Source organism: Streptomyces sp. NBC_00210 (genome assembly GCF_045160975.1).
Lineage (GTDB): Bacteria > Actinomycetota > Actinomycetes > Streptomycetales > Streptomycetaceae > Streptomyces.
Genome location: NZ_CP108120.1, coordinates 3,342,469 through 3,399,263, shown reverse-complemented (window position 1 = coordinate 3,399,263; position 56,795 = coordinate 3,342,469). Strand labels below are relative to the sequence as shown.

The window sequence follows — 56,795 nt, the reverse complement described above, 5'->3', positions numbered from 1 at the left end:
CCGCGAGCCGCCGGTGGTACATCCCCGCCCAGGCCATCGGGTAGTCGACGCTCGTCGAGCGGTCGGCGGGCAGGATCGCGTCGCGCGGCCGCAGCACCTCGCCGCGCCGGCCGACCGGGACGCGGTGGACCGTACGGGCCCTGGCCGTGCACTGCACATGGTCGGTACGGACGAAGTCGCAGCCCAGGTCCTCGATGGCGGCGAGCAGCCGTTCGTAGTGGCCGGCCGCCAGCCAGTCGTCGCCGTCCAGGAAGGTGAGGTACTCCCCGCTCGCGGCGTCCAGACCGGTGTTCCGCGCGGTGGCGAGCCCGCCGTTCCGTTCATGTCTGATCAGCCGAGCTCCCGGAACCTCACGCTCCGCGCGCTCCAGGATCTCCGGTGTCCCGTCCGTCGAGCAGTCGTCGACGAGCAGGAATTCGAAGTCCTCGCGGGCGTTCGCCTGGAGACTTCTGAGGGTGTCGGGGGCGTATGTCTGCACGTTGTAGAACGGCACGATGACGGAGAGCTTAACCACCCGCGTGAGGTTAGGGCGGCGCCCGGCATTCGTCTTGACCCTGGGAGAGATGGCGGGTGAACAGAAAGCGACGGACTTGTTAATCGGCTTGATTCGTGTCCCTTTTCGCCAATCGTAGACACGCTGTTAACCAGCTGTTGTGGTCGAGTTGGGCCGTCAAACCACATGCCTTTCTAACGTCCTCGGCGTGCCATCAAGTACCCGTCAGGCCGTACGGATCGCCGTACTCGCCGACTCCGACACCCGGTGGAAATGGGGCGCGCTCACCGCGCGTCGTATCGCCCCGGGCGACGCCCCGGATTCCATCGAGCTGAGCGGCTTTCTGCTGCGCGGCCGGGCCACTCCCACGGCCCGCCAGCTCGCCGAGGTGGGCGTGCGCGCCGACGAGCTGCGCGAGGTGACCGGGAACGAGTTCCTGGGGGCGATACGGGACGCGGACGAGCCGTACGACGTGATCGTGCTCGCGCTCGTCGGCGGCGCCGTCCAGGCCATGCTGCACGGACTCGCCGCCCTGCCACTGCCGCGGCGGCCCGTCGTCGTCACCGGCTATGTCGGCGTCGTCTACGAGAAGCTCGCCGACGGACTGCTGCTGCGGCACGGTGCGGACGTCGTACTCGCCAACTCCCGCCACGACGCCGACCGCTTCCGTGCGGTGTACGAAGGCGTGGGCGCCGACGCCTCGTGCGTCACCGAGGCCGCGCTGCCCTTTCTCGGCGGCGCGCCCTACCGGGCCGAGGAGGACCGCGACACCGTCGTCTTCGCCGCCCAGCCCTCCGTGCCCGAGTCCCGCGCCGACCGCACCTATCTGCTGCGGCGACTGGTCGAGCACGCAAGGCTCCACCCGCACCGCGAGGTGCTGCTGAAGCTGCGCTCCAAGCCCGGCGAGCACACCACGCACCTCGAAGAGCTGCCGTACCAGAAGCTCGCCGACCGGCTGCCCGGCGGACTGCCGCCCAACTTCCGCCTGGTGTACGGGCACATGGGCGAGGTTCTCGACCGCACCGACCTGCTGGTGACCCTCTCCTCGACGGCCGCGCTGGAGTCCCTGCACCGCGGCATCCCCACCGCGGTCCTCTCCGACCTGGGCGTGCGCGAGGCGCTGGGCAACCATCATTTCCTCGGCTCCGGGCTGCTGACCTCCTTCGACCGGCTCGACGGCGGCCACCGCCCGGCTCCCGACCCGGACTGGCTGGCCAGGCAGGGCGTCGCCGCCGACGGTGCGTACGACACGGCCTTCGACGCGGCCCGCAAGCGCGTCGCCGAGCTGCTCGAGCGTCCCGGACTCGCGCCGCTCGCTCCGTACTACACGCCCGCGACAGCGCCCGGCTATCTGCCCGGCATCCTCGCCCGCCACCACCTGGCCCCCGACGGCACTCCGCTGCCGGGCGCGGCTGCCAAGGCCGAGATCAGCGGCGTACGGCGGGTGGTGCGCGACGCCGTACGGAACGCGGCGCGCGGCGCGTACCGCCACGGCGTGCAGCGCGTCGCACCCGTCATCCGCCGGATGGGCGAGCTGTGAGCCCGAACCGCCCGCCCGTCTTCAACTCCCGTACTCAGGAGCCCCGATGACCGTTCTCGCCGTGATCCCCGCCCGTGGCGGCTCCAAGGGCGTACCGGCCAAGAACCTGGCCCCCGTGGGCGGCATGCCGCTCGTGGCGCGCGCCGTGCGCGAGAGCCTCGCCGCCCGCCTGGTCACGAGCGTCGTGGTCTCCACGGACGACCCGGACATCGCGACCGCCGCGCGCGGCGCCGGTGCCGAAGTGGTGCTGCGCCCGGCGGCGATCGCGGGGGACACCGCCACCAGCGAGGCCGCGGTGCTGCACGCGATGGACGCGCACGAGGCGATGCACGGCAGGCCCGTGGACGTGGTCCTGCTCGTCCAGTGCACCAGCCCGTTCCTGACCCGCGAGGACGTCGAGGGCGTCGCGTCCGCGGTCGTCGAGGGCGGCGCGGACAGCGCGGTGACCGTCGCGCCCTTCCACGGCTTCGTCTGGCGCGAGGAGGACGGCGACGTCGGCTCCGCGACGAACAACGGCGCCCAGCGCATCGCAGGCTCCACGGCGCTGCTCGTCGACACCGCCGAGGCCTCGGGGTACGGCGTCAACCACGACGCGTCCTTCCGGCCGCGCCGCCAGGACAGGCCGCAGGACTTCCTGGAGACCGGGGCCGCGTACGCGATGTCCGCCACCGGCTTCCGGGAGGCCGGGCACCGTTTCTTCGGCCGCACCGCACTCGTACCCACCGACCCGGCGCGCGTCCTGGAGGTCGACGATCCGCACGACCTCGACCGGGCCCGTGCGCTCGCACCGCTGCTCGACACCCCCGCGCTGCCCACGCGCGAGGACGTCGACGCCGTCGTTCTGGACTTCGACGGCACGCAGACCGACGACCGCGTCTACATCGACGCGGACGGCCGGGAAACAGTCGCCGTGCACCGCGGCGACGGCCTCGGCATCGCGCATCTGCGCAAGGCCGGCCTCGAGCTGCTCATCCTGTCCACCGAGCAGAACCCGGTCGTCGCCGCCCGCGCCCGCAAACTCCGGATCCCCGTCCTGCACGGCATCGACCGCAAGGACCTCGCACTGAAGCAGTGGTGCGAGGAGCACGGGATCGCACCGGAGCGGGTGCTCTACGTCGGCAACGACGTCAACGACCTTCCGTGCTTCCACCTCGCCGGCTGGCCCGTGGCCGTGGCGAGTGCGCACGGCTCCGTGCGCGACGCCGCGCGTGCCGTCACCACAGCGCGCGGCGGCGAGGGGGCGATCCGCGAGATCGCCGCCTGGCTCCTCGGCCCGACGCTCCACACCCCTGCCAACACCGCTCCTGCAAACAGCCACGACACCCCTGCCTCGTCCCACAAGTCCCCTGAGAAGTAAGGAACCGCCCCCCATGAGCACGTCCCGTCTGCGCACCCTGGGCACCAAGACCGCTGGCCCCGGCCACTCCGTCTACGTCACCGGCGAGATCGGCATCAACCACAACGGCGACCTGCACAACGCCTTTGCGCTCATCGACGCCGCCGCCGACGCGGGCTGCGACGCGGTCAAGTTCCAAAAGCGCACCCCCGAGATCTGCACCCCGCGCGACCAGTGGGACATCGAGCGCGACACCCCCTGGGGCCGGATGACGTACATCGACTACCGCCACCGGGTGGAGTTCGGCGAGGACGAGTACCGCCAGATCGACGCGCACTGCAAGAAGCGCGGCATCGACTGGTTCGCGTCCCCGTGGGACACCGAGGCCGTCGCCTTCCTGGAGAAGTTCGACGTGCCGGCCCACAAGGTCGCCTCCGCCTCGCTCACCGACGACGAGCTGCTGCGCGCCCTGCGCGCCACCGGCAAGACCGTCATCCTCTCCACCGGCATGTCCACGCCGCGCCAGATCCGGCACGCGGTGGAGGTGCTCGGCAGCGACAACATCCTGCTCTGCCACGCCACGTCGACGTACCCGGCGAAGGCCGAAGAGCTCAACCTCCGCGTGATCAACACCCTCCAGGCCGAGTACCCGAACGTCCCGATCGGCTACAGCGGCCACGAGACGGGCCTGCAGACCACGCTCGCCGCGGTCGCGCTCGGCGCGGCGTTCGTCGAGCGCCACATCACGCTCGACCGCGCGATGTGGGGCTCCGACCAGGCCGCCTCGGTCGAGCCGGGTGGCCTGCAGCGCCTGGTCCGCGACATCCGGACCATCGAGACCGCGCTGGGTGACGGCGTCAAGAAGGTCTACGAGTCCGAGCTCGCGCCGATGAAGAAGCTGCGCCGGGTCGCGGGCGTCGTCGCCGAGGCGGGCGACCGTGAGCCGGCCGCGGTCTGACGTGTCCGCCGCCGCGCCGAGTCGTCGCGCAGCCCAGCTGCGTCGTCCCGCCGCCCGACTGTGTCGTCCCGCCGACTGGGAATCACGAGGTGAACGACGGTGAATCTCGCCTTCGTCGAGAGTCCGGTCCAGCTTCTGAACGTCCTGGAATGGGCGCACGCCCGGCCGGGCGCGCCGCTGGCCGGTGTCCCCGGGCAGCCGACGGGCCCGGCCGCCAGGACGCGGCTTCCGGTCGCCGATCTCACCGTGGTCGTCCTGTCGCCCACCGACCCGATGTCGCGTGGCCAGCTGCGCCGGATGGCGGAGCTGGCCCGCGACGAGGGGTTCACGGTGCGCTGGCAGGAGGCGCGCGGCGGCGCGGGCGCGCCGCTGAAGACGGTGCGTGAGCTGGCGCCGATGCTGCACCGTGCCGAGCGCATCGTGATCGGGGACCCGTTCTCGCGCTATGTACAGCTGCTGCTGACGCTCTTCGGCGGCAAGGATCTGACCGTGGTCGACGACGGCACCGCCACGATGGAGTTCGTGGCGCAGCTGGCGCGCGGCGAGAAGCTGGTGCGCTGGCACCGGCGCGGCAGGCGCGGCCCGCGCGAGCTGGTCCTCGCACCGGTCACCTTTCTGGCCCGCCGCAGGCTCACCCCGTCCCGCAGCCGTGACGTCGAGGTCTTCACCTCGATGCCGGTCGAGCCGCCGCCGGGGGTCACGCTCACACCGAACCGGTTCGCCTGGACACGCTCCCGCTTCGGACCACCCAAGATCACCCGGGGTGCCGACCTGGTCGGCACGTCCCTCGTGGAGACGGGGGTCGTCGACCCGGACCAGTATGTGGAGGCGGTCGCCGCGCTGGCCCGTACGCACGGTGCGACGCGCTACTTCGCGCACCGTCGCGAGAGCTCCGACAAGCTGCACCGGCTCGCCGTCGAGACCGGACTGGAGATCGTCCGCCCGGATCTGCCGCTGGAGCTGATCGCCCGCCGTGGCCCGATCGGGCGTACGGTCCTCAGTTTCCCCTCCACCGTGGTGCACACCCTGCCGCTCGCCCTGGTGGGCACGGGCATCAGGGTCGCGGTCTGCGACATCGCACCGGAGTGGCTCAGGGACACTGCGTCACCGCGGGCTCAGGGGTTCCTGGCGGGGGTGACGGGGACGGCCCGGGATGTGCAGCGGCTGCCCGCACCGGCCTGAAACCGTGATCGTTCGGCCGTCAGCGGGTTGAGGTACGGTCGAGAAGAGGAGTGAGCTTACCCACAGGCGTGGGCAATCATGCACCTCGGGGCCACCTTTCCTTACCCTAACGGGCTGAACTTTTGTTGATCAGTGGTCAGTTGGCCGGTCTCTGGGCCTACTCTTCAACAGGTGAACCAACTGATGTCCCGCGAGTCCGAAGCAGACCTGCCCGGTGAAGCGCCCGGGGAAGGGGAAGCAGTACTGCCCGGCACGCTGTCCGAATCGCTGCGCGCCGAACTGATCACCTTCCGCCGCGACTTGCACATGCACCCCGAGCTCGGCAACCAGGAGTTCCGTACCACCGCCGCACTCAAGGCGCGACTGGAGCAGGCAGGGCTCAGGCCGCGCGTACTCTCCACCGGCACCGGGCTCGTGTGTGACATCGGCAGCCGGGACCGCAAGCGTCCCCTCTTCGCGCTCCGCGCCGACATCGACGCGCTCCCCATCCCCGACACCAAGACCGGGGTGCCCTACCGCTCCACCGTCCCCGACCGGGCCCACGCCTGCGGGCACGACGTGCACACCACCGCGGTCCTCGGCGCCGGGCTCGTGCTCGCGGACCTCGACCGGCAGGGGCTGCTGCCGCAGCCGGTCCGGCTGATCTTCCAGCCCGCCGAGGAGGTGCTGCCCGGCGGAGCGGCCGACGCCATAGAGTCGGGCGTCCTCGAAGGCGTGAGCAAGATCATCGCGGTGCACTGCGACCCCAAGGTCGACGCGGGTGTCATCGGGCTGCGTCCCGGGCCCATCACCTCCGCCTGCGACCGGCTCGAGGTCACGCTCGACGGCCCCGGCGGGCACACCGCCCGCCCGCATCTGACCACCGACCTGGTCAACGCAGCCGCGAAGGTCGTCACCGAGGTCCCTGCCCTGCTCGCCCGCCGCGTCGACGCACGCTCCGGGCTCGCGGTGACCTGGGGCCGTATCGAGGCGGGCCACGCCTGCAACGTCATCCCGCAGCACGCGGAGCTGTCCGGAACCGTCCGCTGCCTGGATCTGGCGGGCTGGCGCGCGGCTCCCGACATGGTGCACGCCGCCATCGACGAGATCGCCACCCTGCACCGAGCCAAGTCGCAGATCAACTACATCCGCGGGGTCCCGCCGGTGGTCAACGACCCGGTCGTCACCGAGCTGCTGCATGACGCGCAGACCGCGCGCCGGGGATCGTACGCAATCGAGGACACCGAACAGAGTCTGGGCGGCGAGGACTTCTCCTGGTACCTGGAGCATGTCCCGGGCGCGATGGCGCGACTGGGCGTGCGCACGCCCGGCGACACCACCCGGCGCGATCTGCACCGGGGCGACTTCGACGCGGACGAGCACGCGATCACGGTCGGCGTGGAGCTCTTCACGGCTGCCGCGCTGCTCGACGGACGCGCCTGAGCCGCGACGGCGTTCATGAGTGAGTCGGCCCGCCGGTGTTCTCGGCGGGCCGACTCACGTTGATCGTCTCTGCTGAGCCCCGCAGAGGCCGGGCGGCTCGTCCGGCTGGCAATGCTCATGACGATCGCAGCGAACGCGGTCTTTCGGGTGTTCAATGGGTTCCGCTCCCCTTATAACGTCCGAGTGACCGAATGGCTTGATCGTGTCGCTGCGTGTAGCTGTCGAGGTTGGGAGTGACATGCTGCTTGAGTCGTCAGCCGGGAGTTGGCGGGTTCGCTGTTCGCGACGATCCGATAACGACTCATGAACAGGTCTTTAACTGACATCTACGCGCGTTACGATCGCGGCAAAACCAGCGCCGGAAGAGGCGCTTTCGGTCAGTCTTGAAGGGACCCCTCCTCTTGCGCCGGGTATCCAAGATCACTGCCGCGTGTATCGCCACTGCGGCCCTCGCTTTCACCGCCACCGCGTGTGGCGAGTCGTCCACCGAGTCCTCGGGCTCGACCAAGGGCACCCTCAAGATCGGCATGGCCTACGACGTCGGCGGCCGTGGCGACAACTCCTTCAACGACTCCGCGGCCCGCGGTCTGGACAAGGCCAAGGCCGAGTTCAAGGCCGAGGCCAAGGAGCTCACCGCCAAGAACGGTGAGACCCCGGCCGACCGTGAGGCGCGTCTGGCCTCCCTCGCCGAGGGCGGCTACGACCCCGTCATCGCCGTGGGCTTCGCCTACAAGGACGCGCTCGACAAGGTCGCGGCCAAGTACCCGAAGGTCAACTTCGGTCTTGTCGACTCCGTCGCCGAGGCGAAGAACGTCGACAACATCGTCTTCACCGAGGAGCAGGGCTCGTACCTCGCCGGTGTCGCGGCGGCGCTCAAGTCCAAGGACGGTCAGATCGGCTTCATCGGCGGTGTGGACCTTCCGCTGATCAAGAAGTTCGCGGCCGGCTTCCAGCAGGGCGTCCTGGAGACCAACCCCAAGGCCAAGGTGCAGATCCAGTACCTGACCACGGGCTCGGACCTCTCCGGCTTCGGCAGCCCGGACAAGGGCAAGGCTGCGGCCAAGGGCATGCTCGACAAGGGCATCGACGTCATCTACGCGGCGGCGGGCGGCTCCGGCGCCGGTTCGATCGAGGCCGTGGCCGCCCAGAAGGGCGCCTGGGCCATCGGTGTCGACTCGGACCAGGCCAAGGACCCGGCCCTGTCCAAGTACGCCGCCTCGATCCTCACCTCGGTCGTCAAGAACGTGGACACTGGTGTCTACGACCTCGCCAAGTCCGTCAAGGACGGCAAGCCGCTCGTCGGAACGCACGTGTACTCGCTCGCGGAGAACGGCGTCAGCCTGACCACCACGGGTGACCACCTCAAGGACATCCAGGCCAAGCTCGACGAGGCGAAGAAGAAGATCGTCGACGGCACCATCAAGGTCAAGACCACGACCTGACCGGCCCGTGACGGGGCCCGGAGGAGCTGCTTCGGCCGCTTGTCCGGGCCCCGACTCACGTAGCGGGTTCGGCACCTCAACAATTTGGCGGCGCTACGCGCGTAGCACTCCCCCTACGCGGTATTTTTCGCCACCACCGCCTCTGCTCCTCCCACTCCCTGCCTAGGAGAGTGCGCCATCAAAGCGTCCAGCACTTCCCATGCCGTAGAGCTCCGCGGCATCACCAAGCGATTCCCCGGGGTCGTGGCCAACCACGACATCGACATCACCGTGCGCCGCGGCACCGTGCACGCCCTCGTCGGCGAGAACGGTGCGGGCAAGTCCACTCTGATGAAGATCCTTTACGGCATGCAGAAGCCGGACGAGGGCACCATCGCGGTGGACGGCGAGCAGGTCTCGTTCCACGATCCCGGCGACGCCATCGACCGCGGCATCGGCATGGTCCACCAGCACTTCATGCTCGCCGACTACCTCACCGTCCTCGAGAACGTCGTTCTCGGCTCAGAGAAGCTGTACGGCATCGGCGACAAGGCCCGCGCCAAGATCAAGGAGATCTCGGACGCGTACGGCCTCAACATCCGTCCGGACGCCTATGTCGAGGACCTCGGTGTCGCCGACCGCCAGCGCGTGGAGATCCTCAAGGTCCTCTACCGCGGCGCCCGCATCCTCATCCTCGACGAGCCGACCGCCGTGCTCGTCCCGCAGGAGGTCGACGCGCTCTTCGAGAACCTGCGCGGACTCAAGGCCGAGGGCCTGACGGTCATCTTCATCTCGCACAAGCTGGGTGAGGTGCTGTCGGTCGCCGACACGATCACGGTCATCCGCCGCGGCACCACGGTCGGCGACGCCGACCCGAAGTCGGTCACCACCAAGCAGCTCGCCGAGCTGATGGTCGGCAGCCAGCTGCCCTCGCCGGAGACCCGTGAGTCGACCGTCACCGACACGCCGATGCTCACCGTCCAGGACCTGCGGCTGACCGCCACCGACCCCGACGGTGTCGTACGCGCGGTGCTCGACGGCATCAACTTCACCATCCACAAGGGTGAGGTGCTCGGCATCGCCGGCGTCGAGGGCAACGGTCAGTCCGAACTGGTCGAGGCCATCATGGGCATGAGAACCCCGGACACCGGCGTCCTCACCCTGAACACCGACGACATCTCGCACGCGCCGACGCGCAAGCGCCGCGAGCACGGTGTCGCCGTCATCCCCGAGGACCGGCACCGGCACGGACTGCTGCTGGAAGCCCCGCTCTGGGAGAACCGCATCCTCGGCCATGTCACCGAGGAGCCCAACAGCAAGGGCGCGTTCCTCGACCTCAAGGCCGCTCGCGCGGACACCGCGCGGATCGTGCGCGAGTACGACGTACGCACCCCCGGTATCGAAGTCACCGCGGCCTCCCTCTCCGGCGGCAACCAGCAGAAGCTGATCGTCGGCCGCGAGATGAGCCACAGCCCGAAGCTGCTGATCGCCGCCCACCCCACCCGCGGTGTGGACGTCGGCGCGCAGGCGCAGATCTGGGACCAGATCCGCGCGGCACGCCGCGAGGGCCTGGCCGTACTGCTCATCTCCGCGGACCTGGACGAGCTGATCGGACTCTCCGACACGCTGCGTGTCATGTACCGCGGCCGGCTGGTCGCCGACGCCGACCCTGCCACCATCACTCCCGAGGAGCTGGGCTCGGCCATGACGGGTGCCGCCACCGGGCACCTCGAGGCGCCGGGCAACAACGCCGACGGCCACCCCGTCAACGACCCCGACGGGGGAGAGGACCGATGAAGAAGATCGACAAGGAGCGAGTGCTCCTGGGGATTGCCGCGCCCCTGCTCGCGATCGTGGTCGCCTTCCTGGTGACGGCCCTGGTGCTGGCCGCCACCGGCAAGGAGCCGTTCAACGCCTTCGGCATCATGTTCGACTACGGCACGAAGTCGGACAGCCAGGTCTACATCCTGAACAAGGGCACCACGTACTACCTGGCGGGTCTCGCGGTCGCCCTCGGCTTCCGGATGAACCTGTTCAACATCGGTGTCGACGGCCAGTACCGGCTCGCGGCCTTCTTCGCCGCCGCGCTCGGCGGCGCGCTGACCCTCCCGGGCGTTGTGCAGATCCCGCTGATCATCCTCACCGCGATGATCGTCGGCGCGATGTGGGCCGGTATCGCCGGTGTTCTCAAGGTCACCCGCGGCGTCAGCGAGGTCGTCTCGACGATCATGCTGAACGCCATCGCCACGGCGATCATCGGCTACCTCCTCCAGGTCGGCCGGCTCGGCCACCTCGACAAGGCCGGCACGAAGATCTCCACCACCCCGATCCCCGAGTCCTCCCACTTCTTCGAGTTCCCGACCACGCCGACCCCCATCTGGGGCTTCATCGTGATCGCGATCGTCGCGGGCATCGGGTTCTGGTTCGCGCTTTCGCGCACCCGATTCGGCTTCGACCTGCGTACGGTCGGCCAGTCCGGCTCCGCGGCCGAGGCCAGCGGCGTCGATGTGAAGAGGATGGTCGTCACCTCGATGCTGATCTCCGGCGCCATGGCCGGCCTGATCGGTATGCCGACCCTGCTCAACGACTCCTTCGAGTACAGCGGTGACTTCCCGGTCGGTGTCGGCTTCACCGGCATCGCCATCGCCCTCCTCGGCCGCAACAACCCCGTCGGCATCGCGCTCGGCGCGCTGCTGTGGGCCTTCCTGGAGCGCGGTTCCGGAAAGCTCGAGTTCGAGGGCTACGACAAGGAGATCGTCGGCGTCATCCAGGGCGTCATCGTCCTGTGTGTCGTCATCGCCTACGAAGTCGTGCGCCGCTACGGCATCAAGCGCCAGCAGCGGCAGGTCGGCGAGAAGCTCGCCGCCCAGGCCAGTAACTCCGACCAGCAGGAGGTGTCGGCGTGAGCGCCACGGCGACTTCCACCCCGCCGCCCGCGGCCCCCAAGGTGGCCGGCGGCAAGGGCGGCCGCACCCGCCTCTCCCTCCCCGTCATTCTGCTGATCATCGCGGGTGCCCTGCTCGCGCTGTCGGCGGTGCGCGCCATCACCGGCGCCCAGGACATCACGTCGGCGGGTCAGATCAGCGCTGCCCTCGCCATGGCGGTGCCGATCGGCCTCGCCGGTCTCGGCGGTCTGTGGGCCGAGCGCGCGGGCGTGGTCAACATCGGCCTCGAAGGCATGATGATCCTCGGCACCTTCTTCGGTGCCTGGGCCGGCTGGCAGACCAGTCCCTGGCTCGGCGTACTCGCCGGTGTGCTCGGCGGCATGTTCGGCGGTCTGCTGCACGCGGTCGCCACCGTCACCTTCGGCGTCGACCACATCATCTCCGGTATCGCGATCAACATCCTGGCGGTCGGTGTCACCACCTACTTCGCCAAGCTGTGGTTCAACTCCGGTGAGGCGGCGTCCAAGGGCGGCAGCCCCAAGCAGTCCCCGCCGGTCGACGAGATCACCTCGGTCACGATTCCAGGGATCTCCGACTGGCTGCATTCGATCGAGGCGCACCACTGGTTCTTCATCTCGGACCTGGCCGGTGTGCTGGGCGGCGTGGTCACCAACCTGTCGCTGCTGACCATCCTGGCGGCGGTGCTGTTCGTGCTGACCTTCTTCGTACTGTGGAAGACCGCGTTCGGTCTGCGGCTGCGCTCCTGCGGCGAGAACCCGATCGCGGCGGAGTCGCTCGGCGTCAACGTCTACACGTACAAGTACATCGCGGTGATCGTCTCCGGCGGTCTGGCGGGTCTCGGCGGCGCGTTCCTCTCGCTGGTCACCTCGCACATCTACAACGAGGGCCAGACGGGCGGCCGCGGATACATCGGCCTCGCGGCGATGATCTTCGGTAACTGGCGTCCCGGCGGACTCGCCATGGGTGCGGGCCTGTTCGGCTTCTCCGACGCTCTCCAGCTGCGCAACGGCGGCGAGTCCGTCCACGCGCTCCTGCTGCTGCTCGTGGTCGTCCTCGCGGGCCTCGCGGCCTGGAAGCTCTACCGCAAGAGCTTCGTCCCCTCCGTGATCAGCGCGGTCATCGCCGTCAGCGTCCTGCTCTGGTACATCAGCACGGAGACGGTCCCGAACGAGTTCGTGACGGCCACTCCGTATGTCGTGACGCTGCTGGTCCTGTCGCTCTCCGCGCAGCGCCTGCGGATGCCGAAGGCCGACGGAATGCGCTACCGCAAGGGTCAGGGCAAGTGACGACGTCAGTGACCTTCGACTGGGACGCTCTGCGGGAGCAGGCGCGCGAGGCGATGTCGCGTGCGTACGCCCCCTACTCGGGCTACCCGGTCGGAGTCGCGGCGGTCGTCGACGACGGCCGCACGGTGACCGGCTGCAACGTCGAGAACGCGTCGTACGGGCTGAGCCTGTGCGCGGAGTGCGGTCTCGTCTCGCAGCTCCAGGCCACCGGCGGCGGCCGGCTGACCCACTTCACCTGCGTGGACGGCCGGGGCGAGATCCTGGTCCCGTGCGGCCGGTGCCGTCAGCTGCTGTACGAGTTCGGCGGGCCCGAACTGCTGCTGGAGACCCCGCAAGGGGTGCTCCCGCTCTCCGAGATGCTGCCGCAGTCCTTCGGGCCCGGGCATCTGGTGGGCTAGGGCCTGTCTTTCGGATCTTGCCGGGCTCGCGTGCCCTGGCATCTGGGCTGGGGCACACCCTGGCATCGCGGCCCTCCCGTTCGCGGGAGGGCCGCGACCCCTCATACCTCTATGCGCGTAGAGTCGCGCGTACGCAAACACAGCACTTGCCGGAAGGAATCCCATGGACGCCATCTCCGTCATCCGCACCAAGCGGGACCGGGGCGAGCTGAGCCCCGAGCAGATCGACTGGGTCATCGACGCCTACACGCGCGGTGAGGTCGCCGACGAGCAGATGTCGGCGCTGGCGATGGCGATACTGCTGAACGGCATGAACCGTGCGGAGATCGCCCGCTGGACCGCCGCGATGATCGCGAGCGGCGAGCGCATGAACTTCGACGCGCTCTCCCGCCCGACCGCCGACAAGCACTCCACGGGCGGCGTCGGCGACAAGATCACGCTGCCGCTCGCGCCCCTGGTGGCGGCGTGCGGCGCGGCCGTGCCGCAGCTGAGCGGCCGCGGCCTCGGCCACACCGGCGGCACCCTGGACAAGCTGGAGTCCATCCCCGGCTGGCGCGCGCTGCTCTCCAACGAGGAGATGCTGCACGTCCTGGACACCACCGGCGCGGTGATCTGCGCGGCAGGCGACGGACTGGCCCCGGCGGACAAGAAGCTGTACGCCCTGCGGGATGTCACAGGCACCGTCGAGGCGATTCCGCTCATCGCCTCCTCGATCATGTCCAAGAAGATCGCCGAGGGCACCGGCTCGCTGGTCCTTGACGTCAAGGTGGGCACCGGCGCCTTTATGAAGACCATCGAGGACGCCCGCGAACTGGCCTCCACCATGGTCGCGCTGGGCACCGACAGCGGCGTGAAGACCGTCGCGCTCCTCACCGACATGTCGACCCCGCTCGGCCTCACCGCGGGCAACGCCCTCGAGGTCCGCGAGTCCGTCGAGGTCCTCGCGGGCGGCGGCCCCGCCGATGTCGTCGAGCTGACCCTGGCGCTCGCCCGCGAGATGCTCGACGCGGCCGGCATCAAGGACGCGGACCCGGCGAAGGCGCTGGCCGACGGCTCGGCGATGGACGTCTGGCGACGCATGATCGCGGCCCAGGGCGGTGACCCGGACGCCACGCTCCCGGTCGCCCGCGAGCAGCACGTGGTGACGGCTCCGTCCTCCGGCGTACTGACCCGTCTCGATGCCTACGACGTCGGCCTCGCCGCCTGGCGCCTGGGCGCCGGCCGCGCCCGCAAGGAGGCCCCGGTGCAGGAGGGCGCGGGTGTCGAGCTGCACGCCAAGCCCGGTGAGCAGGTCACCGCGGGCCAGCCGCTGCTGACCCTGCACACGGACACCCCGCAGAAGTTCGACTACGCGCTGGACTCGCTGAAGGCGGCGTACGACATCGCCCCCGCGGGCACGGAGTTCACCGCCGACCCGATCGTGCTGGACCGCATCGCCTGACCCGCGTCGCTCGGCGGACCGATGAGAATCGGCCCGCCGGGCGGTCCACAGAGCAGGGCATATCCGCCACTGCGACGGGACGGGGACATGGGGCCATGGGCCGACGACCGGGTACCTCGATGAGTTCTGGACGCTGGGGCGGTCTCCTCCGTGTGGACGCTACACAGCCGATCATCGTGCGCATCGCAGGGAGAGTGTCCCCGGCCGATGTGCCGCGCCTGTGCGAGGAGTTGAGCGCGCGGCTCACGGGTGCCGATGCCACCGAGGCGATCTGTGACGTCGGCGGGCTCACCGATGCGAACCTCGCCGCCGTCAACGCCGTCGCCTGCCTCCAGCTCACCGCACGGCGGCTGGGCAGCCGGATCCGGCTGCGCAATGCCGGGCCGGAGCTGCGGGCCCTGCTGGACCTGGTCGGTCTCGGCGAGGTCGCTTAGGTCCTGTCCGGCCGATCTTGCCGGGCTCGCGTGCCCTGGCACGCGAGCTAACCCGCGGGCGCGCCCGCCCCGTCCAGCCGGTCCGGCAGTTCGAACAGCGGGAACCAGCGCTTGGTGTCCAGGAAGAAGTCCATCCCGCCGACCATGCCGTCCCTGACCTCCAGGACGATCAGCGCCCACGGCTCGTACCCGTCGCCCGTCTGGCTGGGGTGGTAGTGCGCGAACGCCGGCGATCCGTTTGCCACGGTCGGGACCAGCTTCGAACCCCGGCAGACCTCGCCGACGCCCAGCATCCAGCCCACGATGTCGTCGTGGCCGCGCAGCCACAGGTCGTAGGGCGGCATGGACATGGTCGCGTCCTCATGGAGCAGCGCCGTCAGCGCCTTCATGTCGTACCCCTCGAAGGCCGCGACATAGCGGTCGAGGAGCTTCTTCTGCTCGTCGTCGAGGGGGTCTGCCGCGTCCGCCGCAGCCGGTTCCGATTCGGCGAGCGTCGCCCGCGCCCGCTGCAGCGCGCTGTTCACCGAGGCGACCGAGGTGGCAAGCAGCTCGGCCACCTCGCTCGCCTTCCAGGCCAGCACCTCGCGCAGGATCAGCACCGCCCGCTGCTTGGGCGGCAGATGCTGGAGCGCGGCGACGAAGGCCAGCCGGATGGTCTCCCGCTCCACCGCCGTCTCCGCCGGGTCGGCGACCGAGGGCAGCACCCGCCCGTCGGGCACCGGCTCCAGCCAGGTGATCTCCGGGCGGGCGTTGAGCTGTGCCTGGGCGACGGGGGTGGGGGAGGTGAGGTCCATCGGACGGGCCCGGCGGTTTCCGGCGTTCAGCATGTCCAGACAGACGTTCGTCGCGATGCGGTAGAGCCAGGAGCGCAGCGACGAGCGCCCTTCGAACTTGTCGAAGCTCCGCCAGGCCCGGACCATCGTGTCCTGGACGGCGTCCTCCGCCTCGAAGGTCGAGCCCAGCATGCGGTAGCAGTAGCCGGTCAGCTCCCGTCGGTACTGCTCCAGCCTGGAGTCCAGGTCCTTCGTAGTTGACGTATCACTCATCGGGTCCACCCCTGTAGCCCCTTGGCACCAGTCCTCCGGAAGCTACAGGAGCGGACTGACAATGGGGGTCAGGTTCCGGGCTTGCGCCCGTAGACGTACACGTCGTCGCCGTTCTTCAGCAGATTCCAGTATGCCTTCGCGTCCGCGGGGCGCATGTTCACACAACCGCCGGAGCCGGGCGGGTTGTACATCGACTTCGTGGTGGAGTGGAAGGCCTGCCCGCGGTCGAAGAACTGCGCGTACGGCATCCGCACGTTGTAGAGCGTCGACCAGTGGTTGATGCTCCGCCAGTAGATCTTCTTCGCGCCGGTACGGGTCTCGGTGCCGTTCTTGCCCGTACGCACCGGCACCGGGCCGTACTTGAGCTTCCTGCCGTCCTGGATCCAGGTCAGCTGGCGCGTCAGGTCGACGCACGCGATACGGCCCTTGTTGGTCGGGCACCTGCCCGCCTGGTTCGGGTTCTTGCCGGCCGCCCGCTGCGCGAGCATCGTGCTCATGGTGCGCCAGGTGATCGGCCCCGCGTACCCGATGGTGGGCGTGATCCCGTGCTTGGCCTGGAAGGCACGGATCGCGTTGCAGTCGGCCGCCGACTGCTTGCCGTCCACCGGCCGGCCCAGGAACTTCTCCACCTGCTTCTGGTACGGCCCCGTCGATGTCGTGCACGACGCCGCCTGCGCGGGCGCGCTGCCGAGCGCCACGGTCAGCGGGACCACCAGTCCGGTCAGTCCGAGCACGACCCCTGCTCGCCTGCGGTTCGTGCTCTTCGGTATACGCCTCACAGCCACCAACTCCCCTCCGTGCACCGTGCAATTGCGGTGTGCCTGCCGGTTGGACGCACGTCGGGGAGTTGGAGTTGTGCGGATTTCGGTGTTTATTTCAGCGCTGGGCCGCCGCGAGCACCAGCCGGTGTTCGGCCCTGGCGACCCGCGTCCCGTACAGCGTGATCGATACGACGCCGAGGACGGCGAGCAGACCCAGCAGGACCGTGCCCGGCCAGCCGCCGGAGTGGAAGGCGACCGCGCCGAGCGTGCCGCCCGCGCTGCTGCCCAGGTAGTACGCCGACTGGTAGAGCGCCGACGCCTGGGCGCGGCCCGTCTTCGCCGTACGGCTCACCGAGGACGAGGCGACCGCGTGGCCCGCGAAGAAGCCCGCGGTGATCAGGACCAGGCCGACCAGCACGGCGGGCAGCGAGTCCGCCAGCGACAGCAGCAGGCCTGCGGCGGTGGTGGTGACCGCGAGGTAGAGCGCACCACGGCGGCCGAGGCGGGCGACCAGCGTGCCGGCGGCGGCGGACGAGACCGTGCCGACCAGATAGACCAGGAAGATCGAGCCGATGATGCCCTGGGGGAGGTTGAAGGGCGCCTCCACCAGTCGGTAGCCGATCACCGTGTAGACCGCGCCGAAGACGGTCATGAACAGCGCGCCGATCGCGTACAGCCGCCGCAGCAGCGGGTCGGCGAGGTGGCCGCGTACGGTTTCGGCCAGGGCCTTCGGGTTGAGCGAACCGGGCGTGAACTGACGGGCCCTGGGGAGCATCGCCCGGAAGACCAGCGCGCACGCCAGCGCCATCAGGCCGACCGCGGCGAGCCCCGCGCGCCAGCCCCACAGCTGGGCCACCCAGCCGGTGACGATCCGGCCGCTCATGCCGCCGATGCTGTTGCCCGCCACGAACAGACCGATCGCCGCGACCAGTGCCTTGGGCCGTACCTCCTCGGCGAGAAACGCCATCGCAGAGGCGGGCAGACCGGCAAGCGCCGCGCCCTGCACGGCGCGCAGCGCCACCAGCCACTCAAGGCTCGGCGCGAACGGCACCAGCAGCCCGACGACGACGGCGACCGCGAGCGAGGCGGTCATCACGGTGCGCCGCCCGTAGCGCTCGGAGAGGGCGCTCATCGGCAGGACGCACAGGGCCAGCGCGCCGGTCGCGGCGGAGACCGTCCAGCTGGCGGCGCTCGCGCTCACGCCGAAGCCGGCGGAGACGGCGGGCAGCAGCGCCTGCGTGGAGTAGAGGAGGGCGAAGGTCGCAACGCCCGCGGCGAAGAGCGCGAAGCTCATGCGGCGGTAGCCGGGGCGGCCGGGGGCGAGGAGCTCGGCGGAGTGCGAAGGGGACGGTGCGAGGGACGGCGAGGTGAGGGCACCCACGGTGGTGGGCGCCCCGGTACTGGCGGAAGGCATGCATCGAAAGTAGGCCGCCGTTTTTCATGCGTCCAATGCATGGAATGGCAATAATCGTTCCCATGGTGCATCAACACAGCTCACAGCCGCGGCTGTCACCAGGCAGTTACGAAGAATATGCGGAAGACACGGCGCTGCTGCTCGCTCCGCGCCTCGCCTACTTCGCCGGGGTCGCCCGGCAGGAGCACGTGACGCGCGCCGCGCAGGAGATGGGCGTGCCCCAGTCCACGCTGTCACGGGCGATCGTCCGCCTCGAAGAGGACCTCGGCGTGACGCTCTTCGCCCGCAAGGGCCGCACGGTCTCGCTGACCCCGGCGGGCCGGACGTTCCTCACCTCGGTGGAGCGGGCGCTGGCCGAGGTGGAGCGGGCGGCGGACTCGGTGCGTGCGGACGCGGACCCGGCGTCCGGAAAGGTCGCCTTCGGCTTCCTGCACACGATGGGCTCGGAGACCGTGCCGGGCCTGATCCGTGCCTTCCGGGCCGACCACCCCCGTATCCGCTTCACCCTCGTCCAGAACTACGGCGAGGCAATGATCGAGCGCCTGCGCGCGGGCGACCTCGACCTCTGCCTGACCTCGCCGGTCCCGGACGCGCCGGACCTGGTGGCCCGGCGCCTGGACGAACAGCGGCTGCGGCTCGTGGTCCCGGACGATCACCGCCTCGCGTCCCGCAAGCGGATCCGCCTGGCCGAAGCGGCGGACGAAACCTTCGTGACCCTCGAACCCGGCTACGGGCTGCGCCGCATCACCGACGACCTGTGCGCGGAGGCGGGCTTCACGCCGCGCGTGGCCTTCGAGGGCGAGGAGGCGGAAACCCTGCGCGGCCTGGTCGCGGCGGGCCTGGGCGTGGCCCTGCTCCCGCCACCGGCGGTGGCCCGCCCGGGCGTGGTCGAACTGACGGTGACGGCGCCGCGGGCGGTACGGGAGATCGGGGTGGCATGGCTGGACGGCCACCCGGACACGGCCCCGGTGGCGGCGTTCAAACGGTTCCTGTTGTCCAGGCGGGGTCACTTGCTGCCGGACTGAGGCGCGGTGGTCCGCCGGGAGGGTCCGGGGCGCAGCCCCGGCCTCGGGCTCACGATCGCAGTGCGCGGCCGAAGCCCGCCGCCAGTGGCATGCGCAGGCCCAGTGGCGGCGGGGCGGCCAGGGCGTCCGCGACGGGGCGGGCGTAGGTGCGGGTGAACAGTGCGCCCAGCACGAAGTCTGCTGCCAGCGCCTGGACTTCCTCCTGGTACTGGCGCAGCGCATGGCCGTCCGAGTGGACCTCGAAGCGGCATGTGTCGCGGTTGGCCTTCTTCGCGCGCTCCGCGAGGCGGTAGGAGAGCTCCGGATCCGTACGCGCGTCATTCGTGCCGTGCACTATCAGCACATGGCGGCCGGCCAGTTGTTTCACCGGTTCCGGTGTCGCCGCCACATCGTCCTCCGGCAGCCAAGGGGCCATCGCCAGCACGGAGTTGACCGCCGGGTGGCCCGCCGCGTGGAGGGCCGCGCGGCCGCCCATGCCGTGGCCGGCCAGGCAGACGGGGACGTCGCCGTAGCGCCGTACGACCTCGTCCACCGCCCAGCTCGCGTCCGCCGCCAGATGCGCGTCCGTGCCGTTCCAGCCGCGGCAACGGTAGTGGACCGCGTGCGCGACCAGGCCGTCCCCGCGCCCGGCCCGCGCCAGCGTGCGGCCGAGCGGCAGAGCCGCGGCGTACGACAGCGTCGAGGGTCGGCGTACCGACTGCGGCTCCCCGTCCGGCAGGAGCAGCACCACCCCGCCCACCGCGGAGTCGACCCCGAGGCCGCGTCCTTTGGTGGCCCTGCCCAGGCGCGCGCAGGGCGTTTCCCGGCTCCCTCGTGCGCCCCTTGCCACTGTCGCTGCCGCCGCGCCTTCCGGACGCCCCCACCACAGGGGCTGTGCGTGGTGTGCCATGGCAGAACAGTCTCAGAAGGACAGGTGTACTCCACCCGTACGCACGGTCACTGTTACGTATCGACACAGCGCTCTCTACGCGCGTAGGGGCTAGAGTGCGCAGATGACGAGCCAGACCCTCAATACGCCCTCCGCGGACCAGATCCGCCGCGCTCCGAAGGTGCTCCTCCACGACCACCTCGACGGCGGGCTGCGTCCGGGCACGATCATCGAACTCGCCCGCGACGCGGGCTACACGGCGCTTCCCGAGAGCGAGCCCGACAAGCTCGGAATCTGGTTCCACGAGGCCGCCGACTCCGGCTCCCTGGAGCGCTATCTGGAGACCTTCGCGCACACCTGCGCCGTCATGCAGACCCGCGACGCCCTTGTCCGCGTCGCCGCCGAGTGCGCGCAGGACCTCGCCGAGGACGGCGTCGTATATGCGGAGGTGCGGTACGCGCCCGAGCAGCATCTGGAGGCCGGGCTCTCCCTCGAAGAGGTCGTGGAGGCGGTCAACGAGGGCTTCCGCGAGGGCGAGCTGCGGGCCCGCGAGAGCGGCCACCGCATCCGCGTCGGCGCCATGCTGACCGCGATGCGGCACGCGGCCCGCGCCCTGGAGATTGCCGAACTTGCCAACCGTTACCGCGATTCGGGCGTCGTCGGCTTCGACATCGCGGGCGCCGAGGCGGGCTTCCCGCCCACCCGCCACCTCGATGCCTTCGAGTATCTGAAGCGGGAGAACAACCACTTCACGATCCATGCCGGCGAGGCCTTCGGGCTGCCGTCGATCTGGCAGGCGCTCCAGTGGTGCGGCGCCGACCGGCTCGGGCACGGAGTGCGGATCATCGACGACATCGAGGTCACCGAAGACGGCGCCGTCAAGCTCGGACGGCTCGCCGCATACGTACGGGACAAGCGCATTCCGCTGGAGCTCTGCCCCACCTCCAACCTGCAGACCGGGGCAGCCGCCTCGTACGCCGAGCACCCCATCGGACTGCTGCGCCGGCTTCATTTCAGGGCCACCGTCAACACCGACAACCGACTGATGTCGGGCACCAGCATGAGCCGCGAGTTCGAGCTGCTGACCGAGACCTTCGGATACACGCTCGACGACATGCAGTGGTTCACCGTCAATGCGATGAAGAGCGCGTTCATTCCTTTCGATGAACGACTGGCGATGATCAACGACGTGATCAAGCCCGGTTACGCCGAGTTGAAGTCCGAATGGCTGTTCCGGCAGACCGCCACGACCAGCGACTCTTCCCCCACTCAGGACTGAGTGGGAGGGCGCAGAAGCGGCCGGGAACGTCAACACCCGGCCGCTTCGAGGTGTTTGCGGCCGCTGTGCGGTGCTGGCTAGCTTGGCGAGCCTCCCACCAACCTCGTCCCAAGGACTCATCCCTGATGAAGCAGTCTGCTGCCAAGTCTCTCGGTGTCGCCGCTCTCGGTGCCGCCTTCGCCGCTGCCGCCGCGGGCACTGCCTCCGCCGCGCCGGCCGTCCTGCCCGCCCCCGCGCCCTCGCTCGACAGCGTCACCAGCGTCCTGCCGGTCCAGGACGCGCTGACGCACACGCTGCCCACCGCGCAGTCGGCGGCCCCGGTCGCCAGCCTGCTCGGCGGCCTCCCGGCCGACGGCCTCCCGATCGGTGACGTCGGCATCCTGCCGGTCGGCGACGGTCTGCACGGCCTCGGCTGACCGACGTGACAGCAGTGGGGCGCACACCCGGGTTCGGGTGTGCGCCCCATTTGTCGTACGGCGGGTGCTACCAGGCCGTGCTCGCGGTCTTCTCCGAGGGCAGCAGCACCCAGAGCGCCAGATAGAGCAGGAACTGCGGTCCGGGCAGCAGGCACGAAACCAGGAAGATCACGCGCATCGTGTTCGCGGAGGTGCCGAAGCGCCGTGCCAGCGCCGCGCACACTCCACCGATCATGCGTCCGTCACGGGGGCGGGCAAGTGCGGCCATGGTGGGCTCCTTAGCAAGAACCGTTCGTGGGAGCAGCTCCGTCGTGCTCCCGATGACTCCATGGTGGCTCCACAAGGAGGGTCAAAGCGTCGCTCTACGGGGCGATCCCGACCCTGGGAATCGTCGGGGTCGCCCCCTGAGACGCATCGTCCCGCAGCAGGGCACCGCGCTGCTGCCGGGCCGAACCCGCGGCCGGTCCCGTCGCCGTCCGCTGCCTGCGGCGGAGCCGGGCCCGCCCCGCGGGCACGACCAGCAGATGGGCCAGCGTCACCCCGGCCGTGTTCAGCAGCAGCGAGTCCACATCCAGTACCCGGCCCGGCACCGCCGTCTGCAGCAGTTCAATGGCGAGCGACAGCAGGGCTCCGGCCGTGACCGTACGGGCCAGGGATGCCAGCGGGGAGACGAAGAGCCGGCCGCCCGCCATCGGCAGCAGTATGCCGAGAGGGGCCAGCAGCAGCAGTCCTTCGCCGATCCTGCGCGCGGCCTCCACCGGCCCCAGCACCAGGTCCGCCTTGATTCCGGCGAGCGGCTGGAGATTCGTCGCCGTCACCCACACGACGTCCAGTGGGCGCAGCGTCAGCCATGCGACGAGCAGCAGATGCGCGAGGAGGAGGATGACCCCCGCCGCGCGGAAGCGGATGGCGGCACTGCCGCCCTGACCTTGACGCTGCACGCCCCCCAAGACGCATGCTTCGCGCGAATCGGTTCCGCGCGGTGCGAAGAGGAAGCCGAGTGGCCCCGCCGGAAGCCTCAGAAGGAGAACGGTCCCAGGAAGAATCGGAAGGCGATCGGTCCTAGGAAGAAGGCGAAGGGAGCGCGCCGAGTGTGGGCACCGGCTCCTCGGGACGCTCCTTGGTCTCGGCCGAGCACCGGTACCCGCGCGGCGCATACTCCCCGGGCCCGCCCAGCACCACCGAACCGTCCGCCGCCGCCGCCCGGCCCTCGGCGAAGGTGCACACGATCTGGGCGAGCGCCGCCGGCGGCAGATCCTCCGGCTGGCGGCTCAGCCGCAGCGTGCCCGCGGGATCGCCCGGGCGCGGGCCGCTCAGCACCAGCGGTCCTCGTACGTAGGTGGCGAAGCCCGCCTCGTGCTCGGGCGACGAGGGCTCCCGCGCCAGCTCGTCGATGAGCGCCCGGGCCATCCCTGTGCGGCTGCCGACGGCCTTCTCCGAAACCCTGGCCGTACGGTCCACGGACTCCAGCTGGGACGCGCAGACGAGATAGACGCGGACCGGGACGCCCTTCGGCTGGGCCTGGGGAGTGAGGTCCTGCGAGGTCACCTCGCACGGCACGCGCGAGGGCGCGGGACCGGCGTCGACCGGTACCTGTGTGGTCCTGATCCCGCAGCCGCCGAGCGCGGCAGTGGCTATGAGTACGGCGAGTGCGGCCGCCGCCCGCCGAATACGGCCCTTCGGCGTCACTGCGCGCCTTCCTCTCCCCGGTGGTCCGCGCGGTCCCCAGCAGCGTCGGCGCCTGCGTCCGCGTCGTCGTGCCCGTCGTAGTCGCTCAGCGACGAGGCGTCGTCATTCAGCGACGACGCATCGCGCGGCAGCGTCAGCACGAACACCGCGCCGTCGCCGTCCGCCGAGTTGGCCGCGGTGATGTCGCCGCCGTGGATATGGGCGTTCTCCATAGCGATCGAGAGCCCCAGACCGCTGCCCTCGGAGCGTGGCCGCGAGGCGCTCGCCTTGTAGAAGCGGTCGAAGACATGCGGCAGCACGTCCTCGGGGATGCCGGGCCCGTGGTCCCGTACCTCGATCAGCAGCTCGTGGTCGACCGGCCGCACCGAGACCCGTACCGGCGAACCGCCGTGCTTGAGAGCGTTGCCGATCAGATTGGCAAGGATCACGTCGAGCCTGCGCGGATCGAGCCGCGCCATGATTCCGCGCTCGGCGTCCAGCTCCACCGCGTCCAGCCAGGCGCGCGCGTCGATGCAGGCGGTGACCTGGTCGGCGACGTCGACCGTGTCCAGAACGAGCCTGGCCGTGCCCGCGTCGAAGCGGGTGACCTCCATCAGGTTCTCGACGAGATCACCGAGCCGCCGTGTCTCGCTCACCACCAGGTTCACGGCGGGCGCGATCATCGGGTCGAGGCTGTCGGCCTCGTCCTCCAGCACCTCGGTGACGGCGGTGAGCGCGGTCAGCGGGGTGCGCAGCTCGTGCGACATGTCGGCGACGAAGCGGCGGCTGGACTCCTCCCGCGCGCTCATGTCCGCGACCTTCTTCTCCAGCGACTCAGCGGTCTTGTTGAACGTCCGCGCCAGCTCCGCCAGTTCGTCCGTGCCCGAGACCCGCAGCCGGGTGTCGAGCTTGCCCTCGCCGAGCCGCCGGGCCGCCTCGCCGAGCCGGTGCACCGGCCTGAGCACGGTGGTGGCCGCGGCCTGCGCGAGCAGCGCGGAGCCGATCAGCGCCAGCGCGGTGGCGATCGCCAGCGACCATGCCAGCGAGTTGAGGTCCTGCCGCTCCTGGTCAAGCGACTTGAAGACATAGCCGGTCGGACCGCCGCCGATGATCCGGGTGCCGCCGACCAGGTAGGGCTTACCGCGGCGCTGGGTGCGCTGCCAGTAGAGGTGGTATGGGACGGAGTTGCCCGCGCCCACGCCCTGCCGCTCGTTCACCGCCTCCTGGAGCTTCCCGGGCACGTCCTTGAGCGTGAAGTTGTCCGGGTTGGACGCACCGACGATCGGCTTGCCCTCGGCGCGTTCGCCGATGAGCAGCACGCTGTAGCCGGAGCTGGCGTCGGCCATCTGCTCGGCGGTCTTCTGCAGTTCGTTCTGCGTCGGCCGAAGCGGCAGCGCGGCGGCCCGGTTCTGCATCTCCTGGCGGAAGTCCCGGAGGGTGGCGTCCTGTGTGCGGGTGAGCACGGCTTCCCGGTTGAGCCAGTACGCGATGCCCGAAGCGGACACGGCGGCGGTCAGCGCGACGAGGGCGAAGACGACGACAAGTCGAAGGCGCAGGCTCGTCCACCGAAGTCCAGCGAGTATCGCGCGCTTTGCGGCACTGCTCACCTAGGGGTTCCGTTTCTGCGGGTCAGGGCGTGCACCTGTCTCACTGCGGGACGTCCAGCCGATAGCCCACGCCGCGCACCGTACGGATCAGGGTCGGCGACGACGGCACGTCCTCGACCTTCGCCCGCAGCCGCTGTACGCAGGCGTCCACCAGTCGTGAGTCGCCGAGGTAGTCGTGCTCCCACACCAGACGCAGCAGCTGCTGCCGCGACAGGGCCTGACCGGGCCTGCGGCTCAGTTCGAGGAGCAGCCGCAGCTCGGTCGGCGTGAGCTGCAGGTCCTCGCCGTTCTTGGTGACCGTCATCGCGGAGCGGTCGATCACCAGCGAGCCGAAGGTCGCGGAGTCGGTGGACTCGCGCTCACCGCGCCGCAGCACGGCGCGGATCCGGGCGTCCAGCACACGGCCCTGCACGGGCTTGACGACATAGTCGTCGGCGCCCGACTCAAGACCCACGACCACATCGATGTCGTCGCTGCGTGCGGTCAGCAGAATGATCGGCAGCTGGTCGGTGCGCCTGATGCGTCGGCACACCTCGAAACCGTCGATCCCGGGCAGCATCACATCCAGCACGATCAGGTCCGGCCGCTGCTCGCGCAGCAGTTTCAGGCCGTCCTCGCCCGTCGCCGCGGTGGCCACACGGTGGCCCTGGCGTGACAGGGAGAGTTCGAGGGCCGTGCGGATGGCGTCGTCGTCCTCGATCAGCAACAGGAAAGGCACGGAGGTCATTCTGGCCCATGGTGCCGCCGGAGTTCGACCGTTGGGTCGCTCCCACACGACTCCTCCGCTTGTGAGAGGCGTAACGAGCGCTTTCTGAGGCGGTGGGCGCGGGGGGATCGAACGGCTTCTGCGAGGCCTTCGCGCGGCCTTTGTGACGGTCTTGGCCCGGCCTCTGCGAGACCCCGGTGGGCCCTGTGACAGGCCTGTGACAGTCGACGGACACCGCGATGAAACTGCCCGGGCAATCTTTTTGGCACACGGACGGAAACAGACTCCACTCGACGGGGGGCGCGAGATGAACGCACTGCACAGCACCAACTCAAGCGCAGTTGTCACGCGTCTCCACGACGTTGTGAGGAGCACGGAGAAGTCCGGCGCCGTGAACGGGCGGGGGTGCGTTCGCGGCGCCGGGCGTCAGCACAAGCCGTCGTACATGACGGTGGTTGACGCGACGGTCGGGGGAAGCGGAGCCGCGTACGGGGAGGCAACTGGGGAGCGGACAAGCCTGTCGGAGGCGGAGTTCACCGCCTACGTGCAGGAGCGCCGCGCCTCCCTGTACGCGACCGCGTACCACCTGACCGGGGACCGGTTCGAGGCGGAGGATCTGCTGCAGAGCGCCCTCTTCTCGACGTACCGGGCCTGGGACAGGATCAGCGACAAGGCGGCGGTCGGGGGCTATCTGCGCCGCACGATGACCAACCTGCACATCAGCGCCTGGCGCCGGCGCAAGCTCAACGAGTACCCGACGGAGGAGCTGCCGGAGACGGCGAGCGACACCGACGCGATGCGGGGTACGGAGCTGCGCGCGGTGCTCTGGCAGGCGCTGGCCAGGCTGCCCGAACTCCAGAGGACGATGCTGGTCCTTCGCTACTACGAGGGCCGGACCGACCCGGAGATCGCGGAGATCCTGGACATCAGTGTCGGCACGGTGAAGTCGAGCATCTGGCGGTCGCTCCGCCGGCTGCGTGAGGACGAGGTCCTCAGCTTCGGCCGTGACGAGGAAGAGTCCTTCGGCGAGCTGGTGGCCTGAGGGCACCTGGGGGGAACGGGGGAACGGGGGCCGCTGTTTCGGGGGAGACGGCGGCGTCGGGGGACCACGGGGGTCACGGGGGACCAACGGGGACCACGGGGGAAACAACGCGGGACCGGACAGGCCGGGGGGTCTTGTCCGGCCCCGCGCTTTCTTTTTGTCCCTGCGGCGTTGGGTGCGCTGCTCAGCGAGACCTCGGCCGTCAGGCCAGGGTGCGCGCCGCGGGTGTACGGCTGTGGCCCGCTGCCGCCGAGGCGAGGCGGCCCAGCGCCTCCTCCTTGCCGCACGGATGCGCGCCGAGTTCCGTCTGGCGGGCCACGATGCCCCGTTCCTGGCGCATCAGTCGCCAGCCGCGGCGGAGCAGGAAGCCCACTGACTTGCGGCCCTCGCGCAGGTCCCGCGCCAGCCGGCGGCGGAACGTCGTCGACGGGCGGCCGCGCAGGCACAGCGCGTCCGCCAGCACGCCGAGTTCTGCGCAGCGGCCCACGATGTCCGCCGCGAAGATGCCCTCCGCCACGAACAGGGGCGTGCGGCCGATCCCGAACGCCTCCCGGTCGACGCGCGAGCTCGTGGCGATGTCGTACACAGGGACGGTGGTACGTCCGGTACGGCACAGCTCCTCGATCGCCGCCACCGCCGCGTCCGCGTCCCACGACCCCGGCGAGTCCCAGTCGATGTCCGAACTGCCCACCACCAGCGGCAGCGTCGGGTCGTCGCCCTCTTTGTAGAAGTCGTCCAGGCGCAGCACCGGCAGACCCGAGCGCTCGGCGAGGGACGACTTTCCGGAACCGGAGGGACCCGAAAGCAGAACGACACGGGTGGGAATGGAGGAAGAGCTCACGGGACACCAGTGTGAGGCATTGACTCGTGAAGGGGACCCGCCGGGGCCGGGGTTGGTATTGAGCATCACACCTCAAATACGCTGCGTGCTCGACCGATTACTCCTTTAGGCGGGAAACCTCATGGCACGTCACAAAGCTCCCCAGCCCCCGCGGCTCGCCCTGCTGCGAGCAGGTCTGACCGTCGCGACGGTGGCCGCGGCCCTCGGCGCGGGCGGTGCCGCGCACGCCGCGCCGGCGAGCGCACCCGTGGGCCTCGACACGCTCGAAGGGCAGGCCCAGAGGGCGACGGGCGTGGTCACGAACTCGCTGGCCGGTGCCGGGCAGCTCAAGAACCTCCAGCTCAACCCCCTGGCCAACACCGGCGTCGACCCGCTCGACAACTCGGTCGGCACACAGGTCGCCGACTTCAAGCCGGTCTCCACCGAGGCGGTCACCGGCCCCCTCGCGGCCGGTGCCGCGGCAAAGGACCTGCCGGTCGTGGGCGGCGCCACGCGGCTGCTGCCCTTCTGAGGCCGGTCCGAGTCCGGGCGCGGAAGAGCCCCCTGCCGCCGGACGGGACGGCAGGGGGCTCGGTCTTGGGCCGGGCCGCTGCCCGGTCAGTACTCAGAACCGGTCAGTACTCAGAACCGACAGCACGCGGAACCGTCAGTACGCGGAACCGTCAGTACGCCGAACCGGACGCGCCCAGCGAGCCCGTCGGATGCCAGACCGTCTTCGTCTCCAGGAAGGCCGTCAGGCGGTGCGTGCCGGGATCCGCCGAGAAATCCACAGCCTGTGGACGAAGCACGCGCTTGAGATTGTCCGCCGCCGCGATCTCCAGTTCCTTCGCCAGCACGTCATCGGCACCGGTGAGGTCGATGGCGTTGACGTCCTGGTGCGAGGCCAGCGGGGTCGCAATCTCAGCAGTCCGGCCCGACAGGATGTTGACCACACCGCCGGGCAGGTCGGACGTGGCCAGCACCTCGCCCAGGGAGAGCGCGGGCAGCGGGGACTTCTCGCTCGCGATCACGATCGCCGTGTTGCCGGTCGCGATCACCGGGGCGAGCACCGACACCAGGCCCAGGAAGGACGACTCCTGGGGTGCCAGCACCGTCACCACGCCCGTCGGCTCGGGGGTCGACAGGTTGAAGAACGGGCCCGCGACCGGGTTCGCCCCGCCCACGATCTGGCCGATCTTGTCCGTCCAGCCCGCGTACCAGACCCAGCGGTCGATCGCGGCGTCCACGACCGCGGCGGCCTTGGACTTCGACAGGCCCTCGGCATCGGCGACCTCGCGCGCGAACTGGTCCCGGCGGCCCTCCAGCATCTCGGCGATGCGGTAGAGGATCTGGCCGCGGTTGTACGCGGTCGCGCCGGACCAGCCGCCGAAGGCCTTGCGGGCGGCGACGACGGCGTCACGCGCGTCCTTGCGGGACGAGAGCGGGGCGTTGGCCAGCCACTTGCCCTTGCCCGCCGCGCCAGCGGCCGATGTTTTCGCCGTCACCTCGTACACCCGGCCGCTCTCGGAGCGGGGGAACTTGCCCCCGACGTACAGCTTGTAGGTCTTGAAGACGCTCAGTCGCCCGTCAGACATCGAGGTAGGCCTCCAGACCGTGACGGCCGCCCTCGCGGCCGAAGCCCGACTCCTTGTAGCCGCCGAAGGGCGAGGTCGGGTCGAACTTGTTGAACGTGTTGGCCCAGACGACGCCGGCCCGGAGCTTGCTCGCCACCGCGAGGATGCGGGAGCCCTTCTCCGTCCAGATGCCCGCCGAGAGGCCGTACTGGCTGTTGTTGGCCTTGGCGACGGCCTCGTCCGGCGTACGGAACGTCAGCACGGACAGCACCGGGCCGAAGATCTCGTCGCGCGCGATGGTGTGCGCCTGGGTGACGTTCGTGAAGAGCGTCGGGGCGAACCAGTAGCCGGAGCTCGGCAGCTCGCACGGCGCGGACCAGCGCTCGGCGCCCTCCGCCTCGCCCGTCTCGGTCAGCGACGTGATGCGGGCCAGCTGCTCGGCGGAGTTGATCGCGCCGATGTCGGTGTTCTTGTCCAGCGGGTCGCCGAGGCGGAGCGTGGACAGCCGGCGCTTCAGCGAGTGCAGCAGCTCGTCCTGGATGGACTCCTGGACGAGGAGGCGGGAGCCCGCGCAGCAGACCTGGCCCTGGTTGAAGAAGATGCCGCCGACGATGCCCTCGACGGCCTGGTCGATGGGGGCGTCGTCGAAGACGATGTTGGCGCCCTTGCCGCCCAGCTCCAGGGTGACCTTCTTGTTCGTGCCCGCGATCTGGCGGGCGATGGCCTTGCCGACCGCGGTCGAGCCGGTGAAGGCTACCTTGTTGACATCCGGGTGCTCGACGAGCGCGGCGCCCGTCTCGCCGTATCCCGGAAGGATGTTGACGACGCCCTTCGGCAGGCCCGCCTGGCGGCATACGTCCGCGAAGAACAGCGCACTCAGCGGCGTGGTCTCGGCGGGCTTCAGCACCACGGTGTTGCCGGTGGCGAGCGCAGGCGCGATCTTCCACGCGAGCATCAGCAGCGGGAAGTTCCAGGGGATGACCTGGCCGGCCACGCCGAGCGGCCGCGGGCTTTGGCCGTATCCCGCGTGGTCGAGCTTGTCGGCCCAGCCCGCGTAGTAGAAGAAGTGCGCGGCGACGAGCGGCAGATCCGCGTCGCGGGTCTCCTTGATCGGCTTGCCGTTGTCGAGGGTCTCCAGGACGGCGAGCTCGCGCGAGCGCTCCTGGATGATCCGCGCGATGCGGAAGAGGTACTTGGAACGCTCCGAGCCGGGCAGCGCCGACCACTTCTCGAACGCCTTGCGGGCCGCCTTCACAGCTCGGTCCACGTCCTCGGTGCCCGCCTGGGCGACCTCGGCCAGGACCTCCTCGGTGGACGGCGAGACGGTCTTGAAGACCTTGCCGTCGGCGGCGTCGGTGAACTCGCCGTCGATGAAGAGGCCGTACGACGGCGCGATGTCGACGATCGACCGCGATTCGGGGGCCGGTGCGTACTCGAACACAGATGTCTGCTTGTCCATAGTCATGGGGTCTCAGTCCACCGTCACGTAGTCGGGGCCGGAGTAGCGTCCGGTGGCCAGCTTCTGACGCTGCATCAGCAGGTCGTTCAGCAGGCTCGACGCGCCGAAGCGGAACCAGTGGCTGTCCAGCCAGTCCGGGCCGGCGGTCTCGTTGACCAGGACCAGGAACTTGATCGCGTCCTTGCTGGTGCGGATGCCGCCCGCGGGCTTCACGCCCACCTGCACTCCAGTCTGCTCCCGGAAGTCGCGCACGGCCTCCAGCATGAGCAGGGTGTTCGCGGGGGTGGCGTTGACCGCGACCTTGCCGGTCGAGGTCTTGATGAAGTCCGCGCCCGCGATCATGCCGAGCCAGGAGGCGCGGCGGATGTTGTCGTACGTCGAGAGCTCGCCGGTCTCGAAGATGACCTTCAGCCGGGCGTGGCCCGCGGCCTCCTTCACGGCGCGGATCTCCTCGTAGACCTTCAGGTAATGCCCGGCGAGGAAGGCCCCGCGGTCGATCACCATGTCGATCTCGTCGGCCCCGGCGGCGACGGCGTCGCGGGTGTCCGCGAGCTTCACGCCGAGGGCGGCACGGCCGGCCGGGAAGGCGGTGGCGACGGAGGCGACCTTGACGCCTGAGCCCTTGAGGGCCTCGGCGGCGACGGCGGCCATGTCGGGGTACACGCAGACCGCGGCGGTCGACGGGGTGGTCCGGTCGGTCGGGTCGGGATGGACGGCCTTGGCGGCGAGCGCCCGGACCTTGCCCGGGGTGTCCGCGCCTTCGAGCGTCGTCAGATCGATCATCGAGATGGCCAGATCAATGGCGTACGCCTTGGCCGTGGTCTTGATCGAGCGCGTACCGAGCCCTGCGGCGCGGGCCTCCAGGCCGACGGCGTCGACGCCGGAGAGGCCATGGAGGAAGCGCCGCAGTGTGCTGTCGGACGCGGTCACGTCAGCGAATGCGGTGGGGATGGTGGGCATGGTCACCAGATGAGCATATCTACGCGCGTAGCGGCCTGTACAGGGGGTGGGGCTGGAACCCGTCCATTGTGCCCCCGATCGAGACCTGCCGGTCTCGTGCGGCACCAGGGCGTGTTTTAGAAGTCCCGCCTGCCCCGCGACGCCTGGCACGCACACTCGCGATGTTGTCGGAGTCGCCCAAGTACGTCCAGTACGAGGGCGATCCTCCGCCTTGCGATTGCACGCACCAGACGCCGCAGGGCCCGCCCTGCGGGCGGACGGCGCTACTTCTAAAACACGCCCTAGGTCTGACCTCGTCGATGGCCCCCCGCCGCGCGTACGGCAGAATCGGAGGCATGACGACCCCCCAGCCGCCCGCCGAGCCTACCTACGCCGACCGGGTCTTCCGCTCGCCTCTCGGGATGGTGGGCGGCGTCCTGCTGCTCGCGCTCGTCGCCTGGCTCACCGGGGACGCGATCGTCCGGGGCGAGGGGCGCACGCCGTGGGTGGCCCTCGCTGCGGCGCTGCTGGCCGCCCCATTGGTGATCGCCTTCACGCTGCGTCCCGCGGTCTTCGCCGGCGACGACCGGCTGCGCATCCGGAATCCGTTCCGGACGATCACGCTGCCCTGGGCCGTTGTCGCGGATGTGCGGGCCGGGTACTCCAGCGAGGTCTTCACGCAGGAGGGTACGAAGTACCAGCTGTGGGCGATCCCGGTCTCGCTGCGGCAGCGCAAGCGGGCTTCGCGCCAGCAGATGCGGCGGGCGCACGACGACCCGCGCGGGCGCACGTCGGTCTCGGCGGATGTCACCGATTCCAAGGCCCGGGTGGCGCCTACGGACCAGGCGATCGTGGACCTGCGGGAGCTGAAGGAGCACAACGCGGCTCGGCCGGGCGCGCAGGGTGAGCCGCAGATCCGCTGGGCGTACGAGGTCGTGGCGCCGGCGGCGGCGGGGGCGGTGCTGCTCGCGGTGCTTCTGGCGATCGGCTGACGGTTGGTCGGAGCGGCGGCGCGGGACGTCTCGGGCCCGCTGGGCGCGGCGCACTCACGGAGCCACCCCCGGTGATCACGGCAGATCAGGGCGGGCCCTTCCACACCAGCAGCATGTACGCCCCGAGCCAGGCCGACGACAGCGTCGCCGTGGCGAGTACGCCCGCCGACACCGCCGGACGCCGCGCTCTCGCCAGCGACCGGGCGAGCGGCATCAGCAGCGGGAAGCCCGGCATCAGAAAGCGGGCGCGCGGGAAGTAGACGCCGCCGCTGCCGAGCACGACGAGCAGCAGCACGCCGGTGAAGACCAGCAGCGCGAGCGGCTGTCGCTCGGCGAGGCACAGCAGATACAGCCCGACCGACACGATCAGCACGACCGACACGATGACCAGGAACAGCTGCGGCTTGGTCATATAGACCAGGTACTGCCGCAGATAGCGCAGCGTTGACGCCCCGCCGTCCCACTCGTTCCGCCACAGCTTCTGTACGGCGAAGTAGCCGTCCACGCGCCCTACGCGCAGGCCCACCCACGCGACGTACGCCAGCCACCCCGTGGGCGCGATCAGCGCCCCCACCAGAGCCGCCCGCCGGCCGCCGGGGCGGCGTCCGCGGCAGGCAGACAGCGCGGCCACCGACACCGCCGTCGCGAGCGCGATGCCCGTCGGCCTGGTCAGCCCTGCCAGCGCCGCGAGGGAACCCGCCCACAGCCAGCGCCCGGTGAGCACTGCGTACAGCGACCACGCCGCGAGCGCCGTGAACATCGACTCGGTGTAGCCCATCCACTGGACCATCGCGACGGGCAGCACGCCCCAGAGCACGGTGAGCAGGATGCCCACCCGCCGCCCGTACAGCAGGTCGCCCACCGCGAAGACACCCCACGCGGCGACGAACGAGAAACCGACCGCGAGCAGCAGCCCGACACTCGCGCGCGACCCGGGCGTGAGAGCGGCGACGGCCTTCACCAGGATCGGATAGAGCGGGAAGAAGGCGAGGTTGTTGTCGTTGGGGCGGGTGCCGAGGGCGTCGGCGTAGCCATGGTCGGCGATGCCCAGGTACCAGCCCGAGTCCCAGGACGTGGCCAGCGTCGGCCAGACGCCGTGCCCCTGCACATGCGCCCATCTGGCGAGGGCCAGCAGCCCGCAGAGCCGTACCGCGAGATAGCCGAGCAGCGCGGGCGCGGCCCGCCGCAGCGCCCGCCAAAGACGGTCCGGTACGCCTGCCGGGCCGCCGCCTCCCGTGGCCGGCGGCCGGCGGGAGGCGGGGACAGTGGCTCGAACGGTCGCGGTGGGGGACACGGCGGCTGCTCCTGTGACTCGGCATGCGCTACCGGGTCACCATTGCCCGGACGGTCACAGGGAGCGGGTGCCGCTGCCTCAACTCCGTACGAGATTCACCCGTACGGGCGGTCAGATCCCCGCCGCGGCCGCCAGATCCCGCTTGATGCCGTCCAGGATCTCCGTGGCCCGCTCCCGCGCGGTCCCGAGCCCGCTCGCGTCCGCGACCGGCACCACGACCTCCAGGTAGCACTTGAGCTTGGGCTCGGTGCCGCTCGGGCGGACGATGACGCGGGCCTTGAACTCGCCGTCGAGGTAGTACCGCAGGCCGTCCGTGGGCGGGAGCTTGTCCGTGCCGCGGTTCAGATCCTCGGCGGAGACGACGCGCAGCCCGGCCAGCACGGTCGGCGGCTGCCCGCGCAGCGTGCGCATCGCGTCCGAGATGATGCTCAGGTCCTCGACGCGCACCGACAACTGGTCCGTGGCGTGCAGGCCGTGCGCGACGGCGAGGTCGTCGAGCAGATCCGTGAGGGTGCGGCCCTGTTCCTTCAGCTCCGAGGTGAGCTCGGCGACGAGCAGGGCGGCGGTGATGCCGTCCTTGTCGCGTACGCCCTCGGGGTCGACGCAGTAGCCGAGCGCCTCCTCGTAGCCGTACCGCAGGTCCTCCACGCGGGCGATCCACTTGAAGCCGGTCAGCGTCTCCTCGTACGGCAGCCCCGCCGCCTCGGCGATCCGCCCGAGCAGGGACGAGGACACGATGGACTCGGCGAAGGTGCCCCGCGCGCCCTTGTGGACGAGGTGCGCGGCGAGCAGCGCGCCGACCTCGTCGCCACGGAGCATGCGCCAGTCGCCGTTGTCCGGGACCGCGACCGCGCACCGGTCCGCGTCCGGGTCGTTCGCGATCACGATGTCCGGCTGGACCTCGCGGGCCTTCGCGAAGGCGAGATCCATCGCGCCCGGTTCTTCCGGGTTGGGGAACGCGACGGTCGGGAACGCCGGGTCGGGCTCGGCCTGCTCCTGTACGAGCGCGGGGGCGGGGAAGCCGGCCCGGGCGAAGGCGGCGGTCAGCACGTCCTTGCCGACGCCGTGCAGGGCCGTGTAGACGACGCGGGCGGTGCGGGGGGAACCAGCGGTCAGCACGGCGTTTGTACGAGCCAGATAGGCGTCCAGGACCTCGTCGCCGAGGGTGTCCCACCCCGACTCGGCGCGGGGAACGTCCTCCAGGCTGCGGATCGTGTCGATCTCGGCGGCGATCTCGGAGTCGGCGGGCGGCACGATCTGGGAGCCGTCCCCGAGGTAGACCTTGTAGCCGTTGTCGCGCGGCGGGTTGTGGCTGGCCGTGACCTCGACGCCGGCGGCGGCGCCCAGCTCCCTTATGGCGAAGGCGAGTACGGGGGTGGGCAGCGGGCGGGGCAGTACGGCGGCGCGGAGCCCGGCGCCGACCATGACCGCGGCGGTGTCGCGCGCGAAGTCGGCGGACTTGTAGCGGGCGTCGTACCCGATGACGACGAGGCTGTCGGCCTGGCCCTTCGCCCTGAGATACGCGGCGAGTCCGGCAGCGGCCCGGATGACGACGGCCCGGTTCATCCGCATGGGCCCGGCCCCGAGCTCTCCGCGCAGCCCAGCCGTCCCGAACTGCAGCGTCCCGCTGAACCGCACGGCGAGCTCGTCGAGATCGTGCGCGTCGATGAGCTTCCCGAGCTCGTCCCGGGTCTCACTGTCCGGGTCCTCCGCCAGCCACGCGCTGGCCCGCGCGATGAGGTCCTGCTGCACGGTTGGTCCGCCTCTCGTGTGTGGTCGTCGTCGCCCTGCCATTGTCGGGGCGTCAGCATGCGTGCGGGGTGCGGTGACTCGGGCGCGGGGCTTGTTCCCCACCCCGCCCCTTCCCGGCTGTATCGACTTGCGGCTCCGCCGCGTGAGGGCTCCGCCCCGGACCCCGGGAGCGCCGTATGCAACCCGCGCCCCGGCCGTCCCGTACGCGCCGCGCCCCGGGTGCCCCGTCTCGTGGGGAGGGGCGGTGCAGGGTCGTCCCCGCAGGGGATCGGCGGCAATCACCGAGTGATCAATGCGCACCCCCGTACGCCGCCGACCCCGAGGAGTCGAGCCCGACGGCGCCCGTACCGCGGTCGTGGTGGGCGTGGGCCAGGGGGCGTTGGTGGTTGCTGCCGGTGGTGGGTTTCGCGGGCGAACCCCCGGAACCCGCACCCCGCGGCACCGGGCCACCCCGCGACCCGCACCACGGACCGCCCGCGCCCCACGCCACGGCCCCCCCCCGCGCGCCGCGGACCCCCGGGCAACGGACCCCGCTCCACGACCCGGGCAACGGAATACGCACCCCGCGGAGCGAACCGTCAGATCCGGTCCAGGACCCGCGTCAGCAGCGCGCCCATCCGGGCCGCCGAGTCCCGGCCCGCCTGCAGCACTTCCTCGTGGTTCAGCGGCTCACCCGTCAGCCCCGCCGCCAGGTTCGTCACCAGCGAGATGCCCAGCACCTCCGCGCCCGCCTCACGGGCCGCGATCGCCTCCAGGACCGTGGACATGCCCACCAGGTCGCCGCCCAGCACGCGGACCATGTTGATCTCCGCCGGCGTCTCGTAGTGCGGGCCGGGGAACTGGACGTACACGCCCTCCTCCAGCGACGCGTCGATCTCCTTGCACAGCGCACGCAGCCGCGGCGAGTACAGGTCCGTCAGGTCCACGAAGTTCGCCCCGACGATCGGCGACGTGGCCGTCAGGTTGATGTGGTCGCTGATCAGCACCGGCTGCCCGGGGCGCATGCCCTCGCGCAGACCACCGCAGCCGTTCGTCAGGACGACGGTCTTGCAGCCCGCGGCGACCGCGGTGCGCACCCCGTGCGCGACGGCCGCGACGCCCCGTCCCTCGTAGTAGTGCGTACGGCCCAGAAAGACCAGCGCCCGCTTCACGCCGATCCGGTACGAGCGGATCGTGCCGCCGTGGCCCTCGACCGCCGGCGGCGGAAAGCCGGGCAGTTCGGTGACCGGGAACTCGGCCTCGGGCGCACCGAGCGCGTCGACGGCCGGCGCCCAGCCGGAGCCCATCACCAGGGCTACGTCATGCGTCTCGGCGCCGGTCAGCTCGCGCAGGCGCGCGGCGGCGGCGTCGGCTGCGGCGTGGGGGTCGGCGGTAACGCCGTTGAGGTCCGGATTCACAGATGCGTTCACGCGGACGAGGGTAACCGGTGAATCCCTACGCGCGTAGATGACGCAGCTCACGGTCTTCGGATCGTTGTCTTGTTGTTTCCGACAAAGGGCCGACGAACACACGTCAGAACACGGGTCGGGACGCGGCCGGGTCGCAGGTCAGAACACAGGCCCTAGCACGGCCGCTTGCGCAGCTCCATCACATAGTCGTGCGGCGCCCCCGCCGAATCCGCCGCGTCCGCCAGCTCCCCCAGATACCGCGCCGACGGCAGCCCGCCCTCGTACCCGTTCAGCACGTACACCCAGGCCGGCTCCTCGCCGTCCAGCGTGTCCACGCGAACCCGCATCCGCCGGTAGATGTCCAGGCCGACACCCTCCCAGCGGTCCATCGAGTCCTCGTCCATCGGCGCGATGTCGTACAGCGCCACGAAGACCTGCGAGCGCGGCGCCTCCACGATCGTGGCCAGCGCCCCCTCCCAGCCCATCTGCTCGCCGCCGAACGTCAGCCGCCAGCCGTTCAGCCAGCCGGTGCCGCGCAGCGGGGAGTGCGGAGCGCGGCGGGACATCAGCCGCGCGTCGAGGTTGCCGGCGTACGCGGCGTAGAGCGACATGGGATCGAGGGTACGGGAGGGGCGCGGGTGAGTGCCGTTCACCATCGGAGGGACCCGGGGCAATGGCGCTTGAACCGTGCGGGACAATGGAGGACGTACTGCAGTCCAACGGGGCCACCCCCCCCGACCCCCGGCAGAACGAACGAGAGCGCGAGGCGTAACCCCAGTGACCCGGATCGTGATCATCGGCGGCGGACCCGGCGGATACGAGGCGGCCCTGGTGGGCGCCCAGCTCGGCGCGGAGGTGACCGTCGTCGACTGCGACGGCCTCGGCGGCGCCTCGGTGCTGACCGACTGCGTACCGTCGAAGACCCTCATCGCCACCGCAGAGGTGATGACCACCTTCGACTCCTCCTACGAAGAGCTCGGCATCATCGTCGCCGACGACACCCCGCCGCTCGAGCAGGCCGCGCGCGTCGTCGGTGTCGATCTCGGCAAGGTCAACCGACGCGTGAAGCGCCTCGCGCTCGCCCAGTCCCACGACATCACGGCCTCCGTCACCCGGGCCGGCGCGCGTGTGCTGCGCGGCCGCGGGCGGCTGGAGGGCCAGCAGGCGATGGACGGCTCCCGCACGGTGGTCGTGCGCGCGGCGGACGGCACCGAGGAGCGGCTGACCGCCGACGCGGTGCTGATCGCGACCGGCGGTCACCCGCGCGAGATCCCGGATGCGCTCCCCGACGGTGAGCGCATTCTCAACTGGACGCAGGTGTACGACCTGGACGAGCTCCCCGAGGAGCTCATCGTGGTCGGCTCCGGCGTCACCGGCGCCGAGTTCGCCGGCGCGTACCAGGCGCTCGGCTCCCGGGTGACCCTCGTCTCGTCCCGCGACCGCGTGCTGCCCGGCGAGGACCCGGACGCCGCGGCCGTCCTCGAGGACGTCTTCCGCCGCCGCGGTATGAACGTCATGGCCCGCTCCCGCGCCGAGTCCGCCAAGCGCGTGGGCGACCGCGTCGAGGTCACGCTCTCCGACGGCCGGGTCATCTCCGGCTCGCACTGTCTGATGGCGGTCGGCGCGATCCCGAACTCCGCGGGGATGGGCCTGGAGGAGGCCGGGGTCCGGCTCAAGGACTCGGGCCACATCTGGACCGACAAGGTCTCCCGTACGACCTCGCCCGGTGTGTACGCCGCCGGTGACGTCACCGGAGTCTTCGCACTCGCCTCGGTCGCGGCCATGCAGGGACGTATCGCGATGTACCACTTCCTGGGCGACGCGGTGCAGCCGCTGAACCTGAAGACCGTCTCGTCGAACGTCTTCACCGACCCGGAGATCGCGACGGTCGGCTACAGCCAGGCGGACGTGGACGCGGGCAAGATCGACGCCCGGTCCGTCAAACTGCCGCTGCTGCGCAACCCGCGCGCGAAGATGCAGGGCATCCGGGACGGCTTCGTCAAGATTTTCTGCCGTCCGGGGACGGGAATCGTGGTCGGTGGCGTGGTCGTCTCACCGCGTGCCAGCGAGCTGATCCATCCCATCTCGATCGCGGTCGACAACAATCTGACGGTGGAACAGATCGCAAACGCTTTCACCGTGTACCCGTCTCTGTCGGGGTCGATCGCCGAGGTGGCGCGGCAGTTGCACACCCGGAAGGCCGCGGGCGAGGCGTGATGCAGGCGTAAACCTGAAGAACCTGGGCACTTCGCGCACCGACTGATCAACTTCGGGGCTGTCCATACCACTTGGCGGCCGCCGCCGTGCACTACTTGGGTTATTCGGCGCATAATGCTGAAACCTTCGGCCGGTCAGGTTACTGTCAGTTTCGTGTTCGCTGCAGAACGTCGCCAATTGATCCTCGAAATGGTGCGCGCCAACGGGGCCGTGTCGCTCCGTGAGCTCGCCCGCGTCGTCCAGACCTCCGAAGTGACCGTACGGCGGGACGTGCGGGCACTGGAGGCAGAAGGACTCCTCGACCGCCGGCACGGCGGTGCGGTACTGCCGGGCGGTTTTACGCGGGAGTCCGGCTTTCCGCAGAAATCCCTGTCCGCGACCGCGGAGAAGACGGCCATCGCCGATCTCGCCGCGGGCCTCGTCGAAGAGGGCGAGGCCATCGTGGTCGGCGCGGGGACGACCACGCAGGAGCTGGCTCGCCGGCTTGCGCGCGTCCCCGGGCTGACCGTTGTCACCAACTCCCTGCTGGTGGCGCAGGCGCTGGCCCATGCCAATCGGGTCGAAGTCGTCATGACGGGAGGGACGCTGCGCGGCTCCAATTACGCGCTGGTGGGCAGCGGGGCGGAGCAGTCCCTGCAGGGCCTGCGGGTCTCCCGTGCGTTCCTCTCCGGCAGTGGCCTGACGGCCGAACGTGGCCTGTCCACGTCCAACATGCTCTCCGCGAGCGTGGACCGCGCGCTGGTCCAGGCGGCGGGGGAGGTCGTCGTCCTTGCGGACCACACCAAGCTCGGCACCGACACGATGTTCCAGACGGTGCCGACGGATGTGATCACACGGCTGGTCACGGACGAGCCGCCGACGCATGACGACCGGGCGGGTACGGAGCTGCAGGCGCTGGCGGACCAAGGGGTCCAGATCGCGGTTGCGGGTCCCGAGGACGCCGGCGGTGACGGCGTCCAGACGGGGCGAGGGCCTCGCCGGGACGTGCCGCTCCCGGGCCAACGCCGCACGCGCGGTGGCGGCGCCGGCCCCCAACTGCGCACCGCGACGGGCGCACTTGCGGACACGCCCCCGCCGCCGGAACGTTCGGCCAGGGTGGCGGACCTCCGCCGCCGCTGAGGCTTCGGCGGGGGTGGTTTGTGCGGGGTGCCGTCGTGCGGCCGGGGTTCTTTCCCCCACCCCGGCCTCCCTCGGCGCTTCGCCTGGGGGAGGGCGGGGTGGGGAACAGGCCCCGCCCAGCGGCACGCCCGCGCCCCCTACTCCGCCGCCTTCAACCCTCGCAGCGTCAGCATCAGCAACCGGTCCGCCAACTCCGGATCCCCCGGCTCCTCCTCCGCCGCCAACGCAATCGCGTTCGTCAGCTGCATCAGATCCCCGATCGACACATCCCCCCGCACCGCCCCGCTCTCCTGCGCCCGCACCAGCAGCCGCTCGCCCGCCTCCCGCATCGGCACGCTGCACTGCGACAGCGCCGAACTCTCGTCGTGCGAAGCCGACATGAGCGCCCGCGCCAGACCGCGGTACTCACCCGCATGAGTGATGATGGCGCGCAACCACTCCACCAGCGCCCCGCACGGCTGCTCGGCCGAAGACAGTTCGCGGGAGCGCTGCAGCAGTGAGGTCAGCGCCTCCTGGAAGACCGCGCTCATCATCGCGTGGCGGTTGGGGAAGTGCCGGTACAGCGTGCCGATACCCACACCCGAGCGGCGTGCGATCTCCTCGAGCGATGCATCGGTGCCGTGTTCGGCGAAGACGACACGGGCTTCGGTCAGCAGCCGTTCGTAGTTGCGGCGCGCATCGGCCCGCATCGGCCGTGCCGAGCCCGCTGCCGTACCCGTACCCGTACTCGGACTTGTGCCCGTACCCGTACCGGTCGACGTACTCGTCGCCATCGCGCCGTCCTCCCTGAGTCCGCCCCCGACGTCCAGTGTCCAGGATGCCATTGCAGAACCGGAGGAACCCTCCGTATCTTAATCGGAGGAACCCTCCGTATACTGTCGTCCCCTGGAGGCACCACCGCCATGCCCACCGCCGACGTAGTCGCATCCGAGCACTCCGCACTCCCGCGCCCCCGTCACCGGTCCGCCCTCGCGCTCACTCTGATCCTGACCTGCCAGATGATGCTGATGCTCGACGCGACCGTCGTGAACATCGCCCTGCCCGACATCGGCGAGGAACTCGGCTTCAGCTCCGCCGGGCTGTCCTGGGTGCTCAACGCCTACACCCTCGCCTTCGGCGGGCTCCTCCTCATCGGCGGCCGGATCGGCGATCTCATCGGCCGCCGCCGGTCTCTCTGCATCGGCGTACTCGCCTTCACCGCCGCCTCCCTCTTCGGCGGTCTCGTCGACAGCGCCGGCCTGCTGCTCTTCGCCCGCGCCGTACAGGGCGCCGCCGCCGCGCTCACCGCCCCGTCCACCCTCGCGCTGGTCGCCACCACCTTCGGCGAGGGGCGCGAACGCGACCGCGCGCTCAGCCTGTTCACCGGGATGGCCGCCGCGGGCTCCGCGATCGGCATGATCCTCGGCGGCATCCTCACCGAGGCGGGCTCCTGGCGCTGGACGCTGTTCATCAACGTGCCCGTCGGTCTCGCCGTCGCCGCGCTCATCCCGCTCGGCATCGCCGAGACCGAGCGCCATCGCGCCCGTTTCGACCTCGTCGGCGCGCTCACCGGCACCGCCGCCGTGACCGCCCTCGTCTACGCCTTCATCCGCGCCGCCGACCACGGCTGGGGCGACGGGCAGGTCACCTGGGCCTTCGCTGCAGCGGCCGTGCTGCTGCCCGTCTTCCTCCTCGTGGAGCGCCGGGTCCGGCAGCCCGTCGTACCGCTCGAACTCTTCGCCGTACGCAATCGAGTCATCGCATACGCCGGGATGCTGCTGGTGCCCGCCGCGATGTTCGGGGTCTTCTACTTCGACACCCAGTACTTCCAATTCGTGCGCGACTACAGCCCATTGCGCGCCGGTGTCGCCTTCCTGCCGCTCGCCGTCGGCATCTTCGTCGCCTCGACCTTCGCCGGGAGGCTGCTCGCCCGCCACGGCCTGAAGAAGGTCGCGGGGACGGGACTCGCGCTCGCCGTCGCGGGAGTGCTGTGGCAGTCCACCCTCTCCACCGGCAGCGGCTACTGGACCACGCTCTTCGTCCCGCTCGCCGTGAACGGCTTCGGCGTCGGACTTGTCTTCATGCCGCTGAGCGTCCTCATCCTGAGCGGCATCCGCCTCGACCAGGCGGGCGCCGCGTCAGGTCTGATGCAGACCATGCAGCAGGTCGGCGGCGCGCTCGGGCTCTCGGCGCTGGTCACGGTGTACGGAAGCGCCGTGCGCGGCTCGGGCGGCTCGGGCCCGGAAGCGATGGCGGAGGGCTTCTCGGCAGGGCTGCTGGCGGCCGCGGCCTTCATGACGGTCGCGCTGGTCCTGCTCCTGCTGTCCCGGACCGCGGCCGACCGGGCCTGAACATCCTGAACGTACGTGTGTGGGGCCTGCCCGTTGACATACCGGGCAGGCCCCACACACGTACTCGGCAGGACGTCAGTCCTTGATCTCGCAGATGGTGGCGCCGGAGGAGATGGAGGCGCCGACTTCTGCCGCCAGTGCCTTGATGGTGCCGGAGCGGTGTGCGTTCAGCGGCTGTTCCATCTTCATGGCTTCCAGGACGACGACGAGGTCGCCCTCGTTGACTTCCTGGCCTTCCTCGACGGCGACCTTGACGATGGTGCCCTGCATCGGGGAGGCGAGGGTGTCGCCGGAGGCCGCGGAGGCGGACTTCTTGGCGGCGCGGCGCTTGGGCTTGGCGCCGGCGGCCAGGCCGGTGCGGGCCAGCGTCATGCCGAGCGAGGAGGGCAGGGAGACCTCGAGGCGCTTGCCGCCGACCTCGACGATGACGGTCTCGCGGCCCGGCTCGTCCTCGGTCTCCGCCTCGGTGGGCGCGGCGAACGGCTTGATCTCGTTGACGAACTCGGTCTCGATCCACCGGGTGTGGACGGTGAACGGGTCGGCGGTGAAGGCGGGGTCGGTGACGACCGCGCGGTGGAAGGGGATGGCGGTGGCCATGCCCTCCACCTGGAACTCCGCCAGCGCGCGGGAGGCGCGCTGCAGCGCCTGCCGGCGGGTGGCGCCGGTGACGATCAGCTTGGCGAGCAGCGAGTCCCAGGCCGGGCCGATCACGCTGCCGGACTCCACGCCCGCGTCCAGGCGCACGCCGGGGCCGCTGGGCGGGTTGAAGGCGGTGACGGTGCCGGGGGCGGGGAGGAAGCCCCGGCCGGGGTCTTCGCCGTTGATGCGGAATTCGAAGGAGTGGCCGCGGATGGCGGGGTCGTCGTAGCCGAGTTCCTCGCCGTCGGCGATGCGGAACATCTCGCGGACCAGGTCGATGCCGGTGACCTCTTCGGTGACCGGGTGCTCGACCTGCAGGCGGGTGTTGACCTCGAGGAACGAGATCGTGCCGTCGACTCCGACGAGGAACTCGACGGTGCCGGCGCCGACGTAGCCGGCTTCCTTGAGGATGGCTTTGGAGGCGGCGTACAGCTGGTCGTTCTGGGCCTGGGACAGGAAGGGGGCCGGGGCCTCCTCCACCAGTTTCTGGTGGCGGCGCTGCAGGGAGCAGTCACGGGTGGAGACGACGACGACGTTGCCGTGGGAGTCGGCCAGGCACTGGGTCTCCACGTGGCGGGGCTTGTCGAGGTAGCGCTCGACGAAGCACTCGCCGCGGCCGAACGCGGCAACGGCCTCGCGCACCGCGGAGTCGTACAGCTCCGGCACCTCTTGCAGCGTGCGGGCGACCTTCAGACCACGGCCGCCGCCGCCGAATGCTGCCTTGATCGCGATGGGCAGGCCGTGCTCCTCGGCGAAGGCGACGACCTCGTCGGCACCGGAGACCGGGTCGGGGGTGCCCGCGACCAGCGGGGCGCCGGCGCGCTGGGCGATGTGGCGGGCGGCGACCTTGTCACCCAGATCGCGGATGGCCTGCGGGGGCGGGCCGATCCAGGTCAGACCGGCGTCCAGGACGGCCTGGGCGAAGTCGGCGTTCTCCGAGAGGAAGCCGTATCCGGGGTGGATGGCGTCCGCGCCGGAGTCCTTTGCGGCCTGGAGCACCTTGGCCATGTCCAGATAGCTGGTGGCCGGGGTGTCACCGCCCAGGGCGAACGCTTCGTCGGCCGCGCGGACATGCAGCGCATCCCGGTCCGGATCGGCGTAGACGGCTACGCTCGCGATCTGGGCGTCCCGGCAAGCACGGGCAACGCGGACAGCGATTTCGCCACGGTTGGCGATGAGCACCTTGCGCACGATGGCTCCCTCCTTGAAACAAGCTGAGTTTAGGGACTGCCGACACGGCCTTACGACCCGTCCCCATTGGTGAGCTTGCCCACACGGAGCGTGATTCGAGGCTCGCGCAAGTCGCGAAATCCCTTGTCGCACCACGGTACGACGGGTTTCTCCCTCGCACAGTAGACCTACGGTGTGGCACTGGTCTCTGTTCGAGAGACCAGCCGCCCAACGGGTTTCTTTGTTGAGTCCCTACGAATGGCCCAACGATTCTTTGCCGTGAGACCGGGCGTGCCAAGACCCTTGTCCAGAGGTTTACCCGTTAGTAGCGTTCGCGATGTCGTACGTACTTCCGGTAACTGAGGGTTGGGGGCGCCGTGGCGCGCAGGCCGGTGGCCGTGGTGGCCGCGATTGTTCTGCTGGTGGAGGCCGTCGGCATCGTGGTGATCAACGGCATCCTCGCCACGTTCGTCGACAAGCAGGACATGTCGCTCGCCGATCTGGACCCGGACGCGATGGTCACGGGGACCTGGGTGATGGGCGGCGTGTTCGGCCTCTACCTCGCGGCGTGCGGCGTGGTGGCCCTGCTGGCCGGTCTGCGCGACCGGGCCCCGGGCCGCGTCGCGCGGATCCTGTTGATCAGCTGCGCCATCACCCATGGCGTGCTGGGCGCACTGACGGTGGGCCTGGTCGGCTGGGACGCCTTCGCGTTCATGATGGTGGTGCTGGGCCTGATCGTGCTGACGCTGGTGGCGTACGGCAGGGAGAGGCCGCCGGTGGAGGACGCCCCGGCGGCCAAGGACGGCGCGGCGCCCACGAATGGTGCTGCGCCCGCGTGAGGAGGCGTCCGGGTCGGACGCTGTGAACCGTCCGGTGGGCGAGGAGGCGTCGGGCTGAGGCGTCTCATGCGCAGCCTCACGCCCCGCCGAACGCATCGCCTCGGCAGGCATCAACCCCGCCGGGCCAAGTCCCGCGCAGCCCCCGCGTGCCCGAGGGCGACGCCCGCCGCGATCACCGCGAGGAACAGCAGCACAGCGATCGCCGGATTCACGAACGCGGGCACGAAGTCGTGGGTGTACCCGTCGGACCAGTTACAGGTCGAGCTGACCGGGAAGAGACTGTCCTGCATCCGCTCCAAATTCGCGCGGGCGATCCCGGAGGAGTTCCCGTACCGCTCGGTTGCGCAGGTATAGGACTCGTTCTCCAGCCGGATGCAGCACATGAGCCCGTACACATGGAGCGCCAGCGCGACCGTCACGCACACCACCGCCACGTCCCGCAGCGTTCCCGGGAGCGTCGGGGCGGCAAAGCCGCGACGGGCGATGAACGTCGGGAACAGATACGCGCAGAGCGTGATCAGGACGAGCAGCCCGAGGACGATGATCCCCAGGACGGCAACGCCGTTCTGGCCGGTGTCCGTTGCCAGCCGGACCGTCTGGGGAGCCGTGGAGGTCAGACGCATGCTGCTCATCCTGCATCAGCGAACGTCCGACCGTCTGGAGTACTCGTGACGAACGTTCAATGCCGGGCGGACCGTGGCGAGTTGCCCGGCCTGTCGCACGGGCGCCGGCCCGGCGGAATCTCAGGCCCACAGATCGGTGATCGAGTGCCCCAGTTCGGCCAGCAGCTTGCGCAGCATCGGCAGTGAGAGGCCGATGACATTGCCGTGGTCGCCGTCGATGCCTTCGATGAAGGGCGCCGAGCGGCCGTCCAGGGTGAACGCGCCCGCCACATGCAGCGGTTCGCCGCTGGCGACGTAGCTGGCGATCTCGGCGTCGGACGGGTGGCCGAAGCGCACGACGGTGGACGCGGTCGCCGAGGCGTAGTGGCCGGTGGCGGTGTCGTAGACGCAGTGCCCCGTCTGCAGAGTGCCCGCGCGGCCGCGCATCGACTTCCAGCGGGCGATGGCCTCCTCCTCGTCGGCCGGCTTGCCGAACGCATGGCCGTCGAGGTCGAGTACGGAGTCGCAGCCGATGACGAGCGCCCGGCTCCTGATCACATCGGCCCGGGCGGCCACGACGGATGCCTTGGCCTCCGCGAGTGCCAGCGCCAGCTCGGCCGGAGTGGGCGCGGAGACGGCGTCCTCGTCGACGCCGCTGACGATCACATCGGGGGCGAGTCCGGCCTGCCGCAGCAGGTTGAGGCGGGCGGGGGAGGCGGAGGCGAGGACGAGTCGGCGACGCTGATCGGTCATAGGACCATCGTAGGTGGCGATCAGTGGAGGCCGACCACGAACATCGCAAGCACCATTGCCAGTGCCAGCACGAGGCCCACGCGGCGCATCATCGCCTGCGTCTCACGCAGTTCCTCGGGGGGCTCGTTCTCCGGGTCGGACCACAGCATGCCTTCGATAGTGCTGCGGGGGCGGGGCGAGCGCCTGAGTACGGGTACTCAACCGCGGGGGTGAGAGTGGGCCATTTTCTGGGGCTTCGCCCCACACCCCGCGCACGCCCGAAGAGAGCGTTTGGAGGTATGAGGGCGAAGCCCCACGTGTCGGCTACACCGGCCAGTAGCTGCGCGCCCACGCCCGGGGACCCGGCAGTGGCCTGCGCGTCCTTGCGATGCGCGCCGGGTCCGACCACTCTTCGGGCGGCGGTGCTGACCCCTCCACCGTGGAGGCCGACGCCGCGGCGCGCGCCCGGACCACCGCCAGTGCGGCGGCAAGCTCCTCCGGGGTCGGGTTTCCTCGTACGACCCTGATCATCGTCAGGCCCCTTCCTGAAGTCCCTTGGCGTCCTAGAGCGGGATGTTGCCGTGCTTCTTCGGCGGCAGGCTTTCCCGCTTCGTACGCAGCTGGCGCAGACCCCTCACGATGTGCGCCCGCGTGTCCGAGGGCATGATCACCGAGTCGACATAGCCGCGCTCGGCCGCGATGTACGGGTTGAGGAGCGTGTCCTCGTAGTCCTGGATCAGCTCCGCGCGCGTCACCTCGACGTCCTCCGCGGCCGCGATGGTGCGGCGGTGCAGGATGTTCACCGCGCCCTGCGCCCCCATCACCGCGATCTGCGCGGTCGGCCAGGCGAGGTTCAGGTCCGCGCCCAGGTGCTTGGAGCCCATGACGTCGTACGCGCCGCCGAAGGCCTTCCGAGTGATCACCGTGATCAGCGGGACCGTGGCCTCGGCGTAGGCGTAGATCAGCTTTGCGCCGCGGCGGATGATGCCGCCGTACTCCTGGTCGACGCCGGGCAGGAAGCCGGGCACGTCGACGAAGGTCAGCACGGGGACGTTGAAGGCGTCGCAGGTGCGGACGAAGCGCGCGGCCTTCTCGCTGGCGTTGATGTCGAGACAGCCCGCGAACTGCATCGGCTGGTTGGCGACGATGCCGACCGGGTGGCCCTCCACCCGCCCGAAGCCCGTGACGATGTTCGGCGCGAACATCGCCTGGGTCTCCAGGAACTCGCCGTCGTCCAGCACATGTTCGATGACTGTGTGGATGTCGTACGGCTGGTTCGCCGAGTCCGGGATGAGGGTGTCGAGCTCCAGGTCCTCGTCGGTCGTCGCGAGATCGGCCTCCTCGGGGAAGGCCGGCGCCTCGGAGAGGTTGTTCGACGGCAGGTACGACAGCAGCGACTTGATGTAGTCGATGGCGTCCTTCTCGTCGCCCGCCATGTGGTGCGCAACGCCCGAGGTGGTGTTGTGCGTACGGGCTCCGCCGAGCTCCTCGAAGCCGACGTCCTCGCCGGTCACCGTCTTGATGACGTCCGGACCCGTGATGAACATGTGGGAGGTCTGGTCGACCATCACCGTGAAGTCGGTGATCGCGGGGGAGTAGACCGCGCCGCCCGCGCAGGGACCCACGATCAGGGAGATCTGCGGGATCACTCCGGAGGCGTGGGTGTTGCGGCGGAAGATCTCACCGTACAGGCCGAGGGCCATGACGCCCTCCTGGATACGGGCGCCGCCGGAGTCGTTGATGCCGATCATCGGGCAGCCCGTCTTCAGGGCGAAGTCCATGACCTTGACGATCTTCTGGCCGTAGACCTCGCCGAGCGCGCCGCCGAAGACCGTGAAGTCCTGCGAGAAAACGGCGACCGGGCGGCCGTCCACCGTGCCGTAGCCGGTGACCACGCCGTCGCCGTACGGGCGGGTCTGCTCAAGCCCGAAATTCGTGGACCGGTGCCTGGCGAATTCGTCGAGCTCCACGAACGAACCCTCGTCCAGCAGCAGCTCGACCCGCTCCCGGGCAGTCAGCTTGCCCTTCGCGTGCTGCTTCTCCACCGCCCGCGCGGAGCCGGCATGCGTCGCCTCGTCGATGCGGCGCTGCAGGTCCGCGAGCTTGCCCGCGGTGGTGTGGATGTCAATCTCGGACTCCGACATCGGGATGCGGCTCCCTGTCCTGGTCAACCTGTCCTGGTCAACGTCAACCGAATGGCTACTGACACGTAGCGTATCGGCGCGCATGGCGCTCGGCAGTGCGGCGTTTGCCACACCTAACCTGGCTTGCATGACGCCTGAGAATGCGCCCGCGAGCCGCTGGAACGACCTGGAACGGCCGCCACTGAACGAGTCCGCGCTGCGCCACGCCCTGCTGCAGCCCGGTGGACTGTGGACCTCACTCGACATCGTGCCCTCGACGGGCTCCACCAATTCCGATCTGGCGGCCCGCGCCGCGTCCCTGGAGGGCGAGGGGGCGGTGCTGGTCGCCGAGGAGCAGACCGCGGGGCGGGGGCGGCTGGACCGCAGCTGGACGTCGCCCGCGCGCTCGGGGCTGTTCCTGTCCGTACTGCTGCGGCCGGGCAATAACGTCCCGACGGAGCGCTGGGGCTGGCTGCCGCTGCTCGCCGGAGTGGCCTGCGCGACCGGTCTTGCGCGGGCCGCGGGCGTCGACATGTCCCTCAAATGGCCCAATGACCTGCTGGTAAAGGTGAACGGCGAGGAGCGCAAGACCGGCGGGATCCTCGCCGAGCGTGCGGGCGACGATGCGGTCGTCGTCGGCATCGGCCTCAATGTCACGCTGCGTGCCGACGAACTCCCTGTCCCGGGGGCCGGCTCGCTCGCCCTGGCGAACGCGATCTCCACCGACCGCGACCCGCTGCTGCGGGCCGTGCTGCGCTCGCTGGAGCAGTGGTACGGGGACTGGCGCGAGGCGGGCGGCGACCCGGGGCTCTCGGGGGTGCAGGAGGCGTACGCGGCGGGCTGCGCGACGCTGGGCCGGCCGGTACGGGCCGAGCTGCCCGGTGAGCGCTCGGTGATCGGCGAGGCGGTGGCGATTGACGGCGACGGGCGACTGGTGCTGAGCACGGAGGGCGGCGGGCGGCAGGCGATCAGCGCGGGCGACATCGTGCACCTGCGGCCGGCCGGCTGAACCCGGTGAACCGGGTGGGCGACCGGGACGTGAGCTAGGGCACACCTGCCGTATCGTTGAGGCGATCGAGCGACAGATCGGCAGGGCATGCGCACGGAACGGGCAGGAGGCGGCTGGTGACCGTCGACGACACCACTTCCGGCGCGGGCGCGGAGCCGCCGCCGGACTCCTCGTCGAATGGGTCGGACGCGTCCGGGTCGGCCCGAGCGTCTGATTCGTCGGAGGCTTCTGGGGCCTCGGAGGACGCCTCCGGGTCGGGCGGTCCCTCGCAGGCCTCTGGCGCCTCGGCGTCGGGCGGTCCGTCGGGGGCGCCAGGCTCGGGTGCCTCGGCCTCGGGTGCCTCGGCCTCGGGTGCCTCGGGCTCTGGTGGTTCGTCGGGGGGCACGTCGTCGTCCGTCCATCCGACGCCGCACCACGAGGTCGACCACACCGCTGAGCCGACCGACGACCCGCTCGCGATCCGGCTCGAGCAGCTGATCCTCGGCGCGGACCGGCGCTACACACCGTTTCAGGCCGCGCGTACGGCCGGGGTCTCGATGGAGCTCGCCTCCCGCTTCTGGCGGGCCATGGGATTCGCGGACATCGGCCAGGCGAAGGCGCTGACCGAGGCCGATGTGCTGGCGTTGCGGCGACTGGCCGGTCTCGTCGAGGCGGGCCTGCTGAGCGAGCCGATGGCCGTCCAGGTGGCCCGCTCGACCGGCCAGACGACCGCCCGGCTTGCGGAATGGCAGATCGACTCCTTCCTGGAGGGGCTGACCGAGCCGCCCGAGCCCGGGATGACGCGTACGGAAGTCACGTACCCCCTGGTGGAACTGCTCCTGCCGGAGCTGGAGGAGTTCCTGGTGTACGTCTGGCGGCGCCAGCTCGCGGCGGCGACCGGGCGGGTGGTCCAGGCGGCGGACGACGAGGAGATGGTCGACCGCCGGCTCGCGGTCGGCTTCGCGGACCTGGTGGGCTTCACCCGGCTGACGCGCCGGCTGGAGGAGGAGGAACTGGGCGAGCTGGTCGAGGCGTTCGAGACCACCTCGGCGGACCTGGTCGCGGCGCACGGCGGCCGGCTGATCAAGACCCTCGGCGACGAAGTGCTGTACGCGGCGGACGACGCGGGCACGGCGGCGGAGATCGCGCTGCGGCTGATAGAGACGATGACGCACGACGAGACGATGCCGGCGCTGCGCGTCGGCATCGCTTTCGGGACGGTGACGACGCGGATGGGCGACGTCTTCGGTACGACGGTGAACCTGGCGAGCCGCCTGACGTCGATAGCGCCGAAGGACGCGGTGCTGGTGGACGGCGCGTTCGCGCAGGAACTGACCCGGACGGGAGACGCGCCGGCCTCGGAGACGCAGGCGGCGGAAGAGGCCGCTGCGGCGGAAAAGGAGGGCGAGGAGCCCCCCACGTACCGCTTCGCGCTCCAACCGATGTGGCAACGCCCGGTGCGCGGCCTGGGCGTGGTCGAGCCCTGGCTGCTCTCCCGACGGCGCTGACCCCTGGGCCCGGGGTCTGGGGCACCAGGCGCGAGGGCGGGCGAGACCTCCGGGCCCGCCCGCGCCTATGATCCGGTGAACCGTCGTTAACCGGGAGGGTGCCGTCATGTCCGAGTCCGAGCAGCGGTTCGGCGAATTCGTCGTCGTACGCCGCCACGAGCACGTCGCCGAGCTCGTCCTCGATCGGCCCAAGGCCATGAACGCCGTCTCGACCGAGATGGCCCGATCCCTCGCCGCCGCCTGTGCCGCGCTCGGTGCGGACCGGGACGTACGCGTCACCGTGCTCACCTCCAGCCACGAGCGCGCCTTCTGCGTCGGCGCCGATCTGAAGGAGCGGAACTCCTTCTCCGACGCCGACTTGGTGCGGCAGCGGCCCACCGCGCGGGCCGCCTACACCGGGGTGCTCGAGCTGCCCATGCCGACCGTCGCCGCCGTGCACGGGTTCGCGCTCGGCGGCGGGTTCGAGCTGGCCCTCGCCTGCGATCTCATCGTCGCCGACGCGACCGCCGTGGTGGGGCTGCCCGAGGTGTCCGTCGGCGTCATCCCCGGCGGCGGCGGCACGCAGCTGCTGCCGCGCCGGGTCGGGGCCGCCCGCGCCGCCGAGCTCGTCTTTACCGCCCGACGCGTGGAGGCGGCCGAGGCGCGGGAGTTGGGGCTCGTCGACCGGCTGGCCGACGACGCCAGGACCGACGCGCTCGCCCTCGCCGCCCGAATCGCCGCGAACTCCCCCGTCGGCCTGCGCGCGGCCAAGCGCGCCCTGCGGCTCGGGCACGGCCTCGATCTGCGGGCCGGCCTGGAGGTCGAGGACGCCGCCTGGCGCTCGGTCGCCTTCTCCGGGGACCGGGCCGAGGGCGTCGCCGCCTTCAACGAGAAGCGGAAGCCGCAGTGGCCCGGCGAGTGACCCCGCAGAAGCCGGGCCAGTACAACTGATCAAATTCGGGCAAACCTCCCTAAGCTGGGGTGATGGCTGAGGATCGGCGGTTGCGAGCCGTAGTGGCGCTGGCGCAGGCAATGGCTGCCGCGCACACCCCGCGCGAGTTCTGGCGGGCAGCGGCGCTCGGCGCGTGCGACGCGCTCGCCGGGTCCTTCGCCGCGCTCTCGGTGTGGGAGCGCGAGCTCGGCCGCCTCAAGGTGCTCGTGAACGCCGGTGAACGGGCCGCGGGCGAGGAGGAGTTCCCCGAGTCGGAGACCTACCCCGTCAACCGCTTCCCCGAGATCGCCGAGTTTCTGCACGAGCAGTGGGCCGGCGGCGGCGAACCGGACGCCTGGGTGGAAACCGCCGACGGCCCGGTCTCCGACGGTCCGGGCTCCGACGGCGTGGTCTCTGACGGCGCGGTCTCCGACGGGCAGGGCCGGCACCATCAGGGGCCGCCTCCCGCCCGCGAAGTGCTGTGGGGGAGGGTCGCGGCCCTGCGCCGCCGCCACCGCGGCTGCTGCGTCGTCGCGCCGATCGTGCTGCACGGCCGGGCCTGGGGCGAGCTGTATGTCGCCAGGCCGCCCGGCGCCCCCGTCTTCGACCGGGACGACGCGGACTTCGCGACCGTCCTCGCCTCCGTGGTGGCCGCCGGGATCGCCCAGACCGAACGCCTCGAAGAGGTCCGCAGGCTCGCTTTCACGGACCCGCTCACCGGCCTCGCCAACCGCCGCGCCGTCGACATAAGGCTCGACGAGGCCCTGGAGCGCTACCGCACGGACGGCTTGGTCGTCAGTCTGGTGGTCTGCGACATCAACGGCCTCAAGCAGGTCAACGACACCCACGGCCACGCTGTCGGTGACCGGCTGCTCGAACGCTTCGGCTCGGTCCTCTCGCTCTGCGGCGCCATGCTGCCCGGCACGCTCGCTGCCCGCCTCGGCGGCGACGAGTTCTGCCTCGTCACGGTCGGCCCCGCCGCGGACGAGGTGGTCCGCGTCGCGGACGAACTCTGCGTCCGCGCGAACGAGTTGGAGCTGGGTGAGGGCGTGGCGTGCGGAGTCGCGTCCACCGGCGACCCGATCGGGCAGGTCCGCTCGTCCCGTCGGCTGTTCCGGCTGGCGGACGCGGCCCAGTACCGGGCGAAGGCGGCCCGCTCGCCGAAGCCTGTGGTCGCGGGCCGTGACGGAACGGTGCTGCGACTCGCCGACGCCCCGCCCCGCCCGCCGCACGAGCGCCGCAGCTTCCGCGCCGCACGGCCCGAGGATGCGCACGAGGCACCTGAGCCCTGGAGTGAGCCCTGAGCTGGGAGTGAGCCCTGGGCTCTGGAGCGAGCTCTGAGCCTGGAGGGGCTGGGCCCTGGAGTGAGCCCTGAGCCCGCCCGGCGGCAGCTGTCAGCGTGTAAGGGTCCAACCCGGCCGCCACTAGTGACAGGTTGCGATTCAGTCCGTACGCTGCTGAATATGGATATGCACACTGTCGTGGTGGGGACGTCTGGTACCACCGCCGAAGACGTCATCGCCGTGGCCCGCGAAGGCGCCCGCATCGAGCTCTCCGCCGAGGCCGTCGCCGCCCTCGCCGCGGCCCGCGGGATCGTGGACGCGCTGGCCGCCAAGCCCGAGCCCGTGTACGGGGTCTCCACCGGATTCGGCGCTCTCGCCAGCCGGCACATCAGCAGCGAGCTCCGCGCCCAGCTGCAGCGCAACATCGTCCGCTCGCACGCCGCCGGCATGGGCCCGCGCGTCGAGCGCGAGGTCGTCCGCGCGCTGATGTTCCTACGCCTGAAGACCGTGGCCTCCGGCCACACCGGCGTACGCCCCGAGGTCGCCCAGACCATGGCGGACGTACTGAACGCAGGCATCACGCCGGTCGTCCACGAGTACGGCTCCCTCGGCTGCTCCGGCGACCTCGCGCCGCTCTCCCACTGCGCGCTCACGCTCATGGGCGAGGGCGACGCCGAGGGCCCCGACGGCGTGGTGAAGCCCGCCGGCGAGCTGCTCGCCGCGCACGGAATCGCCCCCGTCGAGCTCCGCGAGAAGGAGGGCCTCGCCCTCCTCAACGGCACCGACGGCATGCTCGGCATGCTGGTCATGGCCCTCGCCGACCTCCAGCGCCTCTACACCACCGCCGACATCACCGCAGCCCTCTCCCTGGAGGCGCTGCTCGGCACCGACAAGGTGCTCGCCCCCGAGCTGCACGCCATCCGCCCGCACCCGGGCCAGGGCGTCGCCGCGGCGAACATGAGCGCCGTCCTCAAGGGCTCCGGCCTCGTCGGCCACTTCCAGGAGGAAGAGGCCCCCCGCGTCCAGGACGCGTACTCGGTGCGCTGTGCCCCGCAGGTCGCGGGCGCCGGACGGGACACCCTCGCCCACGCCCGCCTGGTCGCCGGCCGTGAGCTCGCCTCCGCCGTCGACAACCCGGTCGTGCTGCCCGACGGCAGGGTGGAGTCCAACGGCAACTTCCACGGCGCGCCCGTGGCGTACGTCCTGGACTTCCTCGCCATCGCCGCTGCGGACCTCGGCTCGATCGCCGAGCGGCGTACGGACCGGCTGCTCGACAAGAACCGCTCGCACGGTCTGCCGCCGTTCCTCGCGGACGACGCGGGCGTGGACTCGGGCCTGATGATCGCCCAGTACACCCAGGCCGCCCTGGTCAGCGAGATGAAGCGGCTCGCCGTGCCTGCCTCGGCCGACTCGATCCCGTCGTCGGCGATGCAGGAGGACCATGTCTCGATGGGCTGGTCGGCCGCGCGCAAGCTGCGTACCGCCGTCGGCAATCTGAACCGGATCCTGGCCGTGGAGCTCTACGCGGCGACCCGCGCCATCGAGCTGCGGCGCCATCTGACCCCCGCGCCCGCCTCACAGGCCGCCATCGCGGCCCTGCGCGCGGCGGGCGTCGAGGGCCCGGGCCCGGACCGTTTCCTCGCGCCGGACCTGGAGGCGGCGGATGCGTTCGTACGGGACGGCAAGCTGATCGCAGCGGTGGAGCCGGTGACGGGCCCGCTGGCCTGATTCGCGTGACTGGGAGCTTCGCCTCCAGACCCCCAGTCCTCACCAGACCCCCAGTCCTCAATCGCCGGACGGGCTGAAAATTTCAGCCTCGTCGGCGATTGAGGTGTGGGTTTGGGGGCGGGCCCAGTCAGAAGAGCGCCGCTCCGTCGCGGCGGCGGACCGAGTACGTCACAAACCCCACGCCTACGCCCAGAAACGTCATCCCGCCGATCAAATACGGCGTGGTGTCGAACGTGCCCGTGTCGGCCAGCGCCAGCTCCTGCGCCGACGTATTCGCGTCAACCCTGTGTCTCTGCACCGCTTCCCGCTCGGACATGGCGTTTGCCGAGGGTACGAACCACAGCGCACACAGCACAGTCCCTGCGGCAGTGGCGGTAAGAAGCGGTCGACGTGCGACGGACACGGACTCGATCCCCCTTGAGGCATCCTCGAATTGGCCGGGTGCGCTGATGCTAGTGAACGCAGCGGGTCGTGGGAAAGCCACGGGATGCAGAGCTCTACCCTCCCTCGTATGACCACTTCTGAGACATCACGATATGTACGGCTTCGAGTGGAATTGGTGCTGGAGGTGGAGGACCCCGACGCACTGACCGGCGCAGCGCTCGAACGCATCGCATCCGACGAGTTCATGCCGGACGAGGAGCGGGCACACGCCAAGTCGGCGGTCCGGGAGGATGCTGCCGAGGCGATCGCGTATCTCGTCGACCCCTTCGACATGGTCAGCGAGGTGCCGGGGGTGGACCTCGCGCAGGCCTCGTGGAGCAGCGAGCAGATCGAGTACGACCCCGATGCGGAGGACTGGGACCTCGACGAGGAAGATGGAGTCTGAACCGGAGCCCGGCAAAATGCGTGGCGTGTTCGAGGCGCGCTGCAACCGGTGAGGCCACGGCTGCGTCGGTGAGTGTCGATGAGTGGTGTTGCCCACATCGAATGGAGATGTGGAACCGGGCATCCCGAAATGGGTGTTTCTTCAAGCAGTGGGTCAGGGGAATCGGCGACGATGGAGAAGCGTGTGATGACGGACAGCAAGCGGCGCAGGGGCCTGATGGCCGCGTCCGCGGTGCTCGGCGGCGTGCTGGTGATATCGGCCTGCAGCGGCGGGGACAAGGGCGGCAGCGCTGACGGCTCGAAGAAGTCGCAGGCCCAGGTCGACGAGGCGGCCGCCAAGGATGCCTCGAAGGCCCGAATAACCATCTCGCCGAAGAACGGCTCCACCAACGCCAGCATCAACAACGGCACCAAGGTCACCGTCAGCGACGGCACGCTGACTCAGGTGACCATGACCGCCGCCGGTGGCAAGGTCGTCAAGGGCACGCTGGCCGGCGACGGCAAGAGCTGGCAGCCGGACGAGCAGCTGGACCGCTCCGCCACGTACAAGATCTCCGCCACGGCGAAGGACTCCGACGGCCGGGAGGCCCACGAGAACTCCTCCTTCACCACGGTCTCGCCCGCGAACAGCTTCATCGGCAACTTCACGCCGGAGGACGGTTCCACCGTTGGCGTCGGCATGCCGGTGTCGATCAACTTCAACAAGGCGATCACCAACAAGAAGGCCGTGCAGTCCGGGATCACCGTGTCGTCGAGCAGCGGCCAGGAAGTCGTCGGCCACTGGTTCAACGGGCAGCGCCTCGACTTCCGCCCCGACCAGTACTGGCAGGAGGGCTCGACCGTCACCCTCAAGCTGAAGCTCGACGGGGTCGAGGGCGCGAACGGCGTCTTCGGTGTCCAGCAGAAGACGGT

The 56,795-nt window shown here is 70.5% G+C and carries 55 protein-coding genes (2 of these 55 only partly in view); 29 read left to right on the top strand and 26 right to left on the bottom strand.

The annotated features are described in order from the left end of the window. Window positions 1-514: the 5' portion of a glycosyltransferase family 2 protein gene (locus tag OG729_RS15295; RefSeq protein WP_405806546.1), read on the bottom strand. Its footprint begins 470 nt before the window's first position; 514 of the gene's 984 nt are visible here — the first part of the coding sequence; its start codon is at window positions 512-514; its stop codon lies beyond the left edge, outside the window. Window positions 515-701: 187 nt separating this feature from the next. On the opposite strand from OG729_RS15295, the gene OG729_RS15290 reads away from it, so the two are divergent. The 12 genes from OG729_RS15290 (at window position 702) to OG729_RS15235 (ending at window position 14,817) form a co-directional block, all read left to right on the top strand. Then, window positions 702-2,033 carry a DUF6716 putative glycosyltransferase gene (locus OG729_RS15290; protein WP_405806545.1) on the top strand — a complete coding sequence of 444 codons (1,332 nt, stop codon included), beginning with the start codon at window positions 702-704 and terminating at the stop codon, window positions 2,031-2,033. 46 nt (window positions 2,034-2,079) lie between these two features. Beyond that, window positions 2,080-3,390 (top strand): cytidylyltransferase domain-containing protein, encoded by a 1,311-nt coding sequence (locus OG729_RS15285; RefSeq protein WP_405806543.1) that lies wholly within the window; start codon window positions 2,080-2,082, stop codon window positions 3,388-3,390. Window positions 3,391-3,403: 13 nt separating this feature from the next. Beyond that, a complete protein-coding gene (locus OG729_RS15280) occupies window positions 3,404-4,327 on the top strand; it encodes an N-acetylneuraminate synthase family protein (protein WP_360871583.1) in 924 nt (307 codons plus the stop codon). A 99-nt stretch (window positions 4,328-4,426) separates the two neighbouring features. Further along, the gene (locus OG729_RS15275) at window positions 4,427-5,509 is read left to right on the top strand and encodes a hypothetical protein (RefSeq protein WP_360871580.1); all 1,083 of its coding nucleotides are present in this window, start codon (window positions 4,427-4,429) and stop codon (window positions 5,507-5,509) included. A gap of 183 nt (window positions 5,510-5,692) precedes the next feature. After that, window positions 5,693-6,931, top strand: a complete 1,239-nt coding sequence (locus OG729_RS15270; protein ID WP_360871910.1) for an amidohydrolase — start codon at window positions 5,693-5,695, stop codon at window positions 6,929-6,931. Between the two features lie 401 nt (window positions 6,932-7,332). Then, window positions 7,333-8,373: a BMP family ABC transporter substrate-binding protein gene (locus OG729_RS15265; protein WP_360871578.1), complete on the top strand. Its 1,041-nt coding sequence runs from the start codon at window positions 7,333-7,335 to the stop codon at window positions 8,371-8,373. 177 nt (window positions 8,374-8,550) lie between these two features. Further along, window positions 8,551-10,149, top strand: a complete 1,599-nt coding sequence (locus OG729_RS15260) for an ABC transporter ATP-binding protein (RefSeq protein WP_360871907.1) — start codon at window positions 8,551-8,553, stop codon at window positions 10,147-10,149. Next, complete coding sequence (locus OG729_RS15255) at window positions 10,146-11,258, top strand: ABC transporter permease (RefSeq protein WP_360871576.1); 1,113 nt, start codon at window positions 10,146-10,148, stop codon at window positions 11,256-11,258. Before OG729_RS15260 ends, OG729_RS15255 begins: the two co-directional genes overlap by 4 nt. After that, window positions 11,255-12,544 carry an ABC transporter permease gene (locus OG729_RS15250; RefSeq protein ID WP_360871574.1) on the top strand — a complete coding sequence of 430 codons (1,290 nt, stop codon included), beginning with the start codon at window positions 11,255-11,257 and terminating at the stop codon, window positions 12,542-12,544. Before OG729_RS15255 ends, OG729_RS15250 begins: the two co-directional genes overlap by 4 nt. Then, on the top strand, window positions 12,541-12,942 hold the full coding sequence (locus OG729_RS15245; protein WP_405806541.1) for a cytidine deaminase: 402 nt from the start codon (window positions 12,541-12,543) through the stop codon (window positions 12,940-12,942). Before OG729_RS15250 ends, OG729_RS15245 begins: the two co-directional genes overlap by 4 nt. Window positions 12,943-13,105: 163 nt before the next feature. Further along, window positions 13,106-14,383, top strand: a complete 1,278-nt coding sequence (locus tag OG729_RS15240; protein ID WP_405806540.1) for a thymidine phosphorylase — start codon at window positions 13,106-13,108, stop codon at window positions 14,381-14,383. A gap of 152 nt (window positions 14,384-14,535) precedes the next feature. Then, entirely contained in the window at window positions 14,536-14,817 is a 282-nt protein-coding gene (locus OG729_RS15235; protein ID WP_405806538.1) for an STAS domain-containing protein, read from the top strand. A 47-nt stretch (window positions 14,818-14,864) separates the two neighbouring features. On the opposite strand, the gene OG729_RS15230 is transcribed toward OG729_RS15235, so the two are convergent. The 3 genes from OG729_RS15230 to OG729_RS15220 all read right to left on the bottom strand — a co-directional run bounded on the left by OG729_RS15230 (window position 14,865) and on the right by OG729_RS15220 (window position 18,038). Further along, window positions 14,865-15,863 (bottom strand): sigma-70 family RNA polymerase sigma factor, encoded by a 999-nt coding sequence (locus OG729_RS15230; protein ID WP_405806537.1) that lies wholly within the window; start codon window positions 15,861-15,863, stop codon window positions 14,865-14,867. Window positions 15,864-15,931: 68 nt separating this feature from the next. Continuing rightward, a complete protein-coding gene (locus tag OG729_RS15225; protein WP_405811143.1) occupies window positions 15,932-16,588 on the bottom strand; it encodes a L,D-transpeptidase family protein in 657 nt (218 codons plus the stop codon). A 151-nt stretch (window positions 16,589-16,739) separates the two neighbouring features. After that, window positions 16,740-18,038 carry an MFS transporter gene (locus OG729_RS15220; protein ID WP_405806536.1) on the bottom strand — a complete coding sequence of 433 codons (1,299 nt, stop codon included), beginning with the start codon at window positions 18,036-18,038 and terminating at the stop codon, window positions 16,740-16,742. 62 nt (window positions 18,039-18,100) lie between these two features. Between OG729_RS15220 and OG729_RS15215 the strand changes: the two genes are divergently transcribed. Further along, window positions 18,101-19,063: a LysR family transcriptional regulator gene (locus tag OG729_RS15215; RefSeq protein WP_404725751.1), complete on the top strand. Its 963-nt coding sequence runs from the start codon at window positions 18,101-18,103 to the stop codon at window positions 19,061-19,063. Between the two features lie 49 nt (window positions 19,064-19,112). Here OG729_RS15215 and OG729_RS15210 read toward each other — a convergent pair whose 3' ends face one another. Continuing rightward, the gene (locus OG729_RS15210) at window positions 19,113-19,793 is read right to left on the bottom strand and encodes an alpha/beta hydrolase (protein ID WP_360871904.1); all 681 of its coding nucleotides are present in this window, start codon (window positions 19,791-19,793) and stop codon (window positions 19,113-19,115) included. Window positions 19,794-20,055: 262 nt separating this feature from the next. Between OG729_RS15210 and OG729_RS15205 the strand changes: the two genes are divergently transcribed. Both OG729_RS15205 and OG729_RS15200 read left to right on the top strand, forming a co-directional pair. Continuing rightward, window positions 20,056-21,210 carry an adenosine deaminase gene (locus tag OG729_RS15205; RefSeq protein ID WP_360871551.1) on the top strand — a complete coding sequence of 385 codons (1,155 nt, stop codon included), beginning with the start codon at window positions 20,056-20,058 and terminating at the stop codon, window positions 21,208-21,210. Window positions 21,211-21,335: 125 nt separating this feature from the next. After that, a complete protein-coding gene (locus OG729_RS15200) occupies window positions 21,336-21,626 on the top strand; it encodes a hypothetical protein (RefSeq protein WP_360871549.1) in 291 nt (96 codons plus the stop codon). 67 nt (window positions 21,627-21,693) lie between these two features. Here OG729_RS15200 and OG729_RS15195 read toward each other — a convergent pair whose 3' ends face one another. The 5 genes from OG729_RS15195 to afsQ1 form a co-directional block, all read right to left on the bottom strand. Further along, a complete protein-coding gene (locus tag OG729_RS15195; RefSeq protein ID WP_360871546.1) occupies window positions 21,694-21,894 on the bottom strand; it encodes a PspC domain-containing protein in 201 nt (66 codons plus the stop codon). 94 nt (window positions 21,895-21,988) lie between these two features. Continuing rightward, window positions 21,989-22,567: a VanZ family protein gene (locus tag OG729_RS15190; RefSeq protein WP_405806534.1), complete on the bottom strand. Its 579-nt coding sequence runs from the start codon at window positions 22,565-22,567 to the stop codon at window positions 21,989-21,991. A 121-nt stretch (window positions 22,568-22,688) separates the two neighbouring features. Then, window positions 22,689-23,315 carry a hypothetical protein gene (locus tag OG729_RS15185; protein ID WP_405806533.1) on the bottom strand — a complete coding sequence of 209 codons (627 nt, stop codon included), beginning with the start codon at window positions 23,313-23,315 and terminating at the stop codon, window positions 22,689-22,691. Next, complete coding sequence (locus OG729_RS15180) at window positions 23,312-24,901, bottom strand: HAMP domain-containing sensor histidine kinase (protein WP_360871538.1); 1,590 nt, start codon at window positions 24,899-24,901, stop codon at window positions 23,312-23,314. Before OG729_RS15180 ends, OG729_RS15185 begins: the two co-directional genes overlap by 4 nt. 40 nt (window positions 24,902-24,941) lie before the next feature. Then, window positions 24,942-25,619, bottom strand: coding sequence for a two-component system response regulator AfsQ1 (gene afsQ1 / locus OG729_RS15175; protein WP_175257369.1), 678 nt, complete (start codon window positions 25,617-25,619; stop codon window positions 24,942-24,944). 295 nt (window positions 25,620-25,914) lie between these two features. On the opposite strand from afsQ1, the gene OG729_RS15170 reads away from it, so the two are divergent. Next, entirely contained in the window at window positions 25,915-26,649 is a 735-nt protein-coding gene (locus tag OG729_RS15170; RefSeq protein ID WP_360871535.1) for a SigE family RNA polymerase sigma factor, read from the top strand. Window positions 26,650-26,851: 202 nt separating this feature from the next. On the opposite strand, the gene OG729_RS15165 is transcribed toward OG729_RS15170, so the two are convergent. Continuing rightward, window positions 26,852-27,556, bottom strand: a complete 705-nt coding sequence (locus OG729_RS15165; protein WP_405806531.1) for a uridine kinase — start codon at window positions 27,554-27,556, stop codon at window positions 26,852-26,854. Window positions 27,557-27,611: 55 nt separating this feature from the next. Here OG729_RS15165 and OG729_RS15160 point away from each other — a divergent pair, with 55 nt between their 5' ends. Beyond that, a complete protein-coding gene (locus tag OG729_RS15160; RefSeq protein ID WP_405806530.1) occupies window positions 27,612-28,001 on the top strand; it encodes a hypothetical protein in 390 nt (129 codons plus the stop codon). A 151-nt stretch (window positions 28,002-28,152) separates the two neighbouring features. On the opposite strand, the gene OG729_RS15155 is transcribed toward OG729_RS15160, so the two are convergent. From OG729_RS15155 to deoC, 3 genes are read right to left on the bottom strand one after another with little or no spacing between them, the layout of a single operon-like run. Further along, the gene (locus tag OG729_RS15155; RefSeq protein ID WP_405806528.1) at window positions 28,153-29,064 is read right to left on the bottom strand and encodes an aldehyde dehydrogenase family protein; all 912 of its coding nucleotides are present in this window, start codon (window positions 29,062-29,064) and stop codon (window positions 28,153-28,155) included. Beyond that, window positions 29,057-30,508: an aldehyde dehydrogenase family protein gene (locus OG729_RS15150; protein WP_360871524.1), complete on the bottom strand. Its 1,452-nt coding sequence runs from the start codon at window positions 30,506-30,508 to the stop codon at window positions 29,057-29,059. The genes OG729_RS15155 and OG729_RS15150 overlap by 8 nt, the downstream gene beginning before the upstream one ends. A 6-nt stretch (window positions 30,509-30,514) precedes the next feature. After that, window positions 30,515-31,468 (bottom strand): deoxyribose-phosphate aldolase, encoded by a 954-nt coding sequence (gene deoC / locus OG729_RS15145; RefSeq protein ID WP_405806526.1) that lies wholly within the window; start codon window positions 31,466-31,468, stop codon window positions 30,515-30,517. Between the two features lie 329 nt (window positions 31,469-31,797). Here deoC and OG729_RS15140 point away from each other — a divergent pair, with 329 nt between their 5' ends. After that, a complete protein-coding gene (locus OG729_RS15140; RefSeq protein ID WP_405806525.1) occupies window positions 31,798-32,433 on the top strand; it encodes a PH domain-containing protein in 636 nt (211 codons plus the stop codon). Between the two features lie 85 nt (window positions 32,434-32,518). Here OG729_RS15140 and OG729_RS15135 read toward each other — a convergent pair whose 3' ends face one another. From OG729_RS15135 to OG729_RS15120, 4 genes are all read right to left on the bottom strand, one after another. Further along, window positions 32,519-33,727, bottom strand: coding sequence for a hypothetical protein (locus OG729_RS15135; protein ID WP_405806524.1), 1,209 nt, complete (start codon window positions 33,725-33,727; stop codon window positions 32,519-32,521). A 111-nt stretch (window positions 33,728-33,838) separates the two neighbouring features. Continuing rightward, window positions 33,839-35,521 carry a phospho-sugar mutase gene (locus tag OG729_RS15130; RefSeq protein WP_405806522.1) on the bottom strand — a complete coding sequence of 561 codons (1,683 nt, stop codon included), beginning with the start codon at window positions 35,519-35,521 and terminating at the stop codon, window positions 33,839-33,841. Between the two features lie 536 nt (window positions 35,522-36,057). Next, complete coding sequence (locus OG729_RS15125; RefSeq protein ID WP_405806518.1) at window positions 36,058-36,888, bottom strand: purine-nucleoside phosphorylase; 831 nt, start codon at window positions 36,886-36,888, stop codon at window positions 36,058-36,060. A 152-nt stretch (window positions 36,889-37,040) separates the two neighbouring features. Continuing rightward, window positions 37,041-37,478, bottom strand: a complete 438-nt coding sequence (locus OG729_RS15120; RefSeq protein ID WP_142214025.1) for a gamma-glutamylcyclotransferase — start codon at window positions 37,476-37,478, stop codon at window positions 37,041-37,043. A 166-nt stretch (window positions 37,479-37,644) separates the two neighbouring features. Here OG729_RS15120 and OG729_RS15115 point away from each other — a divergent pair, with 166 nt between their 5' ends. Then, window positions 37,645-39,084: an NAD(P)H-quinone dehydrogenase gene (locus OG729_RS15115; protein WP_405806516.1), complete on the top strand. Its 1,440-nt coding sequence runs from the start codon at window positions 37,645-37,647 to the stop codon at window positions 39,082-39,084. Between the two features lie 153 nt (window positions 39,085-39,237). After that, the gene (locus tag OG729_RS15110) at window positions 39,238-40,203 is read left to right on the top strand and encodes a DeoR/GlpR family DNA-binding transcription regulator (protein ID WP_360871506.1); all 966 of its coding nucleotides are present in this window, start codon (window positions 39,238-39,240) and stop codon (window positions 40,201-40,203) included. 137 nt (window positions 40,204-40,340) lie between these two features. On the opposite strand, the gene OG729_RS15105 is transcribed toward OG729_RS15110, so the two are convergent. Next, entirely contained in the window at window positions 40,341-40,892 is a 552-nt protein-coding gene (locus tag OG729_RS15105) for a helix-turn-helix domain-containing protein (protein ID WP_360871898.1), read from the bottom strand. A gap of 213 nt (window positions 40,893-41,105) precedes the next feature. On the opposite strand from OG729_RS15105, the gene OG729_RS15100 reads away from it, so the two are divergent. Continuing rightward, window positions 41,106-42,533, top strand: a complete 1,428-nt coding sequence (locus OG729_RS15100) for an MFS transporter (protein ID WP_405806514.1) — start codon at window positions 41,106-41,108, stop codon at window positions 42,531-42,533. Between the two features lie 75 nt (window positions 42,534-42,608). Here OG729_RS15100 and OG729_RS15095 read toward each other — a convergent pair whose 3' ends face one another. After that, window positions 42,609-44,363 carry an acetyl/propionyl/methylcrotonyl-CoA carboxylase subunit alpha gene (locus tag OG729_RS15095; RefSeq protein WP_405806513.1) on the bottom strand — a complete coding sequence of 585 codons (1,755 nt, stop codon included), beginning with the start codon at window positions 44,361-44,363 and terminating at the stop codon, window positions 42,609-42,611. Between the two features lie 356 nt (window positions 44,364-44,719). On the opposite strand from OG729_RS15095, the gene OG729_RS15090 reads away from it, so the two are divergent. Continuing rightward, window positions 44,720-45,181, top strand: a complete 462-nt coding sequence (locus OG729_RS15090; RefSeq protein ID WP_360878237.1) for a hypothetical protein — start codon at window positions 44,720-44,722, stop codon at window positions 45,179-45,181. Between the two features lie 110 nt (window positions 45,182-45,291). Here the strand turns inward: OG729_RS15090 and OG729_RS15085 are convergent, their stop codons facing one another. The 5 genes from OG729_RS15085 to OG729_RS15065 form a co-directional block, all read right to left on the bottom strand. Continuing rightward, the gene (locus tag OG729_RS15085) at window positions 45,292-45,804 is read right to left on the bottom strand and encodes a hypothetical protein (protein ID WP_405806511.1); all 513 of its coding nucleotides are present in this window, start codon (window positions 45,802-45,804) and stop codon (window positions 45,292-45,294) included. 120 nt (window positions 45,805-45,924) lie between these two features. Beyond that, complete coding sequence (locus OG729_RS15080; protein ID WP_405806510.1) at window positions 45,925-46,536, bottom strand: Maf family protein; 612 nt, start codon at window positions 46,534-46,536, stop codon at window positions 45,925-45,927. A gap of 20 nt (window positions 46,537-46,556) precedes the next feature. Further along, window positions 46,557-46,685, bottom strand: coding sequence for a morphogenic membrane protein MmpB (mmpB, locus tag OG729_RS15075; protein ID WP_360878246.1), 129 nt, complete (start codon window positions 46,683-46,685; stop codon window positions 46,557-46,559). A gap of 154 nt (window positions 46,686-46,839) precedes the next feature. After that, window positions 46,840-47,046, bottom strand: a complete 207-nt coding sequence (locus OG729_RS15070; RefSeq protein ID WP_360878249.1) for an acyl-CoA carboxylase epsilon subunit — start codon at window positions 47,044-47,046, stop codon at window positions 46,840-46,842. Window positions 47,047-47,078: 32 nt separating this feature from the next. Beyond that, entirely contained in the window at window positions 47,079-48,659 is a 1,581-nt protein-coding gene (locus OG729_RS15065; protein WP_360878253.1) for an acyl-CoA carboxylase subunit beta, read from the bottom strand. Window positions 48,660-48,786: 127 nt separating this feature from the next. Between OG729_RS15065 and OG729_RS15060 the strand changes: the two genes are divergently transcribed. The 5 genes from OG729_RS15060 (at window position 48,787) to hutH (ending at window position 55,055) form a co-directional block, all read left to right on the top strand. Then, window positions 48,787-49,647, top strand: a complete 861-nt coding sequence (locus OG729_RS15060; RefSeq protein ID WP_360878256.1) for a biotin--[acetyl-CoA-carboxylase] ligase — start codon at window positions 48,787-48,789, stop codon at window positions 49,645-49,647. A gap of 116 nt (window positions 49,648-49,763) precedes the next feature. Further along, window positions 49,764-51,134, top strand: coding sequence for an adenylate/guanylate cyclase domain-containing protein (locus OG729_RS15055; RefSeq protein WP_405806507.1), 1,371 nt, complete (start codon window positions 49,764-49,766; stop codon window positions 51,132-51,134). Between the two features lie 106 nt (window positions 51,135-51,240). Continuing rightward, the gene (locus OG729_RS15050) at window positions 51,241-52,035 is read left to right on the top strand and encodes an enoyl-CoA hydratase-related protein (RefSeq protein ID WP_360878263.1); all 795 of its coding nucleotides are present in this window, start codon (window positions 51,241-51,243) and stop codon (window positions 52,033-52,035) included. Between the two features lie 62 nt (window positions 52,036-52,097). Next, the gene (locus tag OG729_RS15045) at window positions 52,098-53,348 is read left to right on the top strand and encodes a diguanylate cyclase (protein WP_405806506.1); all 1,251 of its coding nucleotides are present in this window, start codon (window positions 52,098-52,100) and stop codon (window positions 53,346-53,348) included. 165 nt (window positions 53,349-53,513) lie between these two features. Beyond that, window positions 53,514-55,055 (top strand): histidine ammonia-lyase, encoded by a 1,542-nt coding sequence (hutH, locus tag OG729_RS15040; RefSeq protein WP_360878472.1) that lies wholly within the window; start codon window positions 53,514-53,516, stop codon window positions 55,053-55,055. Between the two features lie 127 nt (window positions 55,056-55,182). Here hutH and OG729_RS15035 read toward each other — a convergent pair whose 3' ends face one another. Then, window positions 55,183-55,458 carry a hypothetical protein gene (locus tag OG729_RS15035; protein WP_405806505.1) on the bottom strand — a complete coding sequence of 92 codons (276 nt, stop codon included), beginning with the start codon at window positions 55,456-55,458 and terminating at the stop codon, window positions 55,183-55,185. Between the two features lie 108 nt (window positions 55,459-55,566). On the opposite strand from OG729_RS15035, the gene OG729_RS15030 reads away from it, so the two are divergent. Next, window positions 55,567-55,884 carry a hypothetical protein gene (locus tag OG729_RS15030; protein WP_360878272.1) on the top strand — a complete coding sequence of 106 codons (318 nt, stop codon included), beginning with the start codon at window positions 55,567-55,569 and terminating at the stop codon, window positions 55,882-55,884. A 171-nt stretch (window positions 55,885-56,055) separates the two neighbouring features. Further along, window positions 56,056-56,795, top strand: partial view of an Ig-like domain-containing protein gene (locus OG729_RS15025; protein WP_360878275.1) — the 5' portion only. It continues 523 nt past the right edge of the window; 740 of the gene's 1,263 nt are visible here — the first part of the coding sequence; it begins with the start codon at window positions 56,056-56,058; its stop codon lies off the right edge, out of view.

Coding starts and splice junctions, on each gene's coding strand:
- OG729_RS15170 (WP_360871535.1), top strand. CDS start 25,915: ATGAACGCACTGCACAGCACCAACTCAAGCGCAGTTGTCACGCGTCTC.
- OG729_RS15200 (WP_360871549.1), top strand. CDS start 21,336: ATGAAGCAGTCTGCTGCCAAGTCTCTCGGTGTCGCCGCTCTCGGTGCC.
- OG729_RS15065 (WP_360878253.1), bottom strand. CDS start 48,659: ATGTCGGAGTCCGAGATTGACATCCACACCACCGCGGGCAAGCTCGCG.
- OG729_RS15060 (WP_360878256.1), top strand. CDS start 48,787: ATGACGCCTGAGAATGCGCCCGCGAGCCGCTGGAACGACCTGGAACGG.
- OG729_RS15165 (WP_405806531.1), bottom strand. CDS start 27,556: ATGCTCAATACCAACCCCGGCCCCGGCGGGTCCCCTTCACGAGTCAAT.
- OG729_RS15105 (WP_360871898.1), bottom strand. CDS start 40,892: ATGCGGGCCGATGCGCGCCGCAACTACGAACGGCTGCTGACCGAAGCC.
- OG729_RS15230 (WP_405806537.1), bottom strand. CDS start 15,863: ATGAGTGATACGTCAACTACGAAGGACCTGGACTCCAGGCTGGAGCAG.
- OG729_RS15050 (WP_360878263.1), top strand. CDS start 51,241: ATGTCCGAGTCCGAGCAGCGGTTCGGCGAATTCGTCGTCGTACGCCGC.
- hutH (WP_360878472.1), top strand. CDS start 53,514: ATGCACACTGTCGTGGTGGGGACGTCTGGTACCACCGCCGAAGACGTC.
- OG729_RS15100 (WP_405806514.1), top strand. CDS start 41,106: ATGCCCACCGCCGACGTAGTCGCATCCGAGCACTCCGCACTCCCGCGC.
- OG729_RS15270 (WP_360871910.1), top strand. CDS start 5,693: ATGTCCCGCGAGTCCGAAGCAGACCTGCCCGGTGAAGCGCCCGGGGAA.
- OG729_RS15160 (WP_405806530.1), top strand. CDS start 27,612: ATGGCACGTCACAAAGCTCCCCAGCCCCCGCGGCTCGCCCTGCTGCGA.
- OG729_RS15070 (WP_360878249.1), bottom strand. CDS start 47,046: ATGATCAGGGTCGTACGAGGAAACCCGACCCCGGAGGAGCTTGCCGCC.
- OG729_RS15155 (WP_405806528.1), bottom strand. CDS start 29,064: ATGTCTGACGGGCGACTGAGCGTCTTCAAGACCTACAAGCTGTACGTC.
- OG729_RS15150 (WP_360871524.1), bottom strand. CDS start 30,508: ATGACTATGGACAAGCAGACATCTGTGTTCGAGTACGCACCGGCCCCC.
- OG729_RS15120 (WP_142214025.1), bottom strand. CDS start 37,478: ATGTCGCTCTACGCCGCGTACGCCGGCAACCTCGACGCGCGGCTGATG.
- mmpB (WP_360878246.1), bottom strand. CDS start 46,685: ATGCTGTGGTCCGACCCGGAGAACGAGCCCCCCGAGGAACTGCGTGAG.
- OG729_RS15030 (WP_360878272.1), top strand. CDS start 55,567: ATGACCACTTCTGAGACATCACGATATGTACGGCTTCGAGTGGAATTG.
- OG729_RS15285 (WP_405806543.1), top strand. CDS start 2,080: ATGACCGTTCTCGCCGTGATCCCCGCCCGTGGCGGCTCCAAGGGCGTA.
- OG729_RS15140 (WP_405806525.1), top strand. CDS start 31,798: ATGACGACCCCCCAGCCGCCCGCCGAGCCTACCTACGCCGACCGGGTC.
- OG729_RS15280 (WP_360871583.1), top strand. CDS start 3,404: ATGAGCACGTCCCGTCTGCGCACCCTGGGCACCAAGACCGCTGGCCCC.
- OG729_RS15085 (WP_405806511.1), bottom strand. CDS start 45,804: ATGCGTCTGACCTCCACGGCTCCCCAGACGGTCCGGCTGGCAACGGAC.
- OG729_RS15240 (WP_405806540.1), top strand. CDS start 13,106: ATGGACGCCATCTCCGTCATCCGCACCAAGCGGGACCGGGGCGAGCTG.
- OG729_RS15045 (WP_405806506.1), top strand. CDS start 52,098: ATGGCTGAGGATCGGCGGTTGCGAGCCGTAGTGGCGCTGGCGCAGGCA.
- OG729_RS15130 (WP_405806522.1), bottom strand. CDS start 35,521: ATGGCAGGGCGACGACGACCACACACGAGAGGCGGACCAACCGTGCAG.
- OG729_RS15215 (WP_404725751.1), top strand. CDS start 18,101: ATGGTGCATCAACACAGCTCACAGCCGCGGCTGTCACCAGGCAGTTAC.
- OG729_RS15220 (WP_405806536.1), bottom strand. CDS start 18,038: ATGCCTTCCGCCAGTACCGGGGCGCCCACCACCGTGGGTGCCCTCACC.
- OG729_RS15255 (WP_360871576.1), top strand. CDS start 10,146: ATGAAGAAGATCGACAAGGAGCGAGTGCTCCTGGGGATTGCCGCGCCC.
- OG729_RS15205 (WP_360871551.1), top strand. CDS start 20,056: ATGACGAGCCAGACCCTCAATACGCCCTCCGCGGACCAGATCCGCCGC.
- OG729_RS15080 (WP_405806510.1), bottom strand. CDS start 46,536: ATGACCGATCAGCGTCGCCGACTCGTCCTCGCCTCCGCCTCCCCCGCC.
- OG729_RS15195 (WP_360871546.1), bottom strand. CDS start 21,894: ATGGCCGCACTTGCCCGCCCCCGTGACGGACGCATGATCGGTGGAGTG.